The sequence below is a fragment of the Cellulosimicrobium sp. SL-1 genome (assembly GCF_011033075.1).
In the GTDB taxonomy this organism is placed as follows: Bacteria; Actinomycetota; Actinomycetes; order Actinomycetales; family Cellulomonadaceae; genus Cellulosimicrobium; species Cellulosimicrobium funkei.
The window spans coordinates 402,689-459,144 of record NZ_JAACJC010000002.1; the positions used below are offsets into that span (position 1 = coordinate 402,689).

General features: G+C 73.7%; 53 protein-coding genes, 1 tRNA gene and 1 riboswitch (2 of these 55 running past the window's edge). Of the genes, 25 read left to right on the forward strand and 29 right to left on the reverse strand.

Annotated elements, in window-relative coordinates:
- The 6 genes from GWJ10_RS04360 to GWJ10_RS04390 all read left to right on the forward strand — a co-directional run.
- Nucleotides 1-2,516, forward strand: the 3' portion of a protein-coding gene (locus tag GWJ10_RS04360) for a Z1 domain-containing protein (RefSeq protein WP_163185433.1). 250 nt of this gene lie to the left of the window's left edge; only the last 2,516 of its 2,766 coding nucleotides appear in the window; its start codon lies beyond the left edge, outside the window; the stop codon is at nt 2,514-2,516.
- Nucleotides 2,513-3,622, forward strand: coding sequence for a hypothetical protein (locus GWJ10_RS04365; RefSeq protein ID WP_163185436.1), 1,110 nt, complete (start codon nt 2,513-2,515; stop codon nt 3,620-3,622). The genes GWJ10_RS04360 and GWJ10_RS04365 overlap by 4 nt, the downstream gene beginning before the upstream one ends.
- Nucleotides 3,619-4,485, forward strand: a complete 867-nt coding sequence (locus tag GWJ10_RS04370) for a hypothetical protein (protein WP_043651529.1) — start codon at nt 3,619-3,621, stop codon at nt 4,483-4,485. Before GWJ10_RS04365 ends, GWJ10_RS04370 begins: the two co-directional genes overlap by 4 nt.
- Entirely contained in the window at nt 4,482-4,766 is a 285-nt protein-coding gene (locus tag GWJ10_RS04375) for a hypothetical protein (RefSeq protein WP_163185439.1), read from the forward strand. Before GWJ10_RS04370 ends, GWJ10_RS04375 begins: the two co-directional genes overlap by 4 nt.
- A 212-nt stretch (nt 4,767-4,978) precedes the next feature.
- Entirely contained in the window at nt 4,979-6,439 is a 1,461-nt protein-coding gene (locus GWJ10_RS04380; RefSeq protein WP_163185442.1) for a DNA cytosine methyltransferase, read from the forward strand.
- A 976-nt stretch (nt 6,440-7,415) separates the two neighbouring features.
- The gene (locus GWJ10_RS04390) at nt 7,416-7,883 is read left to right on the forward strand and encodes a very short patch repair endonuclease (protein ID WP_346773821.1); all 468 of its coding nucleotides are present in this window, start codon (nt 7,416-7,418) and stop codon (nt 7,881-7,883) included.
- Nucleotides 7,884-8,173: 290 nt separating this feature from the next.
- Here GWJ10_RS04390 and GWJ10_RS04395 read toward each other — a convergent pair whose 3' ends face one another.
- Nucleotides 8,174-9,346, reverse strand: coding sequence for a hypothetical protein (locus GWJ10_RS04395; protein ID WP_163185447.1), 1,173 nt, complete (start codon nt 9,344-9,346; stop codon nt 8,174-8,176).
- 140 nt (nt 9,347-9,486) lie between these two features.
- Between GWJ10_RS04395 and GWJ10_RS04400 the strand changes: the two genes are divergently transcribed.
- Both GWJ10_RS04400 and GWJ10_RS04405 read left to right on the forward strand, forming a co-directional pair.
- Nucleotides 9,487-10,026, forward strand: coding sequence for a peptidylprolyl isomerase (locus tag GWJ10_RS04400; protein ID WP_163185449.1), 540 nt, complete (start codon nt 9,487-9,489; stop codon nt 10,024-10,026).
- Between the two features lie 107 nt (nt 10,027-10,133).
- A complete protein-coding gene (locus GWJ10_RS04405) occupies nt 10,134-10,943 on the forward strand; it encodes a rhomboid family intramembrane serine protease (RefSeq protein ID WP_241005661.1) in 810 nt (269 codons plus the stop codon).
- Between the two features lie 107 nt (nt 10,944-11,050).
- Here GWJ10_RS04405 and GWJ10_RS04410 read toward each other — a convergent pair whose 3' ends face one another.
- Complete coding sequence (locus tag GWJ10_RS04410) at nt 11,051-11,302, reverse strand: cell division protein CrgA (RefSeq protein WP_021483485.1); 252 nt, start codon at nt 11,300-11,302, stop codon at nt 11,051-11,053.
- A gap of 321 nt (nt 11,303-11,623) precedes the next feature.
- On the opposite strand from GWJ10_RS04410, the gene GWJ10_RS04415 reads away from it, so the two are divergent.
- From GWJ10_RS04415 to GWJ10_RS04430, 4 genes are read left to right on the forward strand one after another with little or no spacing between them, the layout of a single operon-like run.
- Entirely contained in the window at nt 11,624-12,424 is an 801-nt protein-coding gene (locus tag GWJ10_RS04415; protein ID WP_241005662.1) for a DUF881 domain-containing protein, read from the forward strand.
- Nucleotides 12,421-13,200, forward strand: a complete 780-nt coding sequence (locus tag GWJ10_RS04420) for a class E sortase (RefSeq protein WP_061268265.1) — start codon at nt 12,421-12,423, stop codon at nt 13,198-13,200. Before GWJ10_RS04415 ends, GWJ10_RS04420 begins: the two co-directional genes overlap by 4 nt.
- Nucleotides 13,200-13,394, forward strand: a complete 195-nt coding sequence (locus GWJ10_RS04425) for a hypothetical protein (protein WP_034650515.1) — start codon at nt 13,200-13,202, stop codon at nt 13,392-13,394. The genes GWJ10_RS04420 and GWJ10_RS04425 overlap by 1 nt, the downstream gene beginning before the upstream one ends.
- Nucleotides 13,391-14,050, forward strand: coding sequence for an aminodeoxychorismate/anthranilate synthase component II (locus GWJ10_RS04430; RefSeq protein ID WP_076404157.1), 660 nt, complete (start codon nt 13,391-13,393; stop codon nt 14,048-14,050). The genes GWJ10_RS04425 and GWJ10_RS04430 overlap by 4 nt, the downstream gene beginning before the upstream one ends.
- A gap of 118 nt (nt 14,051-14,168) precedes the next feature.
- On the opposite strand, the gene pknB is transcribed toward GWJ10_RS04430, so the two are convergent.
- The 7 genes from pknB to GWJ10_RS04465 form a co-directional block, all read right to left on the reverse strand.
- On the reverse strand, nt 14,169-16,241 hold the full coding sequence (gene pknB, locus GWJ10_RS04435; RefSeq protein ID WP_076404156.1) for a Stk1 family PASTA domain-containing Ser/Thr kinase: 2,073 nt from the start codon (nt 16,239-16,241) through the stop codon (nt 14,169-14,171).
- A 110-nt stretch (nt 16,242-16,351) separates the two neighbouring features.
- A complete protein-coding gene (locus tag GWJ10_RS19760; RefSeq protein ID WP_163185452.1) occupies nt 16,352-18,034 on the reverse strand; it encodes a serine/threonine-protein kinase in 1,683 nt (560 codons plus the stop codon).
- Entirely contained in the window at nt 18,031-19,497 is a 1,467-nt protein-coding gene (locus GWJ10_RS04445) for a penicillin-binding protein 2 (protein WP_076404155.1), read from the reverse strand. Before GWJ10_RS04445 ends, GWJ10_RS19760 begins: the two co-directional genes overlap by 4 nt.
- On the reverse strand, nt 19,494-21,134 hold the full coding sequence (locus GWJ10_RS04450; protein WP_206158330.1) for an FtsW/RodA/SpoVE family cell cycle protein: 1,641 nt from the start codon (nt 21,132-21,134) through the stop codon (nt 19,494-19,496). The genes GWJ10_RS04445 and GWJ10_RS04450 overlap by 4 nt, the downstream gene beginning before the upstream one ends.
- Nucleotides 21,134-22,564 carry a Stp1/IreP family PP2C-type Ser/Thr phosphatase gene (locus GWJ10_RS04455; protein ID WP_061268261.1) on the reverse strand — a complete coding sequence of 477 codons (1,431 nt, stop codon included), beginning with the start codon at nt 22,562-22,564 and terminating at the stop codon, nt 21,134-21,136. Before GWJ10_RS04455 ends, GWJ10_RS04450 begins: the two co-directional genes overlap by 1 nt.
- Nucleotides 22,565-22,570: 6 nt before the next feature.
- On the reverse strand, nt 22,571-23,074 hold the full coding sequence (locus GWJ10_RS04460; RefSeq protein ID WP_076404153.1) for an FHA domain-containing protein: 504 nt from the start codon (nt 23,072-23,074) through the stop codon (nt 22,571-22,573).
- A 10-nt stretch (nt 23,075-23,084) separates the two neighbouring features.
- Complete coding sequence (locus GWJ10_RS04465) at nt 23,085-23,792, reverse strand: DUF3662 and FHA domain-containing protein (RefSeq protein WP_021480387.1); 708 nt, start codon at nt 23,790-23,792, stop codon at nt 23,085-23,087.
- A 401-nt stretch (nt 23,793-24,193) separates the two neighbouring features.
- On the opposite strand from GWJ10_RS04465, the gene GWJ10_RS04470 reads away from it, so the two are divergent.
- Nucleotides 24,194-24,277: transfer RNA gene (locus tag GWJ10_RS04470), tRNA-Leu, on the forward strand.
- A 124-nt stretch (nt 24,278-24,401) separates the two neighbouring features.
- On the opposite strand, the gene GWJ10_RS04475 is transcribed toward GWJ10_RS04470, so the two are convergent.
- The gene (locus tag GWJ10_RS04475) at nt 24,402-24,851 is read right to left on the reverse strand and encodes a DUF6389 family protein (RefSeq protein ID WP_163185455.1); all 450 of its coding nucleotides are present in this window, start codon (nt 24,849-24,851) and stop codon (nt 24,402-24,404) included.
- A gap of 90 nt (nt 24,852-24,941) precedes the next feature.
- Between GWJ10_RS04475 and GWJ10_RS04480 the strand changes: the two genes are divergently transcribed.
- The 3 genes from GWJ10_RS04480 to GWJ10_RS04490 are packed head-to-tail and all read left to right on the forward strand — an operon-like array spanning nt 24,942 to nt 27,814.
- Nucleotides 24,942-25,316 (forward strand): helix-turn-helix transcriptional regulator, encoded by a 375-nt coding sequence (locus GWJ10_RS04480; RefSeq protein WP_163185457.1) that lies wholly within the window; start codon nt 24,942-24,944, stop codon nt 25,314-25,316.
- On the forward strand, nt 25,316-26,692 hold the full coding sequence (locus GWJ10_RS04485) for a permease prefix domain 1-containing protein (RefSeq protein ID WP_163185459.1): 1,377 nt from the start codon (nt 25,316-25,318) through the stop codon (nt 26,690-26,692). Before GWJ10_RS04480 ends, GWJ10_RS04485 begins: the two co-directional genes overlap by 1 nt.
- A 39-nt stretch (nt 26,693-26,731) precedes the next feature.
- A complete protein-coding gene (locus tag GWJ10_RS04490; RefSeq protein ID WP_163185462.1) occupies nt 26,732-27,814 on the forward strand; it encodes a squalene cyclase in 1,083 nt (360 codons plus the stop codon).
- Here GWJ10_RS04490 and GWJ10_RS04495 read toward each other — a convergent pair.
- From GWJ10_RS04495 to GWJ10_RS04510, 4 genes are all read right to left on the reverse strand, one after another.
- Entirely contained in the window at nt 27,739-28,794 is a 1,056-nt protein-coding gene (locus GWJ10_RS04495; RefSeq protein WP_163185466.1) for an ABC transporter substrate-binding protein, read from the reverse strand. The two genes, GWJ10_RS04490 and GWJ10_RS04495, sit on opposite strands and share 76 nt — an antisense overlap.
- A gap of 91 nt (nt 28,795-28,885) precedes the next feature.
- Nucleotides 28,886-29,668 carry an ABC transporter ATP-binding protein gene (locus GWJ10_RS04500; RefSeq protein WP_031315990.1) on the reverse strand — a complete coding sequence of 261 codons (783 nt, stop codon included), beginning with the start codon at nt 29,666-29,668 and terminating at the stop codon, nt 28,886-28,888.
- A gap of 125 nt (nt 29,669-29,793) precedes the next feature.
- A complete protein-coding gene (fepG, locus tag GWJ10_RS04505; RefSeq protein WP_241005663.1) occupies nt 29,794-30,885 on the reverse strand; it encodes an iron-enterobactin ABC transporter permease in 1,092 nt (363 codons plus the stop codon).
- Nucleotides 30,882-31,970, reverse strand: coding sequence for an iron chelate uptake ABC transporter family permease subunit (locus GWJ10_RS04510; protein ID WP_163185475.1), 1,089 nt, complete (start codon nt 31,968-31,970; stop codon nt 30,882-30,884). Before GWJ10_RS04510 ends, fepG begins: the two co-directional genes overlap by 4 nt.
- A 183-nt stretch (nt 31,971-32,153) precedes the next feature.
- On the opposite strand from GWJ10_RS04510, the gene idi reads away from it, so the two are divergent.
- Nucleotides 32,154-32,750 (forward strand): isopentenyl-diphosphate Delta-isomerase, encoded by a 597-nt coding sequence (gene idi / locus GWJ10_RS04515; protein WP_051027835.1) that lies wholly within the window; start codon nt 32,154-32,156, stop codon nt 32,748-32,750.
- Nucleotides 32,751-32,785: 35 nt separating this feature from the next.
- Here the strand turns inward: idi and GWJ10_RS04520 are convergent, their stop codons facing one another.
- The 3 genes from GWJ10_RS04520 to GWJ10_RS04530 are packed head-to-tail and all read right to left on the reverse strand — an operon-like array spanning nt 32,786 to nt 35,339.
- Entirely contained in the window at nt 32,786-33,526 is a 741-nt protein-coding gene (locus GWJ10_RS04520; RefSeq protein WP_085386950.1) for a hypothetical protein, read from the reverse strand.
- Nucleotides 33,523-34,338 (reverse strand): hypothetical protein, encoded by an 816-nt coding sequence (locus GWJ10_RS04525; RefSeq protein WP_163185478.1) that lies wholly within the window; start codon nt 34,336-34,338, stop codon nt 33,523-33,525. Before GWJ10_RS04525 ends, GWJ10_RS04520 begins: the two co-directional genes overlap by 4 nt.
- A complete protein-coding gene (locus GWJ10_RS04530) occupies nt 34,335-35,339 on the reverse strand; it encodes a hypothetical protein (protein ID WP_163185480.1) in 1,005 nt (334 codons plus the stop codon). Before GWJ10_RS04530 ends, GWJ10_RS04525 begins: the two co-directional genes overlap by 4 nt.
- A gap of 194 nt (nt 35,340-35,533) precedes the next feature.
- On the opposite strand from GWJ10_RS04530, the gene GWJ10_RS04535 reads away from it, so the two are divergent.
- Nucleotides 35,534-36,382, forward strand: a complete 849-nt coding sequence (locus GWJ10_RS04535; RefSeq protein ID WP_163185483.1) for a class I SAM-dependent methyltransferase — start codon at nt 35,534-35,536, stop codon at nt 36,380-36,382.
- Nucleotides 36,383-36,412: 30 nt separating this feature from the next.
- Here GWJ10_RS04535 and GWJ10_RS04540 read toward each other — a convergent pair whose 3' ends face one another.
- Nucleotides 36,413-36,886: a helix-turn-helix domain-containing protein gene (locus GWJ10_RS04540; RefSeq protein ID WP_009862943.1), complete on the reverse strand. Its 474-nt coding sequence runs from the start codon at nt 36,884-36,886 to the stop codon at nt 36,413-36,415.
- Between the two features lie 128 nt (nt 36,887-37,014).
- Here GWJ10_RS04540 and GWJ10_RS04545 point away from each other — a divergent pair, with 128 nt between their 5' ends.
- Nucleotides 37,015-38,529: an MFS transporter gene (locus GWJ10_RS04545; RefSeq protein WP_163185489.1), complete on the forward strand. Its 1,515-nt coding sequence runs from the start codon at nt 37,015-37,017 to the stop codon at nt 38,527-38,529.
- A 460-nt stretch (nt 38,530-38,989) separates the two neighbouring features.
- On the opposite strand, the gene GWJ10_RS04550 is transcribed toward GWJ10_RS04545, so the two are convergent.
- Nucleotides 38,990-39,898, reverse strand: coding sequence for an NAD(P)H-binding protein (locus GWJ10_RS04550; RefSeq protein WP_206158331.1), 909 nt, complete (start codon nt 39,896-39,898; stop codon nt 38,990-38,992).
- A 51-nt stretch (nt 39,899-39,949) separates the two neighbouring features.
- Complete coding sequence (locus tag GWJ10_RS04555) at nt 39,950-40,915, reverse strand: alpha/beta hydrolase (protein WP_163185492.1); 966 nt, start codon at nt 40,913-40,915, stop codon at nt 39,950-39,952.
- A 249-nt stretch (nt 40,916-41,164) separates the two neighbouring features.
- Here GWJ10_RS04555 and GWJ10_RS04560 point away from each other — a divergent pair, with 249 nt between their 5' ends.
- Nucleotides 41,165-41,677: a low molecular weight phosphotyrosine protein phosphatase gene (locus tag GWJ10_RS04560; RefSeq protein WP_241005664.1), complete on the forward strand. Its 513-nt coding sequence runs from the start codon at nt 41,165-41,167 to the stop codon at nt 41,675-41,677.
- Here the strand turns inward: GWJ10_RS04560 and GWJ10_RS04565 are convergent.
- The 5 genes from GWJ10_RS04565 to GWJ10_RS04585 all read right to left on the reverse strand — a co-directional run bounded on the left by GWJ10_RS04565 (nt 41,660) and on the right by GWJ10_RS04585 (nt 45,525).
- Nucleotides 41,660-42,265, reverse strand: a complete 606-nt coding sequence (locus tag GWJ10_RS04565) for a VanZ family protein (protein WP_163185495.1) — start codon at nt 42,263-42,265, stop codon at nt 41,660-41,662. The two genes, GWJ10_RS04560 and GWJ10_RS04565, sit on opposite strands and share 18 nt — an antisense overlap.
- A 174-nt stretch (nt 42,266-42,439) precedes the next feature.
- Entirely contained in the window at nt 42,440-42,928 is a 489-nt protein-coding gene (locus GWJ10_RS04570) for a hypothetical protein (RefSeq protein ID WP_163185498.1), read from the reverse strand.
- Between the two features lie 52 nt (nt 42,929-42,980).
- On the reverse strand, nt 42,981-44,129 hold the full coding sequence (locus GWJ10_RS04575) for an alpha/beta hydrolase (protein ID WP_163185501.1): 1,149 nt from the start codon (nt 44,127-44,129) through the stop codon (nt 42,981-42,983).
- Nucleotides 44,130-44,223: 94 nt separating this feature from the next.
- Entirely contained in the window at nt 44,224-44,823 is a 600-nt protein-coding gene (locus GWJ10_RS19765; RefSeq protein ID WP_061268292.1) for a DUF1992 domain-containing protein, read from the reverse strand.
- A 63-nt stretch (nt 44,824-44,886) separates the two neighbouring features.
- The gene (locus tag GWJ10_RS04585) at nt 44,887-45,525 is read right to left on the reverse strand and encodes a hypothetical protein (RefSeq protein WP_128957678.1); all 639 of its coding nucleotides are present in this window, start codon (nt 45,523-45,525) and stop codon (nt 44,887-44,889) included.
- Between the two features lie 123 nt (nt 45,526-45,648).
- Here GWJ10_RS04585 and GWJ10_RS04590 point away from each other — a divergent pair, with 123 nt between their 5' ends.
- Both GWJ10_RS04590 and GWJ10_RS04595 read left to right on the forward strand, forming a co-directional pair.
- Nucleotides 45,649-46,839 (forward strand): pyridoxal phosphate-dependent aminotransferase, encoded by a 1,191-nt coding sequence (locus tag GWJ10_RS04590; protein WP_061268291.1) that lies wholly within the window; start codon nt 45,649-45,651, stop codon nt 46,837-46,839.
- Between the two features lie 95 nt (nt 46,840-46,934).
- On the forward strand, nt 46,935-47,834 hold the full coding sequence (locus tag GWJ10_RS04595; protein ID WP_241005665.1) for an endonuclease/exonuclease/phosphatase family protein: 900 nt from the start codon (nt 46,935-46,937) through the stop codon (nt 47,832-47,834).
- A gap of 16 nt (nt 47,835-47,850) precedes the next feature.
- On the opposite strand, the gene GWJ10_RS04600 is transcribed toward GWJ10_RS04595, so the two are convergent.
- On the reverse strand, nt 47,851-48,219 hold the full coding sequence (locus GWJ10_RS04600; protein ID WP_128957677.1) for a hypothetical protein: 369 nt from the start codon (nt 48,217-48,219) through the stop codon (nt 47,851-47,853).
- Nucleotides 48,220-48,435: 216 nt separating this feature from the next.
- Between GWJ10_RS04600 and GWJ10_RS04605 the strand changes: the two genes are divergently transcribed.
- Nucleotides 48,436-49,353, forward strand: coding sequence for a LysR family transcriptional regulator (locus GWJ10_RS04605; protein WP_163185503.1), 918 nt, complete (start codon nt 48,436-48,438; stop codon nt 49,351-49,353).
- 67 nt (nt 49,354-49,420) lie between these two features.
- Complete coding sequence (locus GWJ10_RS04610; protein WP_163185506.1) at nt 49,421-50,920, forward strand: lactate dehydrogenase; 1,500 nt, start codon at nt 49,421-49,423, stop codon at nt 50,918-50,920.
- A 47-nt stretch (nt 50,921-50,967) separates the two neighbouring features.
- Here GWJ10_RS04610 and GWJ10_RS04615 read toward each other — a convergent pair whose 3' ends face one another.
- From GWJ10_RS04615 to GWJ10_RS04625, 3 genes are read right to left on the reverse strand one after another with little or no spacing between them, the layout of a single operon-like run.
- Nucleotides 50,968-51,333: an SdpI family protein gene (locus tag GWJ10_RS04615; protein ID WP_163185509.1), complete on the reverse strand. Its 366-nt coding sequence runs from the start codon at nt 51,331-51,333 to the stop codon at nt 50,968-50,970.
- A gap of 39 nt (nt 51,334-51,372) precedes the next feature.
- The gene (locus GWJ10_RS04620) at nt 51,373-53,283 is read right to left on the reverse strand and encodes an ABC transporter ATP-binding protein (RefSeq protein WP_206158332.1); all 1,911 of its coding nucleotides are present in this window, start codon (nt 53,281-53,283) and stop codon (nt 51,373-51,375) included.
- Nucleotides 53,280-55,178, reverse strand: coding sequence for an ABC transporter ATP-binding protein (locus GWJ10_RS04625; RefSeq protein ID WP_163185512.1), 1,899 nt, complete (start codon nt 55,176-55,178; stop codon nt 53,280-53,282). The genes GWJ10_RS04620 and GWJ10_RS04625 overlap by 4 nt, the downstream gene beginning before the upstream one ends.
- Before the next feature lie 197 nt (nt 55,179-55,375).
- Nucleotides 55,376-55,483: riboswitch (glycine riboswitch) on the forward strand.
- 180 nt (nt 55,484-55,663) lie between these two features.
- On the opposite strand from GWJ10_RS04625, the gene gcvP reads away from it, so the two are divergent.
- On the forward strand, nt 55,664-56,456 hold the 5' portion of the coding sequence (gcvP, locus tag GWJ10_RS04630; RefSeq protein WP_163185514.1) for an aminomethyl-transferring glycine dehydrogenase. Its footprint extends 2,162 nt past the window's final position; only the first 793 of its 2,955 coding nucleotides appear in the window; its start codon is at nt 55,664-55,666; the stop codon falls past the right edge of the window.

A 56,456-nucleotide genomic window follows, 5' to 3' on the forward strand; every position in this document is an offset into this window, starting at 1 on the left:
TCTCCGCGTACCTCGGCTTGACAAAACGGGGCTCGGTCCGATGGACGGAGGACGACGTCATCTCTGCACTCAGCACCGCCGCGACATACGAGTGGCCGCTGTCCCGCAACGCATACCAGGAGTTGATCGACGAGGGCGAGATCCATGGTCCGAGCGCAGCCCGGATCGAGCAGCTCTACGGCTGGGCGGCCGCATGCGAGCTTGCCGGAATTGAAAGCTCGCGGCGCAGGCGGCGGGACTACCAGTCGTCGTGGACGAACGACGACCTCTGGCACTTCGCACGGACCTACGTCGAGCACAGCGGGCCCACGGCGTCGTTCCACGGGTACGACACCTGGCGTACCGAGCGCGCGCCAGGAGCACCATCGAGCGGCGTTCTCCGCGGACGGCTCGGAAGGTGGAACGAGATTCGCCGCACCATCTTGATCGAGAGGGAAGCCATGAGTTCCGAAGCGCTCACCGGCAAGGAAGCCTTGCTCATCGACGGGCAGCTCGTGGCGCGGATGGATGACGAGAGTCGTTCTCGCATCTGGAAGTCCGTGATCAGCATCCTCGAACGTGGGCCCCAGCGCACCGGCGTCGGCGGACAGACAGGGCTCGCGCTCGGTTACGTCCAGTCGGGCAAGACGACGTCAATCACCGCGCTCATCGCGGCGGCCGCCGACCAGGGGTACCAGATCATCGTCGCCGTGCTCGGAGGGACGAACCTCCTCCTGGATCAGAACAAGAACCGACTCGAGTCCGCGCTCGGCACACAGTCCCGCAAGGACTACCGATGGGTCACTGAGACGAACCCCTCTGGGATTGCAACCGCCAAGCGGATCGGTGACAGGGTCGATAGCGGTCGCGCGGTGCTGATACCTGTGCTGAAGCACGCTGGTCGGCTGAACGCGCTCGCCGCTGTTCTCGACAACGTGCCCGGGATCGAGCAGGTGCCGGTGCTCATCATCGACGACGAGGCGGATCAGGCGTCGCTAAACACAAGCTCGGCGACGGAGAGCAAGACCTACGAGGCGATCCGAATCCTCCGCTCGCGCGTGCCAAAACACCTCTACGTCCAATACACGGCCACTCCGTACGCACCCCTCATGCTTGACGCGGACGACTTGCTGAGTCCGGACTTCGTCGAGTTCCTCGAGCCGGGCAGCGGGTACACCGGCGGACGAGAGTTCTTCGTCGAGTTCGCTGACCAGGTGATCCGCGACGTCCCGCTCCTCGACGAGCAGGCGCCCAAGACGCTGCCTCTCGAGCTCCCCCTGAGTCTCACGTCTGCGCTCGGGTCGTTCATCGCTGGTGCCGCCATGCTCGTCGAACGCCAGCCCGACGCCGCGCCGGTGAGCATGCTCGTCCACTCGACTCAACGAAACGATGTTCAGGAGCGGTACAGGTTCCTCATCGAACGTGAGCTCCGGAAGTGGCGCTCCGTCGCCGACAAGGCGGCATCGCTCGCCGACCTGCCTGACGCCGTGCAGAGGGAACGCGTCACGTTGACGGAACGCGGAGCCCCGGACCTCGACAACGGGTCATTCCTCGAGAAGGTCCGCTGGGTTCTGCGCGAGACGTCGCTCTGGCTCGTCAACTCGACGTCGGCTCTCAACAAGGTCGAGTGGAACGTCACTCCGGTCCACATCCTCATTGGCGGCAACAAGCTCGACCGCGGGTTCACCGTCGAGGGACTGACGGTCACCTACATGAACCGACCGCCGAGCGCCCAGGTAGACACGCTCGAACAACGGGCTCGTGCGTTCGGATACCGCCGGGATCAGCTGTCCTACTGCCAGTTCTTCGCGACGAAGCGAACCATCCGCTCGCTCCGCGACATCGTCTTCACGGAGTATGACCTGCGAGCTCAGCTGCAGGACCACGTCGACGCAGGCGGCACCGTCCATTCTTGGGCGCGGGACGTCGGACTCATGCTCCCCGACGGCATGAAGCCGACCCGCGACGCGGTTGTGAGCCAGCTCGACTACCAGGGCATGGGATGGACCTCGGTGCGGCTACCGCGTCTCACCCCCGAAGCGATCGCCACGAACAGATCGCTCACGGAGGCTATCGGTCTGCTGGACGCGCCCGCCATTGACTACGGACGTCTGTCTCTGCGCACGGTGCAACTCACGGTGGCCGATGTCGTCGCACGGCTCGTCTTGCCTTGGTCCGCCGACGACTACGGGCCGTCGTGGCGCCTCCGCGACGTGACTGATGCGCTGGAGAGACACCACAACCAGTCGCAGACCGTTCCTGTCATCCTCATGGACGACGACGGGCAGGCGCGGAAGCGCAAGTGGGACGTCGAGACGGGGTTCGTCAACCTCTTCCAAGGCCGTGACAACGTGCGGAACAACGGCGGACCGTCTTATCCCGGCGACCGCGTGATCGGTGGCATCGCCGATGATCCCGGCGCCCTCGTCGTCCAGATCCATCGGGTCGTTCGTCGTGATGACCCGACCAATGAGCTGCTCACGCTCGCCGTGCATCTCGGTGACCGCAAGATCGTCCGAAAGGGAACCCTCGCATGACTGATGGCCAGTCCGGAGTCCGATCCGGCGAGCTCGTGCACGCGCCGATCTCGGCCCTCCTGCTCGACCCCCACAACCCCCGGCTCCCTGCATCCCGTCAAGGTGGCGCGCAGTCGGACCTCGCGATCGACCTGGAACTCGGGTTCGATGCATTCGCTGTCGCGCAATCCATCGCTGACAACGGCTTCTTCGCGGCCGAGCCACTGATCGCCATCTGCGACGATGAGCCCGGCAGGTACATCGTCGTCGAGGGAAACCGCCGGCTGACCGCTCTACTCGGGCTGACCCACCCCGAGATTCGCGAGCAGTTTATCGAGCCGATCCGGTGGGAGGCGGTCGCCTCCAAGGCCGCGATGTCGCCCGATGTCGCTGTCCCGATCGTTGTCCACCAGAGCCGCGAAGCCACTCATGTCGAGGTGTCGCGCGCGCACGTCGTGGGCAAGCTCCAGTGGCGGCCCTACATGCAGGCGCGTTTCATAGCCGCGCGTGTCGCCGAGGGCCGCACCATCAAGGAGGTTGCCGATCTGATCGGCATCACCAAGAGCAAGGCTGCCGATCTCTACCGTGACCAGGCGATCGTCAGCCAGGCGGCTTCCGTCGGTCTGAACACTGGCAACGTCGAAGGTGCCTTCTCGCTCTTGACCGTCGCGATGGGCAACACCAAGCTCCGCGATCACATCGGCGCGCCTCTGGGCTCCCGGCTCGAGCCCGGCGACGAGCCCGTGCCCGCCGGCAAGATCAACGAGCTCAAGGAGGTCATCTCCTGGGTCTTCGGCGACGAGGACGCAGAGCCGGTCATCACTGACTCGCGACAGATGAGCGCCCTCGGCAACGTCGTGTCTAGCGAGGTGGGCCTGTCCGCTCTCCGCTCCGGCAAGAGCCTCGAAGAGGCGAAGCAGCAGGTTCAGAGTGCGGGGATGGACCCGCGGGAGCGTCTCATCAGACGCATCACCGCGGCCACGAACGCACTCGGCGCGGCGAGCGACGACCTCGCGGAGTATGCCGCGGACAAGCAGGTCGTCGGACTCTTGTCGGACCTCGAGTCCCTCGTCGAGTCCATGCGGAACGTCGTCGACCAAGCGGCGATAGAGGCGCAGGAGTCGTGACGATTCGCGGCCGTGACCGGATCGCGGACTGGATCGAGACGATGCTGCTCGTCCGCGGTACGCGACCGCTCGGGCTCGATCCGCTGAACGCCTTCCTCGAGGCACGCCATGGGCTGGAGGCCCAGATGGTGAGCACTGGGGTCCGCGAGATGGCTCGACGGGAGGGGTTGCTTGGCGACAGGTATCCGTTCAGGGTCAACGAGTTCGCGGTCCGTGCGAACCCGGACGCTGCATCATCGTCGTACGTGACCGTTGCGCTGATGGCACCCGGCAACCCGGTGCGCGAGTACTTGGGTGCAGCGCCGGACGAGTCGATGGCGGTCATCTTCGAGAACGTCGTCGCGGAAGCAACCTCGCGGATCTGGGGCGACGCGGGTCACGCATTGCGGTTCGGGTGGCCCTCCGACATCGGCCGACCACCAGAGTTCGACCTAGCGATCCGTTGGCTCGCCCAGCAGATCGGTGTGGACGTCGGGCAGGGATACCGGCAGCCGCGCCGAAAGGACGGCGGCGTCGATGTCGTCGCATGGCGTCCGTTCCCTGACGGCCGCTCTGGGTTCCCGGTGGTGCTCGTGCAGTGCACCCTGCAAGAGAACCTCCTCGCAAAGGGCATGGATGTCGACACGCGGCTGTGGGGATCCTGGTTGGCGATGGACGTCGATCCCACGACCGCGCTGGCGACGCCGACCGCACTGGCAGCAGGAACGATCTGGAACGAGCTGGCTCTCAAGTACATGGTGCTCGACCGGATCAGGATCGTCGGTCTCGCGGCACCGTCCGTGACGGACGAGCTCGCACAGGGCTGGGTCACAGGGGCCATCAATGACCTGCAGGAACACATGGAAGAGGTAGGCGAGCTGTGAGGGTGCAGAAGAAGGACGTCGTCATCGAGATTGCCGAAGTGCTCGGACGGGAGGCACCGAAGATGTCCACTGGGTCGACCGAGCCCCGCACGATCTTCGACATGGTCAACAAGGAGCTCGCGCTAGGTCTGTCGACTGCGCTGACGAAGCCCCAGATCGCGCAGGCGATCGTCGAGTCGACCGGCGAGGTCTGGGCACCGGACTTCGAGTCTCGCGGAGGGACCGTGACTCTTAAGGGCCTTCAGGCCGTTCGTGATGCGGTGAGGTTCTACGTCGACTAGCTGGGGCCAAGCAGCGCAGTCGTCGAGATCTGGCGGCACCCAGAGCATGACGGGCGCGACGAGACGCAAACATCGGTTGCGCACGGTTGAGTTTAGCTGAAGGTTCAGCTAAGCTCGGTTGTGAACACGCGCTGGCAGCTCGACTTGCTGTCCGATAGCGTACAGATGTTCGAACATATGTTCGAATACGTGCTGCGGCTGGAGGAGATCAGGTGGCGACGACGAGCGGTGCCCCTTTCCGATACATCGACCTGTTCGCGGGCATCGGTGGTTTCGCGGCCGCGCTCGAAGCGTTCGGGGGCGAGTGTGTCTACTCCGTCGAGATCGACGAGGCGGCTGCCAAGGTCTACGAGCGCAACTGGGGTCACTCGCCTCTCGGAGACATCACCAAGGACGCCAACGACGGCGTGATGAACGTCCCGGCGCACGACCTTCTGGCCGCCGGCTTCCCGTGCCAGCCGTTCTCCAAGTCGGGCGCCCAGCGCGGCATGGAAGAGACCCGAGGCACGCTCTTCTGGAACATCCTCAAGATCATTGAGGCACACCACCCGACCGTCGTCCTCCTGGAGAACGTCAGGAACCTCGCCGGGCCGCGCCACAGGCACGAGTGGGAGCTGATCATCCAAACCCTGCGCGATGAAGGTTACCGCGTCTCTCGCACGCCCACGGTCTTCTCCCCCCACCTGCTACCGCTCGAACGCGGCGGGCGCCCCCAGGTACGCGAGCGCGTGTTCATCACCGCCACCTACGACCCGGACGGCATCCTTGACGGCGTCGAGGCTCTCCCTGCCCTCCCCAATGTGACGCAGCGCGGCAAGGAGGAATGGGACCTGCTCCACGACCTGCCTGTCGACCTGACTCGCGACGTTCCCGGGACGGAGCTCTCGGCGCCCGAAGTCTCGTGGATCGACGCGTGGGACGACTTCGTCACCACGATGTGGACCGAGGTGCGGAAGGCACAGTCAGGCGGCAAGCTGGCCACGCTCCCTGGGTTCCCGATCTGGGCCGACCACTGGGTCGAGTCCGAGGACCTCGCATTCTGGATGGTCGGTGGCCGGTCTCCGTACCGTGCCGTCGACGTGCCCGACACCTGGGACGAGGTGCCGAGTTGGAAGAAGACCTTCCTCCTGAAGAACGCTGAGTTCTACACGCGGTACAAGGCACAGCTCGACAAGTGGGCCTCCCGTCACGACCTAGCTTCGTTCCCGGCGTCGCGCCGCAAACTTGAGTGGCAGGCCCAGCAAACGGCCTCGCTGTGGGACTGCGTGCTGCAGTTCCGCCCATCGGGGATCCGGGCGAAGCGGCCGACTCACGTGCCGGCGCTCGTCGCAATCACACAGACGTCGATCATCGGACCTCTTCGCCGCCGTCTCTCAACGCGCGAGGCCGCGCGCCTCCAGGGCTTCCCGTACAACTTCGACTTCGGACCGCAGCCCGCGGCCGCGACGTACAAGCAGCTCGGGAACGGCGTGAACATCGGAGCTGTGTGGAACGTGCTGAGAGCGCACGCGGAGAACGACGCTCGGATTCTGCGGTCCACGGAACGTGGAGCGGCGCTGTTGAAGGCACTTGTCGATGACGCACCGAAGACGCCGGACGACCGCCTCGATGCGGTCGTTGCCCGCGGTCGCGCGAAGTTCGCGGAGTCGAGGCGGCTGGCAGCGTCCGCCTAGCTAGAGACCCACGCGCTTCCTATGCGCGATCAGCGCCTCCGTCGGGACACGATCGCTCGGATCGACGGGCTCTCGAACCTGGACCCCAACGAGTGGCTGGTACTCGCTGTCTGAAAGCCGCGGATGAAGGACGACCCGCCGGTCGTCGTCAAAGGCGAGGAGTCCGGTGTCGAAGAGCGTGTGCAAGTCAGCGCGGAGCAGGAGGCCGTTGCTGGTGGCGTACGTGCCACCCAGCCGATAAGGCACGACATGCGCGGCCTCCAGGACCTCGCCCACCCACATGCAGTGACGGCGCAGCGCCCTTCGTAGGTAACCAGAAGGTGCGCTCGGAACCGTGGCTGCCCCTTGCGGATGAGGAGGGCTCGGATCGCTCGGTCATCGTCGTGTCGGTCTGGCGTCGTTGCATCGAACGGACGACCCGATTTGACGTGCGCCGGGCCCTGACCGTGCGCGCTCTGTCCGCGGGACACGGAATGCTGGAGTTCGCGCGCTCTTGCAGCCATGGACGCTGGCACGTCTGCCTCAAGCCCTTCGAGCAGCGCGATGAACGCCCGTTCTGTGATGTTCCCTCCCCCGCCGCTCCTCGTCTCTTTCGACGACATCGTCGAGGAATCCCACCTGCCGCGGACTCGCTCGACGAGGGCTGCCATCGTGCGGACCTTCTCGCCCTGGTAGGGCACGTCGATGGCCTCACCAACCGCTTCGAGCCACTCCTTCATGACAGTGCCTTGTCTGGACATCCATGGACCGCCCGCCCCCTCGATCGGCAAGATGCCCAGGTAGTCGGCGATGATCCTGGGATACTCGTCCTTCTTGACCCGATCTGCTGTCATGCCGCCATCCAAGCAGGCTCATGAGGCCCTCCGTTCGGCCCCTCGCCGCTTGCTCGCCGCGGTGTGACTTCGGACGGGGGATGCGGGCACTCTTCATCGCCTCGGCACCTCGGCGGCTCGCGTCGAGACGGCACGATGGTGTCATGACCTCCGAGCGCCCCGTCCCGCAACACGTCCCCGCTCACCCGGGTTCCTCGTCCGTGGTCGTCTCGAGGCGAATGAGCGTTGCCAAGCGACGCGACACGGCCCCCGAAGTCGCGCTGCGCCGCGAGCTACACGCACGCGGGATGCGGTACCGCGTCGCATACCCGGTCCCAGGTCAGCGGAGGCGGACCATCGATGTCGCCTTCACACGAGCCAAGGTCGCCGTCTTCGTCGACGGCTGCTTCTGGCACGGCTGCCCCGAGCACGGCATGATGCCGCGGTCGAACGGCGACTGGTGGAAGACAAAGCTCGCCGCCAACCAGGCGCGCGACCGCGACACCGACCGCCTCCTCAGGGAGCTCGGTTGGACGGTGGTGCGCGTGTGGGAGCACGAGCCACCCCTTGTTGCGAGCGACCGCGTCGAGGCAGTCGCCAGTGAACGTTCGTCGAAGCGTGCTGACCAGTGAGCACCGCTCCCTTCGCCCGGTTCGCCACCGGGGCTCTTCCGGTACGTGCGATCACGAGGAGCGTCAAGCCCACACTGGCAGCGGGGTTGGGGCGTGCGACGGCGGTCGGAAGTCGGCTCCAGTCCGCCTGAGCGCGACCCCGTCCGTCGCCGGACGGGGTCTTCGTGCGTCCGGCCTCGGCGTCGGCGTGCTCGTGAGATCTCCGCCCTCTGGGGACGACGAGGGGCCCGTCCCTGCTGGGACGGGCCCCTCGGTCGTCGGTCACCGTGCGAGGACGGCGGGGTGGAGCGTCAGGCGTCGTCGGCCTTCTTCGCGGCGTCCTGCGCCGCGGACTCGGCGGCCTCGCGCGCCTTCTTGCCGGCGTCGCCCAGGTCGTCCTTGGCGTCCGCGGCGGCGTCCTTGACGTCCTCCGCCGTGTCCTTCACCGCGTCCTTCGCGCCGGCAGCGCCGCCACGGGTGGTGCTGCGGGCCCGGCTCGTCGCCTTCTTCGCCGCGTCCTTCGCGTCCGAGACGGCCTCGGTGACGCGGTCGGTGACGTCGTCGCGGACCTCGGCAGCACGCTCGGCCAGCTTGTCCGTGGCCTCGCGGCCCTTCGCGACGGCGGCGCCCGCGGCCTCGCCGATCGACTCGGCGGCGTCCCCGACGGCGTGCTTGGCGTCGCCGACGACGTCGTCGAAGTGGACCTGCTGCTGCTCCTGCTCCCACGGCTCGGCCCAGGGGTCGGTCGTGGGCTGCGCGCGGCGGTAGAGCACGTAGCCGACGCCCGCGGCGGTCACGCCACCGGCGATCCACCAGAGCGTGCGGCCCTTGCCCTTCGAGGAGTCCGCCTCGGCGGCCTTCGCCGCCGCCTTGTCCGCGGCCGCGGCCGCGGCGAGCCTGGCGGCCGCCTTCTCCGCGGTCTTGTCGGCGTGCTTGGCGGCCTTCTTGCCGGCCTTGCCCGCGGACTTCTGCGCCTGCTTCGCGGCCTCCGCCGTCGCCTTCTTGGCCTGCTTCGCGAGCTTGCGCGCCTTCTTGCCCGACGCGGCGGCTGCCGCGGCCGTGGCGGCGGCGGTCGCCTCGGCCGCGTTGTCCGCGGCGCGCTGGGCGGAGTCGGCCGCGCTGGCGGCGGCGGCGTTGAAGCTCGCGACGATCTTCGGCAGCACGTCCTCCACGAGGCGGTCGTGCGCGGTGTCGATCGCGGGCGCGGCCTTGGTCGCGGCCTTCTCGACGCGCGGCGCGGCGGCCTGGATGCTGTCCTGCCACGCCTTCTCGACGCGCGGCTGGAGCCACTCGAGGAACGCCTCCACCTTGGGCGTGCCCCACTCCTTGGCGTGCACCGCGGCGTCCTTGGCCTGGTCCGCGAGCTGGGTCGCGGCGCTCTGCGCGGTCGCGGCGGCCTGGGCGGCCTGTTCCTTCAGCTTCTCGGTGTCGATCGACTCGAGCGTGTCCTTGACGGAGTCGCTCGCTGAGCGAGTACGGGTCATGCGTGCTCCCCGGGGTCGTCGTCCGACGGGACGAATGTGCGGATGCGATGCGTTTCCGCCCACTCTGCCACCACCCCGGCCACGCCGCGAGACATCGCCCCGGACGGGTCGGGCGCGGGTCTCGTGGGAAGATGGTGCCCATGTTCGCAACCCTCCACACGACCGCAGGTGACATCCGGATCGAGCTCCTGCCGAACCACGCCCCGAAGACGGTGGCGAACTTCGTCGGGCTCGCCCAGGGCACCACGACGTGGTCCGACCCCCGCACCGGGGCCGAGCGCACCGAGCCCTTCTACGACGGGCTGATCTTCCACCGCGTGATCCAGGACTTCATGATCCAGGGCGGCTGCCCGCTCGGGACCGGCACCGGCGGCCCCGGCTACACGTTCAACGACGAGATCCACCCCGAGCTCCAGTTCGACCGCCCGTACCTGCTGGCGATGGCGAACGCGGGCGTGCGCCGCAACCCGGTGACGGGCGAGGCCGAGGGCACCAACGGGTCGCAGTTCTTCATCTCGACGGTCCCCACGCCGTGGCTCGACGGCAAGCACACGATCTTCGGCGAGGTCGCGGACGACGAGTCCCGCGCCGTCGTCGACGCGATCAACGCGACGCCCACGCGTCCGGGCGACCGCCCGCAGGAGGACATCGTCATCACGTCCGTCACCATCGAGGACTGACCATCTCGGCGACACCTCCCGGGCCACCCGGCCCGCCGGCGTACGGGACGGCCGGACCGCACGACGGTCCCGCCGTCCCGCCGGTGTGCCCGCGGCACCCGGACCGCGTGTCGTACGTGCGCTGCCAGCGGTGCGGGCGCCCGGCGTGCCCCGAGTGCCAGCGACCGGCCGCGGTCGGCATCCAGTGCGTCGACTGCGTGCGCGACGCCGCCCGCCAGGCGCCGACGCAGCGCACCGCGCTGGGTGGGAAGGTGCGAGGCGGGCCGCCCGTCGTGACGTTCACGATCATCGGCCTGTGCGTCGTGAGCTGGCTCCTCCAGCTCGTCACGGGCGGTACGTGGACGAACATGCTCGCGTTCGCGCCCTGGGTCGGCGAGCTGCAGCCCTACCGCTTCCTCACGGCGGCGTTCCTGCACTCGACGAGCCCTGTCCACATCCTCTTCAACATGTACGCCCTGTGGATCACGGGCCCGTTCCTCGAGCAGCAGCTCGGCCGGCTGCGCTTCACGGCGCTCTACCTGCTCTCCGCGCTCGGCGGCTCCGTCGGCTACCTGCTCCTCGCAGGGGGGCCGACGTCGGAGGCCTGGTACCAGCCCGTCGTCGGCGCCTCGGGCGCGGTCTTCGGCCTCTTCGGGGCGATCCTGCTCGTCCTGCGCCGGACGGGCCGCAACGCGATGCAGATCGTCGTGCTCATCGGCATCAACTTCGCGATTGGGCTGTTCTTCCCCGGCATCGCGTGGCAGGCGCACCTGGGCGGCCTCGTGGTGGGGCTCGCGCTCGGCGCCGCCTATGCGTACGCGCCGCGCGAGCGTCGCACCCTCGTGTCCGTGGGGGCGACGGTCGTCGTCGTGGTGGCGCTGGTCGCCGCCTCCTGGCTCACCTACGCCGCCGCGGACCAGTTCGGCCACCTCGCCTGACGAGGCGGCCACAAGAGTTATCCCCAGGGTTACTCACAGGTGTGGAACTACACCGGTGTGAGGCCCGACGCGCCAGGGCGGGGCCCAGGCCCCGCCCTGGCGCGCGGCTACTTCCAGCGCGTCGTGAGCGCGAAGCCCGCGATGATGAAGGCGAAGCCGACCCCGAGGTTCCACGCGCCGAGCGGCGGGACGGGGAGCTGCTTCGGACCGCTGAGGTAGAACAGCACGATCCAGGCGAGCCCGACGAGCATGAGCCCGAGCATCGTGGGCACGAGCCAGCGCGGGTTGCCCGTCTCGGGCTTCGGCACGCTCGGCGGACGCTGCGGCTTGGGCTTCTTGCGCGACTTCGACTCGGGCACGAGGGTGGGCTCCTGTCCTGGTGGGGCTCGCTGCGCCGGCGCCGAGACGCACCGCGGGAGCGGACGCCTGCCGTCGTCGTGCAGGAACCGTGCATGGGTCGGGCGAAGGTCGTCGACGGGCCGCGAGGCTCTGCCGGAGCACAGGTCCGTCACGATCGTGGACGACGTTCGTCGACTAGCGTAGTGGGCGCACACAATAGGCACGGACACCGCGCGCGGAGGACGTGCCGCGAGGTGTGCGCCGCACGACCTCAGCACGACGCCGACGCACGACGCAGACCCGGTCGACGACCTCGTCCGCCCCAGGAAGGAGACGGTCGCGTGAGCACCACGGACCCTGCCGCCACGGGCCCGGACGACCCCGCCGAGGGGCCGTCGTCCGCCCCGGACGGCACGCCGCGCGCGCGTCGCGTCCGGTCCGCCGTGACGGTCGCGCTCGTCCTCGCGCTCGCCGGGGTCATGTTCACGGCGAACGCGCGCCTCGCGCGCGGCGACGAGTCCCGGCACCCGGAGAACCTCGCGCAGCTCGTGGACCGCGAGTCCGACCGCGTGGCCGACCTCGCGACGCAGGTCGACGCCCTGACGGCCGAGGTCGCTGGCCTGTCGCAGACCGGGGACGCGCCCGCCGGCGTCGACCCCGACCTCGCGGCGCGCACCGCCGTCGCCGCGGGGACGACGCCCGTCCAGGGTGCCGGCGTCTCCGTGACGCTCGACGACGCGCCCCCCGAGGGCAGCTACCCGGCGGGGATCCGCCCCGACGACCTCGTCGTGCACCAGCAGGACATCCAGTCCGTCGTCAACGCGCTGTGGGCGGGCGGTGCCGAGGCGATGACGCTCCAGGGGCAGCGCGTCACGGCGACGTCGGCGTTCCGCTGCGCGGGCAACATCCTGCTGCTGCACGGCCGCGTGTACTCCCCGCCCTACGTCGTCGAGGCCGTGGGCGACCCCGAGGCCCTGCGCGACGCGCTCGACCGCTCGCCGGGCGTCCAGGTGTACAAGGAGTACGTCGACGCGGTGAACCTCGGCTGGTCCGTCGAGGACGAGAGCGACATCGAGATGCCGGGCTACCAGGGGGCGCTCGAGCTCCGCTACGCGCGCCCGTCCGACGCGGTGGCGTCGTGACCGCGACGACCCCCGCACCGGCCCGCCACGCGGGGCACCGCGGCTCGGGTCGCGGTCCGGTGTCCGCCGTCGTGGGGGTGCTCGGCGAGCTGCTCATCACGCTGGGGATCCTGCTCGGCCTGTACGTCGTCTGGCAGCTCTGGTGGACGGACGTCCAGGCGGACCGCGTCCAGGCGCAGGTGCTCGAGGAGATCCAGGCGCCGACGCCGGACGCGGCGGACGTCGGTACGACGATCCTGCGTGACGACCCGCCCGTCCCCGCCGCGCCCGCGCTCGGCGAGGTGTGGGGCACGCTCTACGTGCCGCGCTGGGACGGCAAGATGATGCCGATCGCGGAAGGCACCGACAAGCGGTCGATCCTCGACCAGGCGATGGCCGGGCACTACCCCGAGACCGTCATGCCGGGCGCCGTCGGGAACTTCTCCCTCGCCGGGCACCGGCAGACGTACGGCAAGATCTTCCACGACGTCGAGGAGCTCGAGATCGGCGACCCGATCGTCGTCGAGGCCGACGGCACGTGGTACGTCTACCGCGTCGACCACATGCAGGCCGTGAAGCCCGACCAGGTCGAGGCGATCGCGCCCGTCCCGTGGCAGCCCGGCGTCGAGCCCACCGAGCGGTACCTCACGCTGACGACGTGCCACCCGATCGGCCTCAACTCGCTCGTCGCGCGGTACATCGTCAACGCGAAGTTCGACTACTGGATGCCCGTCGAGGACGGCACGCCGCCGGAGCTCGTCGGCCAGACCGCTCCCGCCGCCGAAGGAGGCTCGTGATGTACGGGGCGCTGTGGCGCGTGCTGCCCGGCCCGGCGTGGCTGCGGGTGCTGATCCTGCTCGTCCTCGCGGCCGCCGTCGTGCTCGCGTGCTTCGAGTGGCTGTTCCCGCTCGTGTCCGAGTACATGCCGTTCAACGACCCCAACATCCAGACCGACGCCGCCGGCGCAGCGTCCGTGGAGGCCCCGCGATGACCCACCCGACCCGCATCCTCGTCGTGGACAACTACGACTCGTTCGTCTACACGATCGTCGGCTACCTCGACCAGCTGGGCGCGCAGACCGTCGTCGTGCGCAACGACGCGGTGCCGGAGCCCGACGCCGAAGGGCGCTTCCGCGACGCGGACGGCACCGTGTTCGACGGCGTCCTCGTCTCCCCCGGGCCCGGCACGCCGAAGGAGGCCGGGCAGAGCGAGCACGTGATCCGCACGTGCGCCGCGTCGCGCACGCCGATGCTCGGCGTGTGCCTGGGCCACCAGGCCCTCGCCGAGGTGTACGGCGCGACGGTCACGCACGCCCCCGAGCTCATGCACGGCAAGACGAGCCTCGTGGAGCACGAGGGCGAGGGCGTGCTCGCCGGCCTCCCCCACCCGTTCACCGCGACGCGGTACCACTCGCTCGCCGTCGTGAGCGACACCGTGCCCGCCGAGCTCGAGGTGACGGCGACGACCGCCGGGGGCGTCATCATGGGCCTCCAGCACAAGGACCTGCCGCTGCACGGCGTCCAGTTCCACCCGGAGTCCGTGCTCACCGAGGGTGGCCACCGCCTGCTCGCGAACTGGCTCGAGGCGTGCGGCCTGGAGGGCGCCGTCGAGCGCTCCGCGGGCATGGCCCCGCTCGTGCGCCAGTAGCGAGCACCGCGCGGCACCGGCCCCGGTCTGCCGCCTATTCGGACGCGCCGCACGACGACGGGCCCTCACCTCCGTGGAGGTGAGGGCCCGTCGTCGTGGAGGGCCCGGGGGCGGTGGGTCAGCCCTCGCCGTCTCCGCCGTTGCCCCCGCCGTTCCCGTTGCCGCCGCCGTTGTTCCCGCCGCCGTTGTTCCCACCGTTCGACGGTCCGGGTCCGGTCGAGACGATGAGCGACACCTGGGTGCCGACCGGGACCTCTGCCCCGCCGCGCGGGTCGGACCCGATCACGACGCCGGCCGGCCACTGGTCGGACTCCTGCGTCTGGCGGGTGCCCACGTTGAGCTCGGCACCACCGAGCGCGTCCTTCGCCTGGTCCTCGGTCATCCCGACGAGGTTCGACGGCACCGTCGTCGTCTCCGCCGCGCGCGGGATCGCGACCTTGAGGGTCACGGTCGACCCCTGCGGGACGCTGCCCGCGTTGGGCTGCTGCGAGAGGACCTGGTTCTCCGGCTCGTCGGACTCCTCGTCGCTGCGGTCGACCTTCAGGCCGAGCGCCTCGACGGTCGACTTCGCAGCGTCGAACTGCTGGCCCGTGACGTCCGGCAGGGCGACGAGGCCGCTCGACACGAACAGGTTGACCGTCGAGCCCGCCGGCACGGACTGGCCGGCGCCGGGGTCGGTCTTCGTCACCGCGCCCTTCGGGACGTCCGGCGAGTCCTCCGTGTTGACGTCGCCGACGTTGAGCCCGGCGTCGGAGAGGTACTGCCGGGCCTCCTCCTGCGTCTTGCCCTTGAGGTCCTGGATGGTGACGGCGTCGGGACCGGCCGAGAAGAAGGCGGTGACGGTCACCCCCAGCTCCTGGGTGGTGCCGCCGGCGGGGTCGGTCCGGGTGAACGTGCCCTCGGGCTCCGTGGAGTCCTGGTCGATCGCCTGCGCGTACTCGAAGCCCGCCTCGGTGATCCTCTGCTCGGCCTCCGCGGGCGTGACGCCCGCCGACAGGGTCGGGACGGTGCCGGTCGTCGGCTCGTCCTCGCCCTGGCTGTTGATGACGATCATCGTGATGATCGCGGCGAGCGCGAGCACGCCGACGGCGATGAGCGTCCACATGAGGCCCTTGCGGCTCTTCGGCTGCTCCTCGTCCTCACCCGGTGGCTGCTCCCCCGGCGGGACGGCGGGAGCCGCGCTGGTCGCCCAAGGGTTCGCCGCCGCTGCGGCCGGGGTCATGACCTGCGTCGCGGACTCGACCATCGTCGGCTGGAGGTCGGCGGCCGCGGCGGCAGCGCCGAGGCCCGCGGCGGCGGCCGCGACGCCGAGCGCCGGAGCCGTGATCGACCCGCCGCGCACGGCGTTCTCCAGGTCGGCCCGGAACTCGGCGGCGCTCGAGTAGCGCGCCGTGCGGTCCTTCGCGAGCGCCTTGAGCGTGATGCGGTCGAGCACCTCGGGCACGTCGGGAGCGATCGCGCTCGGCGTCGCGGGCGCCTCGCGCACGTGCTGGTAGGCCACTGCGACGGGCGAGTCGCCGATGAACGGCGGGCGGCCGGTGAGCAGCTCGTAGAGCAGGCAGCCGGTCGAGTACAGGTCGGAGCGCGCGTCGACCGTCTCGCCGCGCGCCTGCTCCGGGGAGAGGTACTGCGCGGTGCCGATGACGGCCTGGGTCTGCGTCATCGTCGCGGCCGAGTCCGCCATGGCACGGGCGATGCCGAAGTCCATGACCTTCACCGCGCCCGTGGGCGTGATCATCACGTTCGCGGGCTTGATGTCGCGGTGCACGATCCCGGCGTGGTGCGAGTACTCGAGCGCGGCGAGCACGCCCGCCGTGATCTCGACCGCCTCGTCGATCGGGACGGCCTGGCCGTCGCGCAGGATGTCCCGCACGGTGTGGCCCTCGACGTACTCCATGACGATGAACGGGACGTGCACCGAGTTGCCGGTGGCGTCCGCGTGGACGTCCTCGCCGGTGTCGTAGACCGCGACGATGGCCGGGTGGTTGAGGGACGCCGCCGCCTGGGCCTCGCGGCGGAAGCGCGCGAGGAAGGTCGGGTCGCGCGCGAGGTCGGAGCGCAGGATCTTGATCGCGACGGTACGACCGAGGCGGTTGTCGTGCCCGATGTGCACCTCGGCCATGCCACCACGGCCGATGAGCTCACCGACCTGGTAGCGCCCGGCAAGCACTCGGGGAGCGTTGTCCACCACTCATTCGTCCTTCGGTGTCGTCGGAGCCGTGGGCGCGTCCGCCCACGGCACAGCTGGCGCAATCATCCCACCCGCGACCCTGCGGCCACGCGGGGAACACCACGATGTCGTCACGATGTCACCCGTCCGGGGAGCGTCTCGGCGTCCGGCACGGCGACCTCCACGGAGGTCTCGGCGCCGCGCACGGGGGCGGCGTCGCCGCCGTCGCCGTCCCGGTCCCCGAGCGTGGCGATCGTCGCGATCACCAGCACGAGCAGGAGGCCCAGGAGGGCGACGAGGGGCCAGGTCAGGCCGTTGGGCAGGCCTCCCAGGCGGCGGCCCGTCGTGGTCGACGTGCGGCGCCCCGCGGAGCGCGACGGCGCGGGTGCCGACTGCGACTGTCGTCGGGCCTCGGCGCGGGTCGCCGGGGCGACGTGCTCGGCGCGCGTCGAGCCCGCCGGACCCCCGGGCGCGCCGGCCGGGCGCGTGCCCGCGCGGGTGGGCTGCGGCCGTCGTGAGGAGCGCGTCGGACCGTGCATCTCGCGACGCGGCGGGTACGACCGCGGGGCGGCCGGGTCGTCCGCCGGGGCCGCGGGGACGGGGCGCTCCCACGGGAGGGCCGGGCCGGGCGCGGCGTCGTCCGGTGCGGGCGGCGCCGGGACGGGCTCGGCGGTCGCCGGGACCGTCCCGCCGTGCCGGCCGAGCGGGCGGACGCGGGTGGCGTCGTCGTCGGGCGGGCCGGGGGGCGTCGCGGCCGACGGCGGCGGCACGTCCGCCTGCGCGGCGTGCGCGGCGCGACGGGGCTCGGGGGCGACCCACGGGTTCGCCGGGTCCGTCGCGTGCGGGTCGCGCACCGCGGCCGGGATGACGAGCGGCGTGATGACGGGTGCCGGGTCCGGCTCGGGCGCGGGGACGTCGTCGGCGGTGGGGCGGGCCCGGCGCGCGCGGCGCGTGGGGGCGGGCGCCCCTGTGCGGGCGGACCAGGGGTCGCTCGCGAGGCGCGCGGCGATGCCCTCGAAGACGCGCGCGAGCGCGTCGGCCGGGTGGGGCCGCGCCAGCGGGTCCTTGGCGAGCATGACCATGACGAGCTCGCCGAGCTCCGGGTCGACCGACGTGGGCAGCGGCGGCACCGGCTCGTTGACGTGCGCGACCGCGATGTCCACCGGCGTGGACCCCGTGAACGGGCGGTTCCCCGCGATGGACTCGTACGCGACGATGCCCAGCGCGTAGATGTCCGAGGCGCCGGTGGCGGCCTGGCCGACGGCCTGCTCGGGCGAGAGGTACTGGGCCGTGCCCATGACCATGCCCGTCGCGGTCATCGGGACTTGGTTGGCCGCGAGCGAGACACCGAAGTCGGTGATCTTCACCGTGCCGGAGCGGTCGATGAGGATGTTCCCGGGCTTGACGTCCCGGTGCACGACGCCGGACAGGTGGGCGGCGTGCAGCGCGCGGGCGGTCTGCGCGAGGATCGGCAGGAGCCGCGCGGGCGGGAGCACTGGCTCGCGCTCCAGCAGGTCCGCCATGGGCTCGCCCACGACGAGCTCCATGACGAGGTACCCGGAGCCGTTCGTCTCGCCGTAGTCGTACATCTGCGCGATGTTGGGGTGCGAGAGCGCCGCGCTGTTGCGGGCCTCGGTGCGCAGGCGGTTGAGGAAGTCCTCGTTGCCCGCGTACTCGCTCCGCAGGACCTTGACCGCGACCTCGCGGCCGAGCGCGTCGTCGGCCGCGACCCACACCTCGCCCATGCCGCCGACGGCGATGCGCCGCACGAGGCGGTAGCGGTTGCCGAGCGTCAGCCCCCGGACCGGCTTCATCCGTTCAACACCGCCTCCATGACGGCGCGGGCGATCGGCGCGGCGATCGCGCCGCCCGTCGCCTCGTTGCCCATCGAGCCGCCGTTCTCGACGATGACCGCGACCGCGACCTGCGGGTCGTCGGCCGGGGCGAAGCTCGTGAACCACGCGTGCGGCGCGGCCTCGCCGCCCGTCTCGGCGGTGCCCGTCTTGCCCGCGACCTGCACGCCCGGGATCTGCGCCGCCTTGCCCGAGCCGTTCTGCACGACGCCCACCATCATCTGGGTGAGCTGCTCGGCCGTCGACGGCGAGACCGAGGTGCGCAGACGGCGCGGCTCGGACTGCCGGACGACGTCGAGGTCGGGGTTGCGGATCGTCTCGACGGTGTACGGGGCCATCTGCACGCCGTCGTTCGCGATCGCGGCGGCGACCATCGCCATCTGGAGCGGCGTGACCTTGACCTCGCCCTGGCCGATGCCGGCGCGCGCGATCCCGGCGGCGTCCGCGCCCGGCGTGCCCTCGGCGGGGAAGCGGCTCGGCGTGACGTCCATGGGGATCTCGAGCGAGGCGTCGAAGCCGAAGTCCTCGGCCTGGTCGCGCATCGCGTCCTCGCCGAGGGTCATGGCCAGGTCGCCGAACGCGGTGTTGCACGAGATGCGCAGCGCGTCCGCGAGGGTCATCTCGCCCGTGGGCGAGCAGCGTGTGCCGCCGAAGTTCTTCATCGTCTGGGTCGACTGGGGGTACGGCAGCTCGTCCGGGGCCGGGATCACGGTCTCGGGCGTGTACTGCCCGCTCTCGAGGGCCGCGGCGGAGGTGACGATCTTGAACGTCGAGCCCGGCGGGTACGTGTTGCCGCGGATGGCCCGGTTCGACATCGGGTTGCCCTCGGCGTTGAGCAGCTCCTGGTAGCGCTGGCGCGCGAGGGCGGTGTCGTGCGTCGCGAGCTCGTTCGGGTCGTAGCTCGGCTTCGACACGAGCGCGAGGACGCGGCCCGTCTTCGGCTCGATCGCGACGACGGCGCCGCGCTGGTCACCCAGCGCGTCCCACGCGGCCTGCTGGGCCGCCGGGTCGATCGTCAGCTCGACGGACGCGCCCTGCGGCTGCTGCCCCGTGAACAGCGCGCTCAGGCGGTCGAGCCACAGCGAGCTCGCCTCGCCGTTGAGGTAGTCGTTCTCCTTGTCCTCGATCTCCGTGCGCCCGTTGGTGAGCGACAGGAAGCCGGAGACGGGCGCGTAGAGCGGGCCGTTGGAGTACTGCCGCTGGAAGCCGAACGCGTCGTCCACCGGCGTCGAGGACGCGATGGCGTCGCCCGCGACGACGATCGGGCCGCGGAACTTGTTGTACTCGCGGTAGATCGTGCGGGCGTTGCGCGAGTCGTTGTTGAGCGAGTCGGCCTGGACGAACTGGATGTACGTCGTCGACACCATGAGCGCGAGGAACATCACGAGGACGACGGTCGCGACGCGACGCAGGGGGACGTTCACCGGGCTCCTCCCCAGGGGTCACGGTCGGTCTCGGCGCCTGCGTCCGGGCGCTGCACGACCTCGGTCCGCAGGTCGTCCGGGTGGTCGGGTACCTCCCCGGCTCGCCCGACGGCGGGCTGGACGCCCGTCGTCGCGCGCGCGGGGCCCGTGGACGTACCGGGGACGGCGGGCGCGCCGACCGTGGTGGGGGCGTCGTCGGGCAGGGCGCCCACGGCCGCGCCGCCACCCACGACCGCGACCGGGTCGGAGTCGGTGCGGCTGCGCGCGCCGCCGGGCGCGACCTGCCCGCGCACGGGCAGGGAGGAGGGACGCCGGGCGTCGTCCGAGATGCGCAGGAGCAGCCCGACGACGAGCCAGTTCGCGAGGAGCGACGACCCGCCCTGGGCGACGAACGGCATGGTCAGGCCGGTGAGCGGGATGATCCGCGTGATCCCGCCGACCACGACGAAGAGCTGCCACGCCATGACGAACGCGAGGCCGCCCGCGAGCAGCTTGCCGAACCCGTCGCGCACGCCGATCGCGGTGCGCAGGCCGCGCTCCACGAGGACGAGGTACGCGAGCAGGATGCCGATGAGACCCGTGAGCCCGAGCTCCTCGCCGAGCGACGCGTAGATGAAGTCGGAGAACGCGTACGGGACCGTTCGGGGGTAGCCGGCGCCCCAGCCCGTGCCGAAGAGGCCGCCGTTGCCGAGCGAGAACAGGCCGCCCACGAGCTGGCCCGAGCCACCCGGGCTGCGGCCGAAGATCTCCGGGTCGAACGGGTGCAGCCACACGTCGATGCGCGCCTGCACGTGCCCGAACGTCGACGCCGCGAGCACCGCGCCGACCGCGATGAGGAGCAGACCGATGACGACCCAGCTCACGCGCTCGGTCGCGATGTAGAGCATCGCGACGAACAGGCCGAAGAACAGGAGCGAGGTCCCGAGGTCGCGCTCGAACACGAGGATCGCGAGCGAGACGAGCCAGACGATGATGATCGGCCCGAGGTCGCGCAGGCGGGGGAGCTGGAGGCCGAGCACACGGGGGCCGGCGAGCGCGAGCGTGTCGCGGTTCGTCACGAGGTACCCCGCGAAGAAGATCGCGAACGCGACCTTCGCGAACTCGGCCGGCTGGAGCGAGAAGCCGAACAGGTTGATCCAGATCTGGGCGCCGTTGATGCGGGTGCCCAGGCCCGGGACGAGCGGTAGCGCGACGAGCACGATGCCCGCGATCATCGCGGTGTACGTGTAGCGGCGCAGGGTGCGGTGGTCGCGCAGGAACCAGACGACGGCGAACGCGCAGAGGATGCCCAGCGCGGTCCACTGGAGCTGGCGGGGCGCGAGGTCCTGCTCGCCGCCCGTGACCTGCGAGCCCAGGTCGAGGCGGAAGATCATGGCGAGGCCGATGCCGTTGAGCGCGACGGCGATCGGCAGGATCACCGGGTCCGCGTACGGCGCCTTGAACCGCAGCAGCACGTGCGCGGCGCCCGCGAGCACCACCGTGCCGATGCTGTACACGTAGAAGCGGCCCGGGAGCTCGCCCGTGAGCTGCAGACCCACGAGCGCGTACGCCCCGATGCCCAGCGCGAGCGCGAGGACGAGCAGACCGAGCTCCGCGCCCCGGCCGGGGCGCACCTCGGTGGTCTCCACCGTGGCCATCAGGCCCCCGAGCCGGCGCCGTCGGTGGGCGCGGGGGTCACGGCCGGCGCGTCGGCCTCTGGGGTCCCCGTCGTCGCGTCGTCGGGGGTCCCGCCCGTGGTCCCGTCCGTCGAGCCGTCGGTCGCGGGGGTCTCGGTGGTGTCCTCCGCGGCCTCGGCCACCAGCCGCTCGGCGCGGGCGCGGGCGTCCTCGAGCGACTCCGCGGGGATCGTGGTCTCCAGGCGGTCGACGACGTAGCCCGGCAGGTCGTCGACGCGCGTCCCGGTGAGCTCGATCGGGGTCGACAGCGTGACCGGGCCCGCGTTCTCGGGGATGCCGCGGAACACCGCGACCTGGCCGTCGGCGACGCCCACGTAGTACTGCGACTGCGTCCAGCGGTAGCCCGCCCAGCCCGCGACGCCCAGGCCCGCGACCACGAGAAGGATGGCGACCACGGTGACCCAGCGCCGGGGCGCGCGACCGGGACGCACGTCGTCCTCGTCGTCGCCGGAGCCCTCGGGGGTGGTGCGACCCTCCGCGCCGTCCTCGTCCGCCGCGTCGGCGTCCGGGTCCTCGGCCGGGGCGGTCGCCTTCGTGCTCGCCATGAGCGCGGCCGCGCGGGCCGCCGGGCCGTCCGCGGCCGACGTCGGGGCGTCGCGGTCGATCGCCGCGGACCCGACGACCTGCGCGCCCGTGCCGGGGGCCCCGCCGTCGGGCAGGGCGTCGACGTCCACGACGTCCGCGACGACGACCGTCACGTTGTCCGTGCTGCCCGCGCGCAGCGCGAGCTGGAGCAGGTGGTCGGCGCACGCGTCGACGTCGTCCGTGTCGGCGAGCGTCTGCGCGATGGTCTCCTGGCTGACGAACCCGGACAGGCCGTCCGAGCACAGGAGCCAGCGGTCGCCCGGCTTCGCCTCGCGCACGGACATGTCCGGCGTGAGGTCGATGTCGAAGTCGCCCAGCACGCGCATGACGACGTTGCGCTGGGGGTGGGTCTCCGCCTCGTCCGCCGAGATGCGCCCCGTGTCGACGAGGTGCTGGACGAACGTGTGGTCGGTCGTGACCTGGTTCAGCTCGCCGTCGCGCAGCAGGTAGGCGCGCGAGTCGCCGAGGTGCGCCATGGCGAGCTTGTTGCCGGCGCGCAGGATCGCGGTGACGGTGGTGCCCATGCCGACCAGCTCCGGGTCGGTCACGCTGCGGTCCACGAGGTCCTGGCGGGCGTGGTCGATCGAGCGCTCGAGCTCGGCCAGCGCGTCGTCCGGGCCGTGCGACTCGCCGTCGAGCGGGGCGAGCGCGGCGATCGCGATGGAGGACGCGACGTCGCCCCCCGCGTGTCCGCCCATGCCGTCCGCGACGACGAGCAGGTGCGGGCCCGCGTAGCCGGAGTCCTGGTTGTTGGAGCGCACGAGCCCGACGTCGGAGCGCGCGGCGTAGCGCAGGGCGATGTTCACTGCGGGCTACCTCTGCAGCTCGACGACGGACTGACCGATCCGCACCCGCGTCCCCAGGCCCAGGGGGGTGACCTGGGCGATCCGCTGGTCCTCGACGTAGGTGCCGTTCGTGGAGCCCAGGTCCTCGACGAACCAGGACCCGTGCTGCGGGAAGATGCGGGCGTGGCGCGACGACGAGTAGTCGTCGTCGAGGACGAGCGTGCAGCTCGGCGCGCGGCCGATGAGGATCGACGACGTCGTGAGCGGGATCGTCGTCCCGGTCAGCGGGCCGGCGGTGACGACGAGCCGCGACGGGCCCGCGGGCGCGGCGGGTCGCGACGGCTCCGGGGCGGCGGGGGTGGGGCCCGACGTCGGGCGGGCGGCCGGGGCGGGGGCGCCCTTCTTGCCGCGGCGCGGCGTGATCTTCGTGCCGTACAGGTCCCGACGCAGCACCCCGATCGCGGAGAGCACGAACACCCAGAGCAGCACCAGGTAGCCCAGCCGGAGCAGGGTGAACGTGAGATCGGTCATGCGGGCCGGATCACCACTCCTCGTTGTCGGACGCGCCGGTCCAGAACATGATGCGGGTCCGGCCGATCGTCAGGGAGTTCCCGTCGAGCAGCGTCGCGGCGGGCACCTGGTGGCCCTCGACGAACAGCCCGTTCGTGGAGCCGAGGTCGGTCGCGATCACACCCTCCGGGGTCACGCGGATCTCCAGGTGGCGCCGCGAGACGCCCGGGTCGTCGACGACGATGTCGGCTTCCGAGCCGCGGCCGATCACCGTGACCGGGCCGGTGAGCAGGTAGCGCTGCCCGTCGATGTCGACGAGCGGGTGGCGCGTGCTCGGGGACGCCGTCGTGGCGGGGGCGACGTTGCCGCGCACGCTCGCCGAGCGGAGCTGGAAGCGGCCGACGTCGAGCGTGTCGTTCTGCTCGAAGCTCACGCTCACGGGGCCGACGAACGCGTAGTGCTGCGACGCGGCGTACTGGGTGACGTTCGACGCCAGCTCGTCGGCGAGCGTCTCCGCGCCCCACCCCTCGACCTGGCCGAAGTCGTCCACCGACAGCTCGATGGTGAACTCGTTGGGCACGACCGTGCGCTCGCGGTCGACGACGGCGGCGCGGTCGTCGACCTCGCGCCGCAGCGCGCTCGCGAGCTCGACGGGCTTGACCTCGCTGCGCCCGACCTTGGCGAAGGCGTTGTTCACGACGCGCTCGACGCCCTTCTCGAAGCGGTCCAGGACTCCCATGCCACCTCCTCCCTCGTGCTCGCTCGTGCCGCGGCTCACGCCGCGCGGATCTCGTCTGCTCTGCCGGCACCCTTCCCCGGTGGCCCCCCGCGCACCCGCGTCCGGGCAGACTACCTAGATCGTATCGATCGCGTCGGACCAGCAGGCCCGTTTCGTCGGACGATTACCGGACGGATGTGGCGCTTTCGTGGCGGAGCGTGTGAACGTCGGGCGTCCGCTCCCCCGCCGAGCACGAGGTTGCTGTCGTCTCGCCGCTCTTCCCGGGAGCGACGACGTGCTCGAGGGCGACGAAGGTCGTGGTCGGCGACGGGGCCACGCCGCGGTGCGTCCGGGTGGCGGGCGTCACGCAGGACGGCGCGGTGCCGGTCGGTCGCCCGCGCCGTGCTAGTCTTCTGCGGCACGCGCGAGTGGCGGAATAGGCAGACGCGCACGGTTCAGGTCCGTGTGCCCGAAAGGGCGTGGGGGTTCAACTCCCCCCTCGCGCACGTGACGAGGTCCCGGTCAGGTCGTCCCTGACCGGGACTTTCGCATTCCCCGGCTCGTGCTCTTCCTCCGGGCTGCGCCTCCGGGTGTCGCCCCCGGCGACCACGCGTGGCCTGGCTCCCGCGCTTATGGCGCGAGCGCGCGCGGCACGGAGGTGCCGTGGCCGTCGTGCCCCTCCACCACGCCCGGCACGCGCGACCTGCCGCGCGCTGCGGCGTCCCACACCTCCACGACCCAGTCGGCGGCGGTGTCGACGACGACGTCGCGCGCGTCGTACGGGGCCCGGCCGGGTGCGACGAGCGGCACGCCCGGGACGGGGCCGTCCTCGCCGTGCACGACCTCGAACAGCGCGCGGTGCGGCGCGATCGCGCGGTCGAGCACGGCGGCGTCGGGGCCGTCGAGCGACACGACGACGTCGAACGTGCCCTCGCCGTCCTGGTCGGGGAAGACCGTGACGACGATCTCCTCCGCGCGGTCCGGGAGCGCGTCGACGACGGCGCGCAGGCGGCGCACGGCCTCCGGCGTCGCGGCGTCGAGGTGGGCTCGCACGAGGCGGGCGTGGGTCGCGGCGTCCATCGCGCCACGGTAGCGCCGGGCACGCCCGCCGATGCCAACCCTAGATCTGCTAGGGTCATAACCCCTAGAACAACTAGGCATAGGAGCGCTATGCGTATCGACAAGGACCTCGTGGCCGCCTCGGCCACCCCGCTCGTGCTCGGGATCCTCGCCGACGGCGAGTCCTACGGCTACGCGATCCTCAAGCGTGTGGACGAGCTCTCGGGCGGCCGGATGCAGTGGACCGACGGCATGCTCTACCCGCTGCTGCACCGGCTGGAGCGCCTCGGGCTCGTCGAGGCCTCGTGGGGCACGTCCGACGTCGGCCGGCGCCGCAAGCACTACGCGATCACGGCCGCGGGGCGCGAGGCGCTCGTCGAGCGCCAGGCCCAGTGGGACGTCGTCGCGCACGCGCTCCAGCAGGTGTGGCGCTCCGCCCAGGACGGGCTGCAGAGCCCGCCGCGCGGCGCGGAGGGGTGGGCCTGATGGGCGCCGCGACCGCGCCGGCCGGCGCCGCCAGCCCCGGCCCGCACGCCGCGCTCGAGGCGCAGATCGACCAGTGGCGCGGGTACGTCCGGCGCCGGGAGGCGATCTCCGCCGCGGACGTCGACGAGATGGAGGACCACCTGCGCGAGCGGGTCGAGGATCTGCGCGCGACGGGCCTCGACGACGACGAGGCCTTCCTCGTCGCCGTCAAGCGCATGGGCACGCTCGACGACCTGTCGCGCGAGTTCGCGCAGGAGCACTCCGAGCGCCTGTGGAAGCAGCTCGTCCTCGTGGGCCAGCAGCCCGGCCGCACCCGCTCGTGGCGCGAGCTCACGGTCGTGCTCGGGCTCGCCGTCGCGGTGGGCGTCACGGTCAAGGTGGCGACCGTGCTCCTGCCCTGGGAGACGGTCGGCCTCAACGTCGGGCTCCTCGTGCTGCCGTTCCTCACGGCCTACCTCGCGTGGAAGCGCCAGGTGACGCTGCGCGTCGTCGGCGCGCTCGTCGTGCCGTTCGCCGTGCTGGGCGTCGTCCTCAACGTGTACCCGTTCGCGCCCACGGACGCGACGTTCGTCCTCGCGGCGCTCGCCGCCCCGGTGACGCTGTGGTCCGTCGTCGGGCTCGCCTACGTGGGCGGGCGGTGGCGCTCGGACGCGCGTCGCATGGACTTCGTGCGGTTCACGGGCGAGCTCGCCGTGTACTACACGCTCATCGCGCTCGGGGGCGGGGTGCTGCTCGGCCTGACGACCGGGGTCTTCTCGCTCGCCGGCGTCGACCTCGAGCCCTACCTCGACAGCTGGATCCTCACCCTGTGCGTCCCGGCGGCGCTCATCGTGGCCGCGTGGCTCGTCGAGGCCAAGCAGAACGTCGTCGAGAACATCGCGCCCGTGCTCACGCGCGTGTTCACGCCGCTGACGCTCGTCATGCTCCTCGCCGCGTTCGTCGTCCTCGCGACGGCGGGGAACCTCGCGGCGGTCGACCGCGAGCTGCTCATCCTCATGGACGCGATCCTCGTGCTCGTCCTGTGCCTGCTCCTCTACTCCGTCTCGGCACGCGACCCGCTCGCGCCCGGGTCGTTCTTCGACGGGCTCCTGGTGGTCCTCGTCGGCGCGGCGCTCGCCGTCGACGCCGTCGCGCTCACCGCGATGCTCACGCGCATCGCCGAGTTCGGCGTGAGCCCCAACAAGGCGGCGGCGCTCGGGCTCAACCTCCTGCTGCTCGTCCACCTCGCGTGGTCGGCCGTGCTCGCGACGGCGTTCCTCCGCGGGCGCCGGCCGTTCGCCGACCTCGTCGCGTGGCAGACGCGCTTCCTGCCCGTCTACGCGGCGTGGGCGGCGGTCGTCGCCCTCGTGTTCCCGCCCGTGTTCGGCTTCGTCTGACCGACGGCGGTCGGCTGTCCCCGGGCGTAGCGTGACGGGATGGCCGACCGACCGTCCGGCGGGCCGGTCGACGACGACGTCGTCGGCTGGCTCCTCGACGCCGACCCGGCGCTGCGCTGGCAGGTGGAGCGCGACGTCGTGCACGCCCCGCCCTCCGTGTGGCGGGCGACGCGGGCGCGCGTCGCGACGGAGGGCTTCGGCGCCCGGCTCCTCGCGCTCCAGGACCCCGACGGGCAGTGGGCGGGCGGCGCGTACTTCCCCGCGGACGTCGGCGGGGACGGCGCGGCCGCGCCGGACGCCGAGGGCAGGCCTGAGGAGGGCCAGCCCTGGACCGCGACCACCTGGTCGCTCGTCGCGCTGCGCGAGTGGGGTCTCGACCCCGAGGTGCTCCGCGCGCGCCGCACGCCCGAGCTGCTGGCCGAGCACTGCCGCTGGGAATACGACGACCTGCCCTTCTGGGGCGGCGAGGTCGACTGGTGCATCAACGGGTACACGCTCGCCGCGGGCGCGTGGCTCGGCGTCGACGTGACGGGGCTGCTCCGCACCGTCCTCGACGGGCGGCTGCCCGACGGCGGGTGGAACTGCGCGTGGGTCGAGGGCGCGACCGTGTCGTCGTACCACTCGACGCTCAACGCGCTCAAGGGCCTCCTCGCCTACCAGGAGCACGCCGGGGCCACGGACGAGCTGCGCGCCGCGCGCCGCGCCGGCGAGGAGTACCTGCTCCGCCGCGGCCTGTTCCGCCGGCTCGGCACCGGCGAGCCCGTCGGGGACTGGGCGTTCCGCCTCGCCTACCCGTTCCGCTGGTACTACAGCGTGCTCAACGCGCTGGTCTACCTGCGCGCCGCGTCGCTGCTCGACGGCACGCCGCCGGAGCCGCGCGCGGCGGACGCGGTCGAGCACGTCCGCCGCGCGCGGCGCCCGGACGGCACCTGGCTCCAGGGCCGGCGCCACCCGGGCCGCGTGTGGTTCGAGGTCGACGCCCCCGCGGGCGAGCCGTCACGCTGGCTCACGTACCACGCGACCGTCGTCCTCGACTGGTGGGACGGTCAGGACGCAGGCGGCCCCGAGACGACCTCGGCGCCGTCGAGCACCGCGATGAGCTCGTCGAACCACTCGACGTAGCTCGCCCACGTGAACGGGCGCTTGTCGTCCCAGCCGACGACCTGCCCCGCCTGGACCGCCGGCAGGCCCGCGTAGACGGGGTTCGCCGCCATGGCCTCGTCGGAGCCGGTGTAGCTGAGCACGACGTCCGCCGGGTAGTCCGGCACGCGCTCCCAGCTGAGCTCCGCCCAGGCCTGCTGGTCCTGCGGGCCACCGATCGTGAAGCCCAGCTCCTCCAGCAGCGCGAGCTGGCCCAGGGTCCGCTGCCCGACCCACAGCTCCTCGGCCCCGTTGAGCGGCAGGATCGTCAGCGGCTTCTCCGCCGCGATCGCCCGCAGGGTGTCGAGGCGCTCGTCGAACGCGGCGCGCGCCTCCGCGACCTCCGGGGTGTCCGCGTCACCGCCGAGCGCCTCCGCGAGCGACGCGTAGTCCTCGATCACCTCGACGACGGGGCGGCCGGAGAACTTCATCCCGACGAACGGCGCGACGGCGGTGGCCTCCTCGGTGATCTTCTCGTCCCACCACCGCCACGCCGTGCCGTCCTCCGTGCCGAACCCGATCACGAGGTCGGGGTCGAGCGCGAGCAGCTTCTCCAGGTTGAGCTCGGCGTCGGTGCCGACGACCTCCATCTCGTCGACCCGGGCGTTGCCGATCGACAGCGCCCCGGTGTCCGAGAAGCCGTACCCGAACACGCCGTCGGGCCGCACGCCGTAGTCCCACAGCGCGGCGGCCGAGTAGCCGTCGACGACGAGGCGGTCCGGCGCCTCGTCGAGCTCGTACGTCGTGCCGTGGCCCGAGGACGTCCACGACCAGCCGTCGGCGCTCGCGGACGGCTGGCCGCCCCCGGCGCCGTCGGAGCCCGCGTCGGTGCCCGGGGAGCACGCCGCGACGACGGCCGTGAGACCGAGCGCGAGCGTGGCCGCCGCGACCGCGCGCGCGGGCCGGCGCCGTGGACGGGACGCGCCGGGCAGGGTGGACGAGGGACGGGTCGTGCGGGTCATGCGGTGCTCCTCCGACGAGGCGGTGCGGGCGAGCGCAGGACGGTGGGGGGCCGGTCGGGCGGGGTGGTCCGACCGGGAGAACGGGGCCGCGTCAGGCGCGGCGGGGCCGGCCCTCGGGCACGACGAGCGGGGTGCCCGTCACGGGGTCGGCGATGATGCGGCACGGGAGGCCGAACACGTCCTCCACGAGCTCGGCCGTGACGACCTCGCCCGGCGCGCCCTCGGCGACGATCGCGCCGTCCTTCATGGCGATGAGGTGGGTCGCGTAGCGGCACGCGTGGTTGAGGTCGTGCAGGACGGCGACGAGCGTGTGCCCGCGGTCCCGGTTGAGGTCGGCGCACAGCTCGAGCAGCTCGATCTGGTGGGCGATGTCGAGGAACGTCGTCGGCTCGTCGAGCAGGAGGAGGGGCGTCTCCTGCGCGAGGACCATCGCGACCCACACGCGCTGGCGCTGACCGCCGGACAGCTCGTCGACGAGGCGGCCCGACAGGTCGGTCGTGCCGGTCGCGGCGAGCGCGGCGACCACGGCCGCCTCGTCCTCGCGCGACCACTGGCGCAGGAGCTTCTGGTGGGGGTAGCGCCCGCGCGCGACGAGGTCCGCGACGGTGATCCCCTCGGGCGCGATCGACGACTGCGGCAGGAGGCCGAGGCGGCGCGCGACCTCCTTCGCGGGGATGGACGAGATGGAGCGGCCGTCGAGCACGACCTCGCCCTGCGACGGCTTGAGGAGGCGCGACAGGGCTCGCAGCAGCGTCGACTTGCCGCACGCGTTCGGCCCGACGATCACCGTGAACGAGCCGTCGGGGATCGTCACGTCGAGCCCCGAGGAGATGACGCGGTCGTCGTAGCCGACGGTGATGCCGTCGGCGTGCAGGCGGTCGGTCGAGGGGGCCGCGGGGCGGTCGGCGGAGCCGGGCGCGGCGGGCGCGGCCGCGTCGTGCGGGGCGTCCGCGAGCTGGGTGGGTGCCACCGGGGTCCTTCCGGTCTGCGGGGTCGGGGTCACTTGCGGGCCTCGCGGACGAGGAGCCAGACGAGGTAGGCGCCGCCGACGCTCACGGTGACGACGCCGACGGGGAGCTGGGTCGGGGCGAACGCGCGTTGCGCGACGAGGTCGCTCGCGGCGAGGAGCACCGCGCCCATGCACGCGGCGGGCAGGATGCGTACGCCCGCGCTGCCCGTGAGGCGGCGCGCGAGCTGCGGCGCGGCGAGCGCGACGAACGCGATCGGGCCGGCCGCGGCGGTGACGAGCGCGGTGAGCGCGACGCCGAGGACGACGAGCGCGAGCCGCACCCGCTCGCTGCGCAGGCCCAGGGCGGCCGCGGCGTCGTCCCCGAGCTCGAGCAGGCCCATGCGCGGGGCGAGCCACACGAGCGGCAGGGCCAGGAGCGCGGCGAGCACGCACGCGGGGACCGCCTGCGCCCACGTCATGCCGTTGAGCGACCCCGCGCCCCACACGGCGGCGGCCATCGCCGTCTCGAGGTCGGCCTTGACGATGAGCCACTGGTTGGCGGAGGCGAGCATCGCGGACACCGCGATGCCGACGATGATGAGGCGGAACCCCTGCACGCCGCGCCGGTAGGCGAGGACGTACACGACCCCGGCGGTGACGATCCCGCCGACGAGCGCGCCCGCCGCGACGCCGACGTACCCGCCGCCGAGCAGCATGATGACGACGAGCGCCCCGGTGTACGCGCCCGTGTTGAAGCCGATGACGTCGGGGCTGCCGAGCGGGTTGCGCGTGAGCGACTGGAAGATGGCGCCGCTCGCGCCGAGCGCCGCGCCGAGCACGAGCGCCATGAGCGCGCGCGGGAGGCGCCACTCGACGACGACCAGGTGCACCGGGCCGTCGGCCGCGCCGACGAGCGCCTGGAGCACCTGCGGCACGGTGAGCGGGTAGTCGCCGGTGGTGAGCGCGACCACGCCGACGGCCAGCGCGACGAGCAGGAGCGCCCCGCACACCGCGAGCGTGCGCAGGTCGAGCCGCAGGCTCACGCCCCGGCCGCGCACGACGCGCGTCGGGCGGCCGAAGTCGACGCGCCGGTCCGGACCGGGCGCCCCGGCCGGGAGACGGTCCTGCACCGGGGCGCTCACAGCCCGCTCGCCTTCGAGCGGCGCACGAGCGCGATGAGGACCGGGGCACCGACGAACGCCGTGACGATCCCGACCTGGAGCTCGCCCGGCATGACGACGACCCGGCCGACGACGTCGGACACGAGCAGCAGGACGGGCGCGAGCACCGCCGAGTACGGGAGGATCCAGCGCTGGTCCGGGCCGACCGTCCACCGCGCGACGTGCGGCACCATGAGGCCGACGAACGCGATGGGCCCGGCCGCGGCCGTCGCCGCGCCGCACAGGAGCATGACCGCGACGCCGACGAGCACGCGCGTGCGCCCGACGTGCGCGCCGAGCGAGCTCGCGAGGTCGTCGCCGAGCGCGACGGTGTTGAGCGGGCGCGCGACGACGAGCGCGATGACGAGCCCGATCACGACGAACGGGGCGATCGTCCCCGCCATCTCCATCGTGCGGCCCGCGAGCGAGCCGGCGCCCCAGAAGCGCATGCGGTCGAACGCCGCCGGGTCGAGCAGGGTGATGCCCTGCGAGACGCCGCCGAGCACCGCGCCCAGCGCGACGCCCGCGAGGGTGAGCCGCACGGGCGTCGCTCCCCCGCGGCCCTGCGACCCGATGGCGTACACCGCGACGGTCGCGACGACGGCGCCCGCGAACGCGAACCAGATGAACGACCCGATGTCGGTGAGCCCGAGGAACGCGACGGCGAGCACGACGGCGAACGCGGCGCCCGCGTTGACCCCGAGGATGCCCGGGTCGGCCAGGGGGTTGCGCGTCATGGCCTGGATGAGGGCGCCCGAGACGCCGAGCGCGGTGCCGACGAGCAGCCCGACGACCGTTCGCGGGAGGCGCAGGTCGCGGATGATCACGTGGTCGCCCGAGCCGTCGTAGCCGGTGAGGGCGTCCCAGACCGTGCCGAGCGGGACCGGCTTCGAGCCCACGACGAGGCTCAGCACGACCGCGAGCACGAGGACCGCGAGGGCGACGACGAGCCCGAGGCTGCGCCCCGCGTTCGTGCGGGCGACCCCGGCCGGGCGGTCGGCGGGGTCGGCCGGTGCCGTGCCGCCGGGGACGTCGGCCGTCGTGGCGGCGGTCGCGGGCGAGGTCATGGTGCTCGGATCTGCTCGGGGGCGCTCGGCCCGGCGGGTCAACACGAGTGAGGTTACCCTCACCTTAATTCACGCCCCGAAGGGTCCGGCAAGATCGTCCACGAACCCGGTGGAGTGACCCCGCTCACCGTCAGTGCCGGAGGGGGTTGCCGGTCCGCGAGCGGCGTGTGCGAGAGTGGCCGCATGACCTCGCACGTCCCCGTCGCCGCCGACCACGTCGTCACCGTCGACGACCAGGGTCGCCGGACCGGCACCTTCGAGCGCGCCGCGGTCCACACGACCGAGACGCCCCTGCACCTCGCCTTCTCCTGCTACGTGCTCGACGACGCGGGCCGCCTGCTCCTCACGCGGCGCGCCCTCGCGAAGCGCACGTGGCCCGGCGTGTGGACCAACTCGTTCTGCGGGCACCCGCGCTGGACGGAGTCGACCGAGGAGTCGATCCTCCGCCACGCGCGGCACGAGCTCGGGCTCGAGATCGCGGACCTGGAGGTCGCCGTCCCCGGGTTCCGCTACCGGGCCGTCGACGCGTCGGGCGTCGTGGAGAACGAGATCTGCCCCGTCTACGCCGCCCGTGCGGCGGGCCCGGTCGAGGCGAACCCCGACGAGGTGATGGAGCTCGCCTGGGCGGACCCGCGGGACGTCGCGCGCGGGGTCGCCGCCACGCCGTGGGCGTTCAGCCCGTGGATGGTGCTCCAGGTCGGGGCGCTGGGCGGCGCGAGCACGGCCGGCGACGGCCCGACGGCGCCCCTCGCCGCGGCCTTCGGGCCCGCCTCCGCCTGACCGCGCCCGGCCCGCGACCGGGCAGGAGCGAGGATTCAGACGCGCCGGAGCTGCGCGCGGCGGAACCGCTCGGGGATGCCCAGGTGGTCGGCGTCCTCGGCGGTCGAGCGCAGCCGCCGCGGCGGGAGCGCGTGCGGGAGGACCGCGTCGGCGCCGGGGACCCGCGCGTCGTGCATCGCGGCGGCGAGCGCGTGCACCAGGGGCGCCTGCCGGGACGGCCGCCGCGTCGAGAAGACCCACAGGTCGAAGCCGGGGGCGGTCGCGAGGTCGACGGGCTGGCCCTGCGCCCACGCGTGCCGCGCGACGACCGGCGACACCGCCAGGAACGTGACCGGCCGGCGCGACCAGAGCACCGTGCGGGACGCGCCGCTCACGCCGCGGTCGGCCATGAGGAGCCCGATCGTGCGCTGGTTGCCCACGACGGCGGACACCGTGCGGGGGTCGATCCCCGACCACGGGATGACCGTCGGGCGCAGGAACGGCGCGAACGAGCCCACGACGATGCCGCCGTCGAGCACGAGCAGCTTCTCCGAGCCCAGGAACCACAGCAGGACGCCGAGCACGGCGGCGACGGCCACGAGCAGGACGGCCGCGGCGACGACCTCGCCGTCGGCCAGGCTGGCGACCGGCGCGAGCAGCACGAGCACGAGGACCACGGCCCACGCGGGGCCGTTCGGCGTCGCGGCCTCGACGTGCCGCAGGCGGCCGAGGCGCGACGCGTCGGCCCAGTGGCGCACCTTGCGCGTCGCGCGGTCGCCGGTCGGCGCGGCCGTCATCGGCCGAGCAGCTCGGCGGGGAGGCGGCGCAGCGTCGCCGGCCCGACCTCCGACAGCTCGAGCGTGACGGGCGCGCCGTCGGCGTCGTGCTCGCCGCCGCGCACGAGGTACACGCCGTCCGGCGTCGCGTAGACGCTCACCCGGACGAGGGTGTCCGAGCCTGCGCGCACCGCGCCGAGCACCGTGACGGCGACCGCTCCGGAGAGCTCGGGCGACGTGCGGGCCTCCGCGGCGAACTGCTCGGTCGTGAAGGTGCGGGCGCGGCCGTCGAGCACGGCCTTCGCCGCGGGGTCGAGGAACACCGCGAGGCGCCCCGCGAGCTCGGCGAGCGGGTAGACGCTGAAGGAGTGGTGGCCGCTCGGCCCGACCTCCTCCTCGAGCACCCGGTCGTCGTCGTGCAGGTAGACGTACACCCAGTGCTTGCCGAGCGCAGTCGTGCGGTCCGCGGAGAGGATGGCCGACGCCGTACGCCGCAGCACGAGCGGGCCCGTCACCTCGGGGACCGCGTCGATCCCGACCTGCGGCTCGCCGCCCGGCCCGGGCGGGCGCTCCTCGTCGGACGGCACCACGAGACCCCGCGCGAGCAGCGACCGCAGGGCTACGCGCCCCACGAGCGTGCGGTCCGCGCCCTCCTGCGCGTCGAGCCAGGGCAGCGGGACGAGCTGCGGGTTCTGGAGCCCGTCGAGGATCGCGACCTCCTCGTCCGTGAGCGTGACGACGTGCGTCACCTCGCCGGGCGCCGTGCGCGCGAGCGTCTGCTCGGCGGCCGCGATGTCGGCCGCGGACCACTGCATGGTCGGCTGCTGGGTCACGAGAAGAGGCCTCCGATGAAGTCGCCGGCGGCGGAGAGCCCGTCGCCGATCGCGTCACCGACGTCGGACGCGACGTCGCCGATGGTATCGGCCGCGTCCCCGACGAGGCTCGTGACGTCGTTCCAGCCGTCCGCGAGGTACGGGCCCGGGTCCGAGAAGAACCCCGTGATCGAGTCCCAGTTGTCGTAGACGAGGTTGCCGAGCGCCCAGACGCCCGCGACGGCCGCCGCGCCCGCGACGACCGCGATGCCGACCGGGTTGGTGAGGAGCCCCGCCGCGATCGCCATGGTGCCCGCGCCGCCGATCACGGACAGGACGCCCATGCCCCGGTCGACGCCGCCGCGCACGCCGTCGTACTGGGTGTTGACGATCTGGTTGATGCCGCCGACCACGCCGGCCGCGCCGCCCGCGAAGCCCATGAACCGGGAGAACGTCGTGGCCCGCCCGAGCACGCTCAGCGCGTCCCCGACCGCCATCCCGCGCGTGAGCTGCAGGGCGCTCGCGGCCGCGGGCGACAGCGCCGCGAGCCGGCTCGCGGCGAGGAAGCCGCGCGCGGCGAGGAACGTGCGGTACGCGATCCACGCGCCGCTCCCGGCGCCCCACGCGGACAGCGCGGTGTCGCCGACGTCCCAGATCGAGCCGTCGAGCGGGTCGCCCGCGCCGGGAGGGCCGCCGCCGGGGCCGGTCGGCACGCCGGGCCCGGGGACGCCCGGGGACGGGATGGACCCGCCCTCGGTGCTCGTCGCGAACTGCTGGTCCGCGTGGCGCAGGACGGCCTGCGACGCCTCGGAGAGCGTCTGGCTCACGCCGCGCAGCAGCGCGACGGACGTGCCGGTCCACTCGCTGCGGAACTGGTCGGCGTCGCCGCCCTGCCAGCGGCCCGCCGCCTCCACGAGGCCGCTGACCTCGGACGTCGTGCTCACGAGCTGGTCGGAGGCGGACCGCAGCGACTGCGCGAGCCTCCGCAGCTCGTTGACGTCCGCGCCCCACATACCGCTCACGTCGTCCCCGTCCCCTCGTCGGTCGTCCGGCCCGCCGGCACCCGGTGTCCGGGACGCGCGAGGCGGGCACCGGGAGGCTACCGTGCGCGCCGTCGTCCGGGCGATGGGGAGTCCTCCCCGTCGGGTCGTGGCGCGCCCGCGCCCGCGCACCGCTCGCGTTCGGCTCCGGCGCCCGGGCGGGTGACAATCGACCCATGCCTGACGCGGTACCCGACACCCCCGCCACCCCCGACCGCGCGAGCGAGGCGCCGGTGCCCGCCCGGGACGCCTCGTTCGAGGAGCACGTCGCGTGGGCCCGCGCGGTCCCGGTCGTCGGTGTCGACCTCTCCCCCGTGGCGGGCCGCGTCGTCGAGGACCCGCTGCCGTGGGACTACGTCGCGCTCGCGCGCGAGCTCGTCGCGAGCGGGCGCGGGCCGGTGCTCGACCTCGGCACGGGCGGCGGCGAGCTCCTCTCCACGCTCGGCCCGTTCCCCGCGGGCTCCGCGGCGACCGAGGGCTGGGCCCCGAACCTGCCGGTGGCCCGACGGCGGCTCGAGCCCCTCGGCGTCGAGGTGCGGCCCGTGGAGGGCGACGACGAGCAGCTCCTGCCGTTCTTCGACGGCCAGTTCGCGGTCGTCCTCGACCGGCACGAGGAGTTCGACCCGGACGAGGTGCTCCGCGTGCTGGAGCCGGGCGGCGTGTTCCTCACGCAGCAGGCCGACTCGCGCGACGGCGTGCGCCTGAGCACCGCGCTCGGCGCCGAGCCGGCGTGGGACCCGGACTCGGTCACGCTCGACGCCGCGGTCGAGGTGCTCCGCGAGGCCGGGTTCGTGGTCGACGCCGCGCGCGAGCACGAGGGTCTGCGCCGGTTCCGCGACCTGTCCGCCCTGCTCTGGTACCTGCGGCTCATGGCCTGGCAGGTGCCCGAGCTCGCGTCGCTCTCGTCCGAGGCGGTCGCGCGCTACGAGGCACCGCTGCGCGCCCTGCACCTGCACCTCGCCGCGGGCCACGAGTTCGTCGACGAGGCGCCGCGCTTCCTCGTCGTCGCGCGCAAGCCCTTCTGACGCCCGCGCCGCCCCGCCGCGCGGACCGGGTCACAGGTCCCGGAGCTCCGCCTCGCGCTCGTCGTAGGCGCTGCGGGCCGCCGCGATGCGCTCCTGGTGCGCCTCGGTCCAGACGACGAGCGCCTTGGTCGTCGCGTGGAGCGAGCGCCCCATCTCGGTGAGCGCGTAGTCGACGCGCGGCGGGACGGTCGGGTAGACCGTGCGCTCGACGATGCCGTCGCGCTCGAGCTGACGCAGCGTGCGCGACAGCATGCGCTGGCTGATCCCGTCGATCTCGCGCTTCAGCTCGGTGAAGCGCATGACGCGCCGGTCGAGCAGCGCGATGGCGAGCAGCGACCACTTGTCGGCGATGCGGTCGAGGATCTGCCGCACCTCGCAGTCCTCGCGGGCGTCCCACTGCCAGACGTCGGCGTCGCTCTCCCAGCGTGACGGCGGTCGCGGGTCGCACACCTCCTCCGTCGCGGCGTGGTCGGCCGCGCCTGCCGGTCGAGGGCGCGCCGCCACGGTATCCGCGGTGATACCAGGTGGGCGTGATGTGCCGTCTTCCATGCCTCCTGATCCTGACCCACGATGGGTTCGGTATCAAGAGGTAACCGGGTGCCGAAGGGTGCTCACGACGACAGGGGACGTCCATGGGCGACGGGACGACGAGCCGCAGCGGTGCGAGCATCCGGGAGGCCGGCCGCGAGGCCGCGCGGGAGGCCGCGCGGTTCAGCCTCCGGGACTGGGGTCTTCTCCTCGTGCTGTGCGGGGCGATCTTCCTCGAGGGCAGCGACATCGCGATGCTCTCCGTCGCGCTCCCGGGCATCCGCGCCGACCTCGGCCTCGCGACCGGCGAGCTCGGCGGGGTCGTGACCGCCTACGTCGTCGGGTACGGCGGGTTCATGCTCCTCGGCGGACGCGCGGCCGACCTCTACGGCCGACGCCGCATGTTCGTCGTCTGGCTGCTCGTCTTCCTCGTGTTCTCCGGGCTCGGCGGGTTCGCGACCGACGGCTGGATGCTCCTCCTGTCGCGCTTCGTCACGGGCGTGGCGGCCGGCTTCCTCACGCCCGCCGGGATGTCGCTCATCACGACGTCGTTCGCGGAGGGGCCGCGCCGCAACCGCGCGCTCGTCGTCTACGGGGCCGCGGGGGCCGCGGGCTTCTCGCTCGGGCTCGTCGTCGGCGGTCTCCTGGCGGCGGTCCACTGGCGGTGGGTCTTCTTCGCCCCGGTGCTCGTCGCCGTCGTGCTGCTCGCGCTCGCCCTGGTCACGGTCCCGCGCGACACGACGACGCGCGTCCGCGGCGCGCTCGACGTCCTCGGTGCCGTGCTGGCGACGACCGCCATGGTCCTGCTCGCCGTCGGCATCGTGCGGCTCGAGCACCCGGGCGACGGGCTCGCGTGGACGGTCGCCGCGCTCGGGGGCGGTGCGGCGCTGCTGGCGGGGTTCGTCGTGCGGCAGCGACGTGCCCCGCACCCGTTGCTGCCGCTGCGGCTCTTCCGGTCGGTCGAGCTCGTGCGGGCGAACGTCACGGCCGTGCTCTTCGCGGGCGGGTTCTACGGCTTCCAGGTGCTCCTCACGCTGTACCTCCAGGAGCTGCGCGGCTGGACGCCGTTCCAGACCGGGCTCGCGATGCTCCTCATGGCGATCGACGTCGTGCTGGCGCCCGTCCTCACGCCGCGCCTCGTGGAGCGGTTCGGGGTGCCGCGCGTCATCGTCGGGGGCCTGGTCGCCGGCACGCTCGCCGCGGCGTGGTTCCTCGGGTCGGGGCTCGACTGGGCGTACGCCGTCATGGTCCCGTCGCTGGCGCTCGTCGGGGTCGCGTTCGCGCTGGTCTACGGGCCGATCGCCATCGCGGCGACGACGGGTGTGACCGACGCCGAGCAGGGCGTCGCGGGCGGGGTGCTCAACACGTCGTTCCAGCTCGGTGCGGCGATCGGCATCTCGGCCGCGACGGCGGTCAGCGTCCTCGCCCTCGGGGACGCGACGGGACCGGACGCGGGCCTCGCCGCCTTCCACACCGCGCTGTGGGTCCCCGTCGCGGCGTTCGCCCTCGCGGCCGTGGCGATGGGGGCACCGCGCCGCCGGGCCGCCGTCGGGCCGGCCGGTCCCGCCGTCGAGTCCTCGACCACGGAGACCGCACGACCGGCCCCCGCCACCCGCTGAGTGCATGAAACAGTCGCGTCCTGGCGTCCCGGACGCGACTGTTTCACGCACTCAGCGTCGGGGTGCGGGCAGCAAGAAGCCCGCGGGCTGGAGGGTTCCTCCTGTCGTGCTGGACGAGGGCACGACACCCGCGGGCTCCGGTGGTTGCGTGGTACTCGCTCGCCGCCGGGGGCTCCCCTCGGGAGACCCCGCCCGGTTCACGGGCTCACCGCATCCGGTCCGTTGCTGGATCGGTTGCGCGACGACTAGCGCGCAACCACCTCACGAGTCCGAAGAATCTTCACTTCCAGGACCACCTCCTTTCGCGTGTACGACGACGGTACGTCCGCCTCCCGCGGCCACGCCAGGGGTTTTCGCCCACGGCGTGGAACCGCCGGGGAACGGGCCGCCGGCTCGCCGGGTCGGTCCTGCGAGGGTCGACCAGGCGACGCGCGGGCCGACGCCGCGCGCTCGACGCGGGTCAGGCGGGGCGCAGGTGCGCCCACTCCTCGGGGTAGTCGTCGAGCCACGCGGCGAACGACTGCGCGGGCCGCTCGACGAGCCGCGCGACCGTGTCGCTCACGTGCGCGAGCTCGCCCGCGGCGATCGCCGTGTACGACGACACCCAGCCGTCCACCTCGAACCGCGGCGCCCCGTACCGGTCGCGCGACGCGTACGCCTCGTCGACGGTCTCCGGGTGGTACGTGATGTCGCGGCCCGTGGCCGACGACAGCTCGGCAGCGACCTCCGCGAGCGTGAGCGCCGCGGGGCCCGTGACGTCGTAGGTGACGCCGTCGTGACGGTGCGCGTCGGCGTCGAGCAGCACGGCGGTCGCGACGTCGGCGATGTCGTCGTGCGACACCGACGCCACGCGTCCGTCGCCCGCGGGGCCGCGGATCACGCCGTCGTCTCCCACCATGAGCGCGAGCCCGCGGTGGTAGAGGTTGTCGCGCAGGAACGTGTGCCGCACGCCCGTCGCGCGGATGTACTCCTCGGTGCGCCAGTGGTCGCGCGCGAACGTGAACACGGCGTCGGGGGCGGCGCCGACGAACGACACGTAGACGATGCGGTGGACGCCCGCCGCGACGGCCGCGTCCACGGCCGCGCGGTGCTGCGCGACGCGGTCGACGTCCTCGCGCGCGGACACGAGCAGGACCGTGTCCACGCCGGTGAACGCCTCGACCATGCCGCGCGTGTCCGTGTACCCGGCGACGACGGCGACGTCCGACTCCGGCAGCGGGTCGTCGCCCAGGCTGGGCGCGCGGGCGGCGTCGCGCACCACGAGGCGCTGCGGCGCGCCTTCGGCGGCGAGCCGGAACGCGAGCTTCGACCCCAGGAGACCGCTCGCGCCCGTCACGGCGACCCGTCCCGACCCCGCCCCGATCATCATCTCCTCACGGTAGGCGCCCTGGTCACGGGCCGCCCGACGACGTCCGGCCCGTCACCTGCTGCTCGCACCGGAGCCGGACCCGGACACCACGCACTCGTCGACGAGCGCCCGGGTCCGCTCACCGACGTCGCGCGCGTGCGAATGGTGCACGTAGTGACCTGACGGCAGGACGACGGAAGTGGTGCACGCCGACGCCGGACCGACGAAGTCGTCGACCGCGGCCCGCTGCCACGCGGGCAGCGTCGCGTCCTCTCCGGCGACGAGCGCGAGCACGGGCAGGCCGGGGGGAAACCGCAGGTCCGCCGTCCGGCCGACCGCCTCGCCGAGAGAGGTCGCCTGAGCGAGCACGTTCGGGCTGAGACCGGACCAGTTCGCGATCATCTCCTGGGCCCGCAGGTTCTCCTCGTCGTAGCCGTCGCCGGACGACGCCCCCGAGAGCAGGTTGGGGTCGTGCCCGGCCACGGCCTGGGCGAGCCGGACACCACCCAGTCGTGCCGCGACGCCCATGCCCCCGGGGACCGGGGACGCGTAGGGGTCGTCGTCCCCGCGTCGCTCCGGAGGGACGAAGTCCTCCGTGCGCGGGATCGTGGGGTCCAGACCGACGTACGCGGCGACGTCTTCGGGGAAATCCGCGACGAACGCCTGCGCCGCGAGGCTCCCCACCGAGTGGGCCACGAGGACGTAGGGGCCCTCGACGCCGGCCCCACGCAGGGCTGCGCGAGCGTCGCGGGCGACCTGGTGCGGCAGCATCGAGGAGTCGGTCGCGTCGCTCCAGCCGTAGCCGAACGGCTCGACGACGGCGACCGTGGCCCATCCCGCGAGCTCCTCCACCAGCGGGGCGAAGTCGTGCACCGGCGAGGCGGTGCCGAGACCGGGCAGCAGCACGACCGCGGGCGCTGAAGAGCCCCGCCGTTCGACGAGCACATGCATCTGGTCGCCGCCGACGTCGACGAGCGCACCGGGAGCGGGGGTGGCGGCACGTTCCCTCGCGGTGAGGACGGCGTTCGTGGTCGGCACCGCGGCCACCGCGGCGACCAGGAGCAGGCCGGCGACGGTGAGCGCTCGGCGCCACCGCCGACCCCGGCGTCGGTGAGGGAGGGGCGGTCGTGGTCCCTGGCGGCGTCTCATGCGCCCAGGGTGGCGGAGGCCCTCGGGGCGGCGGATCGCTCCGTGGTCGGGGGCGCGCGCCGTGGACCTCCGTCCCCGGTCGGACACGCGACGACCGCGATCGTGCGGTCCTCGCTCGTGCGCTCCCACAATGGACTCATGTCACGCGTCGATCCCTACCGCGTCATGACCGTCTGCACCGGCAACATCTGCCGCTCCCCCATGGCCGAGGTGGTGCTGCGCGACCGCTTCGAGGCGGCCGGGCTCGGCGACCGCGTCGTGGTGGACTCGACCGGGATCAGCGACGAGGAGCGGGGGAACCCGATCGACCGCCGCGCCCGCGCCGTCCTCGCGGAGCACGGGTACGTCGTCGACGGGACGCACCGGGCGCGTCAGGTGCGCGCGGGCGACCTCGCCGCGCGCGACCTCGTGCTCGCGATGATCGCCCAGCACGCGCGGGCGCTGCGGCGCCTCGACGCGTCGGCGCCGGTGCGCCTTTACCGCTCGTTCGACCCGGCGGCGCCGCGCGTCGAGCCGGGCGGGTCCGAGCACGTGCTCGACATCGCCGACCCCTGGTACGGCGGGCAGCAGGACTTCGAGGACTGCCTCGCCGAGGTCGAGGCCGCGGCCGACGGGATCGTGGACCTCGTGCGCTCAGAGCTCGACGGCTGAGCGCGCGCGACGGGCGTCCGTCCCGTCGGCGCGCGACCCGCGCAGCGGGGCCGTGGACCAGCGGAAGCGGTCGAAGAACGCGTCGAGCGCGGGGACGCGGGACAGCACGGTGAACAGCCCGAGGCCGAGCACGCCGCCCACGACGTTGAAGAGCAGGTCGCTGGCGTCCGCGACGTGGCCGCCACCCAGCAGGTGCGAGGTGACGTACTGGGTGACCTCGATCGCGAGACTGAAGGCCGCTGCCGTGAGCACGACGCGCCACCACGACGGCCGCGCCAGGAGGAGCGGCAGGAGCATGCCCAGCGGCACGAACACGAGGACGTTCATCACCGCGTCGGCGGCCTCGTAGTCCACGAGGGGCACGAGGACCAGATGGGCGTCCCACGCGGCGCTGCTCGCCGGCTTGTCGACGAAGATCGGGAACACCGTGTTCGCCACGACCCCGGCCGCGTAGACGGCGAGCGCGAGCGCGACGGCGGCCCGCGGCAGCGTGAGACGACCGGACCGGTGCAGGCGCCACAGCAGCAGCCCGAGGACCACCGCCCCCAGCGGGACGACGACGGGGAGGACGGGGACCTCGCGAAACACTCGAACCGCTCCTTCAGCTGACGACGCCACGCACGACGTCGCCGACGGTAGCGGTGCCCCGCCACCCGGGAGATCCCCCGACGGTGCGACCCCGGCCGCGGCGCCCTCCCCCTGCGGAAGGACCGGACCGTGCACGACGCGCGGTGCGTCGGCCCTTCCGACCGCGAGGAGCGGTCAGTCCCCGTAGATCGGCGCCGACCAGTCGTGGTACAGGAAGACGTACGTCTCGCCGTCGCCCTCCAGCCGCTGCGCCATGTAGGCGTCCCAGCGCACCTCTTCGGAGTCCGCGCCCCCGGGCTCCTGCAGCGCCGCGAGGTGCTCCGGCGGGATCGCGAGCGCGTCGGTGAGGCACTGGACGTCGGTCCAGCTCGGGCCGTACGGGGACCCCACGCGGCGGAGGTCGACGAAGCCGTTCTCGCGGTCGAGGGTCGCCCCCGTGCCGCCGAGGGCGCACTCGTCGAACGCCGTCGACACCGCGGCGATGTTCGCCCGGCGCTCGAGGCCGGGTCGCAGCACGAGGGTGGCAACGAGCGCGACCGCGGCGACGAAGGCCAGCGCGAGCACGACGACGAGCGGGACCAGCCACGGTGGCCGCCGACGGGCGGGACGGGCGGCGGGGGCAGCGCCGCCCGGGGTCGTGGGCGGGGCGGGGGGCAGCGTCATGCGTCACTCCGGTGTGTCGTGCGGTCGGCGAGAGGGAGGTCGTCGTCGAGCGTCACCGGCGGCGGGTCCGCCCGCGCAGCGTCCCGACGGCGGTGCCCACGGACCGCGCGACGGACCGTCCCGCGTGACGCACCGTGGCACCGAGCCGGCCGAGCGCGCGGCCCACGCCGCCCGTCGCGCGCGGCGCGCCGCGGGGAGAGGGGGCGACGGCGTCGGGCACGGGCGGGGTGACGGGCACGGGCCGCGGCAGGTACGCGCCGACCCACTGCGCGATGCGTCCGTACGCGAGCGCGCGCACGGGCCGGGAGGAGAGGACGACGTCGTGCAGGGCGCCGTCGAGGCGCGCGACCGTGACGAGGTCGCCGAGCTGGACCGAGCGCTGCGCGACGCCGTTCACGTCGATCGCGGTGTCCGTGCGCATCATCTCGGGCGACCAGCGGGGCAGCAGCGTGCTCCGGGCCGAGAGCAGCACGAGCACCGGGGCGCCGATCCCGAGCCCGCGTGCGACCGTCTGCTGGCCGTGGAAGACGGCGGACAGCCACGCGGGCGTCGTCCGGAAGCCGTGCTGCGGGCGCCAGGCGAGGTCGTAGGACCACTCGCCGTCGAACTCCTTGCTCACGGAGCGCGTGTAGAAGCCAAGGTCGACGTTCGGCAGCGGGCGCGTGGGCGTGAGCCGGGCGCGCGCGCCGATCACGGGCTCGAGCAGAAGACGGCCGACCTCGCGCGTCTGGAACTCGAGCCACGGGCTGTTGAGGACGAGCGCCGCCGCACGCCCGGGGTGGCGCGCGAGCCACAGGCTCAGCGTCAGGCCGCCGGTCGAGTGGCCCATGAGCACGACCTCGCGCGGGGACCGCCCGTCGCCCCGGTGGCCCATCGCGACGAGCGCGGCCTCGATGTCCTCGTCATACGTCGCGAGGTCGGCGACGAACCCGGGAGTCTGGCCGGGCCTTAGGCTGCGGCCGTACTTGCGCAGGTCGAGCGCGTGGAACCGCGCGCCGTGCGCCTCCCAGAAGTCGGCGAGCTCGGTCTGGAAGAAGTAGTCGGACCAGCCGTGCACGTACAGCACGTCGAGGTACGGGTCGGGCCCCGGGCGCCGGCGCCGCACGAGCGTCGCGACGACGTCGCCCTCCTCGTCGGGCGCGAGCGGCAGCGTGAGCTGCTCGTAGTCGTCGCCCAGGACGTCGGGCTGCCAGTCCGCCATGCGGCCGACCCTAGGCGGGCCCGACGACGACCGCCCGCCCGGCGGGTCGCGGACCGGTCGGGCGGGGTCGGGTCCGGTCGAGCCGGTCCGGTGGTCAACGGTCGGCGCGGCGGGCGCGCCAGCGCGCGACCTCGTGCTCGACGTCGCGCGTCGGGGTCACGACGGGCGGCCCGCCGAGCAGCTGGCGGCGGGCGTCGACGACGCGCGCGTTGAAGTCCGCGAGGATCTCGCGCACGGCCTGCTCGTCGAGCTCGCGGTCGAGGCGGTCGTCGAGCTCACGGTCCTCGGTCTTGAGGAGCATCGCCGGCGGCCCGAGACCGGTGAGCTGCTCGCGCTCGATGACCGCCTTGAGCCACCAGTCCGGGTCGTGCGTGCCCGTGAGCCCGGGGATCGGCTTGCCCGCGAGGGGGAGATCGTCGAACTCCCCGCGGCGGACGGCCTGGTCGATCACCGTGTCGACGTACATCGCGCGATCCTCGGGTCGTACACGGCGCGGACCCCCGACTGGGGCGTCGTCGTCGCGCGCCTCGACGGCGCCGTGCGTGCCCGCCCCGCCCGGCGGCTCGCGGCGGGCGGGGTCGTCGTCGGGCACCTCCCGCTCCGCGGCCTCGCGCGCGGCCTCCCGCTCGACCCGGTACTGCGCGGCCCGCCGGACGGGGTCGTCGTCCGGGGTGCGGGAACGTCGTCGGAACACGAGCACCTCCCTCGTCGTCTCCGCCCAGCGTAGGCAGCCCCGGTCCGGCCGGACGAGCGGACATCAGCCGTCGAGGAGCGGGTGGTACCGGCGGCGCAGGGCCCGGTCGAGGGCGGCCAGCACGCCGCCGACCGTGAGGACCGTGTTCACCGGGCCCGGGAGGTCCGGCACGAACGGCGGCGTCCAGCCGGTGAACTGCGACGCCAGCTCGAGCAGCTGCGGCACCTGCGTCACGAGCGCGACCGCGAGCACGACCCACGCCGTCACGCCCACGGCGCGGCTCGCCGTCGGGCGCTCGCGGTCCATGCGGTCGCGCCACGCCTCGGCGGTCCCGGGCAGCGGCGGGACGTCGTGCACGGTGCCGACCGCGTCGACGACGCGCACGTACCGCATCCCGTAGGTGCTCATCCTCGCCTCCAGCGTCGCGCCCCCGAGGTCGAAGCGGGCGCGCGAGCGCTGCTCGTCGACGAGCCGGCCGTCCCGGTACAGGCGGATGCGCTCGTCCCAGTCGAGGAAGTCCACGGCCACGACGTACTCGTGGCCGCCGTGCCGGAGCCCGAACGCGCTCCGCCACAGCACGGCCCACCCGCGCACGGGGCGGAAGGTCGCGGCGCCGTCGCGTCGGTCGCCATGGTCGCCGTGGCCGCCGCGGTCGTCCTTCCGGTCCTCGGGGCCGTCGCGCCAGGCGTCGTCGGTCGTCATGGCCTCATCCGACCCCGGGCGCGCGGTACGGCGCGTCGCCCGGACGACCGACACCTCCGCGCGGGGCCGGCCGGCGTCCGCCGAACGGATGACCCCGGGCATGATGGGCTCATGCCCGGGTCGATGAAGGTCTCACGCCGCTCCCACGTGCCGCCGTTCGCCGTGATGGAGGTCCTCGCCGAGGCGAACCGCCTGCGCGACGCCGGCGCGTCCGTCCTCAACCTCTGCGCGGGCGAGCCGTCGACCGGGGCGTCGGACGTCGTGCGGCGCCGGGCGATCGAGCTGCTCGAGCACGGCGACCTCGGCTACACCGAGTCGCTCGGGGTCCCCGCGCTGCGGCGCGCGATCGCCGAGCACTACGACCGCTGGTACGGCGTCGAGATCGACCCGGCGCGGGTCGCGGTGACCACCGGGTCGTCCGGCGGGTTCCTCCTCGCGTTCCTCGCGGCGTTCGACGTCGGCGACCGCGTCGCGCTCGCCCGCCCCGGCTACCCCGCCTACAAGAACATCCTGCGCGCGCTGGGCTGCGAGGTCGTCGAGCTCGACTGCGGCCCGGAGACGCGCTACCAGCCCACGGTCTCGCAGCTCATGGAGGCGTACTACGACGGCGGCCTCGACGGGCTCGTCGTCGCGAGCCCCGCGAACCCGACGGGGACGATGATCCTGCCCGCCGAGCTCGACGCCGTCGCGGCGTGGTGCGCCGACCACGACGTGCGGCTCGTGAGCGACGAGATCTACCACGGCATCGTCTACGGCGACGGCGACGGCGCGGAGCGTCCGGCCGCGGCGCTGCCGACGGCGGCGCGGTACGTGCCCGACGGCGCGGTCGTCGTCAACTCGTTCTCGAAGTACTGGGCGATGACCGGGTGGCGCCTCGGGTGGCTCGTGCTGCCGGACGAGCTCGTCGGGCCGGTCGACGCGCTCGCCGGGAACGTCGCGCTGTCGCCGCCCGCGCTCGCGCAGCACGCGGGCGTCGCCGCGTTCTCCCCCGAGGGGTATGCCGCCGCGGCCGAGAACGTCGCGCGGTACGCGGCGTCGCGCGAGCTCGTGCTGTCCCGGCTCGACGACCTCGGGTGGTCGCGGGTCGCGCCCGCCGACGGCGCGTTCTACGTCTACGCCGACGTGTCCGGGGACGGCTTGGACTCCGTGACGTGGTGCGCGCGCCTGCTCGCCGAGGCGGGCGTCGCGCTCACCCCCGGCACGGACTTCGACGGCGTCCGCGGCGGGGACTGGGTCCGGCTGTCGTTCGCCGCGGCGCCGAGCACGGTCGCCGAGGCGGTCGAGCGCATCGCCGCCTGGCGCCGCACCCTCTGACGGGCCCGGGGCGCGCCGCCCCTGCGGCGTCCCCGGTACCGGGCGGGGAACCCGCCCTGGTCGCGACGGCCCGTGGCCCGCGCGAGGATCGTCCGGTGCCCCACGACTCCCGTGACCTGACCGACGGACCGCTGCCCCCGCGACCGGAGAGCGCCCTGCGCCTCGCGACCTTCAACACGCTGCACGGTGCCGCGCTCGACGGGACGGTCGACGTCGAGCGGTTCGCGCGCGCCGTCGCGTACCTCGACGCCGACGTGCTCGCGCTCCAGGAGGTCGAGCGCGACTCGCCCCGCTCGCACCGCGCCGACCTCGTGGCCGTCGCGGCGGAGGCGCTGCGCGCCGAGCACCGGCACCTGTCCCCCACGCTGCGCGGCGTCTCCGGCGCGTGGGTGCGCGCGGGCCGGCCGGGGTCGGGCGTGCGGCGCGTCCCCGGCGTCGCGTCGTACGGGATCGGGCTCGTCAGCAGGTTCCCCGTCGAGCGGTGGGCGCGCCTCGAGCTCGACCGGATGCCGTGGCGGTCGCGCGTGCGACGGCGACGGCCGGGTGCCGCGACGGGGGCCGCCCGCCTGCTCCCGTTCCGGGTGGTGCCCGACGAGCCGCGCGCCGCGCTCGCCGCCGCGGTCCGCACGCCGTGGGGGCCGCTCACCGTCGTGACGGCGCACACGACGTCGCGCCCCGAGTTCACCGCGGACCAGCTCCGGTCCTTCACGGGGGCCTGCGCGCCGCTCCCCCGCCCGCTCGTGCTGCTGGGCGACCTCAACCTGCGCGCGCCCGAGCCGGCGGAGATCACCGGGTTCACGTCGCTCGCCGACGTGCTCACGCACCCCGTCGACCGGCCCGTGCGGCAGATCGACCACGTGCTCGCCGACGGCCTGCCCGGCGGCCCGACCGTCCGGGCCCTCGGGCCCGCCACGGCCGTCGACACGGGGCTGTCCGACCACCGCGCGGTCGTCGTGGACGTCGTCCTGGAGCCCGCGCCGGGCGCCTCGCGCTGAGCGGGGCCGGGGGCGGTCAGGCCGCGAGCCCGACCTCCTGGGGTGCGGGGTCGCCGTCGGCGCGCACGGCGGCCGGTGCGGAGGCGGCCGCCGTGATCCCGGCGGCCTCGGCGAGCGTGCGACGGCGCGCACGACGCGCCCGCACGATGACGACGATCGCCTGGGCGCCGATGAGGACCCACACGAGGTTCGCGGCGACGGACGGCCACACGCCGTTCGCGGCGGCGACCATGCCCATGAGACCTGCGGCGGTGAGGTTGGTCAGCTGGAACGGGGCGGACGACGGCGCCCAGCGGCCACGGCTGACCATCGCGTAGGCGACGACGCCGGCGGCGGCACCGATCCAGCCGAGGAACATGACGATCGCGTCGAGGGTGACGGGCACAGCGGTACTCCGGTGACGAAGAAGGGGTGGAGGGGGGTACCGCGACGCTGCGGTGGCTGTGCGCTCCGGGCCGATGGCTGGTGGCGCGGGTGGTGCGAAGCTCGGGCGCCGACCCGTAAGGAGGAGGAGGTAACCGACCGGCGCCACGACAAGTGTGAGGCCTTCCGAGGTTCAGCACAATCGAAGGATTCTGCACCGGCCGTTTAGCATCTCTACATGGCGACGGACCCACGCAGACTTGGTTTCCTCCTTGCCGTGCACCGGGGCGGAGGCATCCTCGCGGCAGCGGATCTCCTGCACGTCACCCCGTCCGCGGTCTCCCAGCAGATCCAGCGGCTCGAGGCCGAGGAGGGGGTCGTCGTGCTCGACCGCGGACCGCGCGGCGTGACCCTCACGCCGGCCGGTCGCGTGCTCGCCGAGACCGCCGAGCGCATCGAGACCGAGCTCGTCGAGGCCCGCAAGGCGCTGGCCGCGCTCGGTGACGAGGTGAGCGGGCGCGTCGCCGTCGGCTCCTTCCAGACGGCGATCCGCGCCGTCGTCGCACCCGTCGCCGGGAGGCTCGCCGAGACCGCGCCGGGGATCGAGCTCGACGTGCAGGAGCGCGAGCCCACCGAGGCCCTGCGGCTGCTGCGCGCGGGCGAGCTCGACGTCGTGCTGCTCGAGCGCGACTACGAGGCCGACTCCCCCGCCCCGCGCGGCACGCGCGAGATCGTCCTGCTCGACGAGCCGTGGCGGCTCGTCGTCCCCGCGGGCATGCCGACGCCCACGCGCCTCGACGACGTGCGCGACGCCGTCTGGCTTGGACCGGAGCCCGGCACCGCCGCCGCCCGAGCGCTCCGGCGGCTGGCCCGCGGGCTCGGCGGGACCCTGCGCACGCGGCACAACTACTACGACTTCGACGTCGCGCTCTCGCTCGTCGCCGCCGGGCTCGGTGTCGCGATGCTCCCGGCGCTCGCCGTGGAGGGCGGCGCGTCGGACGAGGTGCCCGACGGCGTCACGGTCGTCGGGCTGCCCGGCCTCGGCTCGCGCCGCCTCGTCGCGCGCCACCGCGCGACCCGGCACGAGCCGCGCCCCGTGGTCTCCGCCGTGCTCGACGAGATGGTCGCCGCCGCGGGCGGCATCGCGTTCGCCTGACGCCGGGATCCCCATCCCGGGGGCCGCTGGGGGGTCCGTGTCGTCGCGGGGGTCGTAGCCTGCCGGGGTGGACGTAGCGGTGGTGGGGGCGACGGGCGACGTCGGCCGACAGGTGTGCACGCAGATCGTCGAGCGGCGGGTGCTCGCGCCGACGGCGCGGCTCCAGCTCGTCGGTCGGGCCGGCGGCGCGTCGGGGCGCGCCGTGCACGGGCTGCGCGCCGACCTCGTCGACGCGTACGACGAGCACGCGCCGCTCCTCGACGTCGCGCACTCGCCCGACGACGTCACCGCCGACGTCATCGTCGTCGCCGCCGGCCTCACTCCCCCGGCCCGTACGGGCGCCGACCCCGACCGGCGCGTGCTCGCCGCGACCAACGGCGCGGTGCTCGCCGAGTACGCGGACGCGATCGCGCGGCACGGCTCGGGGCACGAGGTCGTGATCGTCGTGACGAACCCCGTCGAGCTCGGTGTCGCGGTCATGGCGGAACGGCTCGGGCGGCACCGCGTGCTCGGCATGGGGGCCTGGCTCGACACGCTGCGGTTCCGACGCGAGCTCGCGGTCGAGCTGGGCGTGCGGCGGCACCGCGTCGGCGGGTTCGTGGGGGGTCAGCACGGCGAGGACGCCGTCCCGCTCTGGTCGACCGCCCGGGTGAGCGGGCTCGACGCCGACGAGCGGGCGCGCGCCGTCGCCGCGCTGCGCCGCGGCCGCACGCTCGACGCGCTGCCGGGCGAGATCGCCGCGGCGAAGGACGAGCTCGCGCGCGTCGCGAGCCAGGACATGGGTGCCGCGTTCGAGCTCATCGACACCTGGCCCGCCGACCTGCGGCTCGTCACGCGGCCCTGGATGACGCACCAGTCCGGCGCCAAGACCCCCGCGGGCACCGCGAGCGCGACCGTCGACCTCCTGGAGGTGATCCTCGACGGCCGCGAGATCGTCGTCGCGGGGCAGGTCGCGCTCGACGGCGAGCTCGACGGACGCCTCGCCCCGGCCGACGGCGTGCCGTCGCGCGGCGTCCTCGGCGTCCCGGTCGTGCTCGGCCCCGGCGGCTGGACGCGCGTGCTGCTCGACGAGCTGCCCGACGACGAGGCGCGCCGGCTCGTGCAGGCGGCCGAGGGGATCGATCGCCTGGTCTCGGCGAGCGCGGTGCCGGACGCGGGCCGTGCGGCGGGAGCGGCGGGTCCGCAGGGCGGGGCGGGCTCGCCGGGCGGGGCGGGCTCGCCGGGCGGGGCGGCGGGCGTCCCCGGCAGGACCGGTGCGGCGGGCGCGGTGCGTGCGCCGGCCCCGGTCGGCGCGGAGCGCGACTGGGTCGCGACCGTGCACGGCCTCGACCAGCCGGGCACGCTCACCGCGCTCACCGGGGTCTTCTCGACGCGCGGCGTGAGCTTCGACTCGCTCGCGACCGGGCCGGTCGACGGCGACGGCCGGGCGGGGCGGATCATCGTGTCGTTTAGGGCGACCCCCCGCCGCACGCGCGCCCTGGAGCGCGCGGTCCGGCGGCTCGCGACGGTGCGCTCCGTCGTCGTGGAGCCCGCGGGCGACTCCTCCCGGCACGGCACGCCGGGCTGAGCGACGGCCGGGCTCGCGGCGTCGACCGTGCGCGAGCCGCCGCCGGGTCAGCTGCGAGGACCCACCTCGCGGCGCACGGCCCGCGTCCCGACGACGAGCCCTCCCACCGTGAGCGCGAGCGCCAGACCGGTCGCGACCAGCACGACGACGAGGCCCGCGGCGTCGTCGACCAGGAGGAGCACCAGGGCGGCCGCGACGAGCACCCAGCCCGCCGCCTCGCTCAGCGGCCGGGCCGCGCGGTGTGCCGTGCGCCAGGCGTCGTCGCTCGCCAGAGTCGTCGCGGTGCGGATGCCCGCGACCTGGTTGCGACCGATCCGTCCGGAGGCCGTGGCGCGGGCGCACCAGACGAGCAGGAGACCCGCTCCGGCGAGGACGAGCAGGAGCACGAGATCGGCGACGGTGTCGGGGTGCACGTGCCCCACCCTGTCACGGCGGCGCGCGCCCGTGCCGGGCTACCGGTAGGCGTGCGCCTGGAGCGCGTACATCTCCGCGTACGGTCCACCGGTGGCGACGAGGTCGTCGTGGGCCCCGAGCTCGGCGACCCGGCCGCCGTCGAGCACGACGATGAGGTCCGCGTCGCGCACCGTGGAGAAGCGGTGGGAGACGAACAGCGTGACGCCGCCCGACGCGGTCCCCGCACGGCGCGCCGTCTCGGTGAACCGCTCGAACAGCGCGTGCTCCGCCGTCGCGTCGAGCGCGGACGCGGGCTCGTCGAGGGCGAGCAGGAGCGGGTCCTCGCGCAGGAGCGTGCGGGCCAGCGCGAGCGTCTGCCACTGGCCGCCGGAGAGCTGGGTGCCGTCCGCGTAGGCCGTGCCGAGGATCTGGTCGAGGCCGTCGGGCGAGCGCTCGACGATCGGGCGGGCGCGGGCCTCGTCGATCGCGGTCCACAGCGCGCGGTCGTCGTGCAACGCGGCCACGCGGCCGACGCCGACGTCCTCGCGCAGCGTGAGCTCGAGGCGTGCGAAGTCCTGGAACAGCGTCGCGACCCGGGACTGCCACGCGTCGGGCGCGACGGCGGCGAGGTCGACGCCGTCGGCCAGGACGCGGCCCGACGTCGGGCGGTACAGCCCGCACAGGAGCTTCACCAGCGTCGTCTTGCCCGCACCGTTCTCGCCGACGAGCGCGACCGTGGCGCCCGCGGGCAGGTCGAGCGTGACGCCGTCGAGCACGGGCCGGTCCGCACCCGGGTAGGCGAACGTGACGCCTTCCAGGCGCAGACCGTGGGCGAGCCGGGCGGGGACCGCGCGCTCCGCGGCTTCCTCTCTCGCCGGCGCGGCCTCGTTCGCCCGCGCGGCCTCGCTCGTTCGCGCCGCCTCGCCCCGCCGCGCGGTGGCCCCCGCCCGGTCGGCCGTGCCGACCTCGGCGCTCTCCGCCGTCCCGGGCTGCGTCCCCGCCGTCCCGGCCGTGGCGCGCAGCTCGGTGAGCTGCTCGACCGTCCGTCCGGCGCCCTGGAGCGAGCCGAAGAGCGCGAGCGCGCCCGCGACCTGCGTGCTGACCTGGATCGCGAGCGTCACCACGAGCACGACCTGGCCGATCGCGGCCGTCCCCGACGCGGCCCCTCGCAGCACGACGAGGACCGCCGCGCCGTACGCGAGCGCGAACCACACCTGACCCCCGGCGCGCAGCAGCGCCGACCGGCGGTGGGCGCTCCACAGGCTCGCGGTCGTGCGGTCCCACGCGGTCCGCTGGCGGTCCGCGACGAGGCTGCGCGCGCCGAACAGCCGGATCTCCTTGGCCGACGAGCCGGTCGTGCCCGCGGTGACGAGGTGCCGGGAGAGGCGGACGTCGTCGGCGGCGTCGTCGCGCGCGCGGTCGAGGAGCCGCTGCGCCCGGTCCGCGAGCCACACGGGCGGCAGCGCCGCGAGCGGGAGCAGGAGCAGCCACGGCTCGACCACGCCGAGGATGACCGTGGTGACCAGGACCTGGAGCGTCATACCGCCCAGCTGGAGCGTGCCCTCCAGCGCCATCCGGACGCGCTGGAGGCCCTCCGTCACCGAGGTGAGCAGGCGCACGCGCTCCGGGTCCTCCAGCTCGGCGAGGCTCGCCGAGCCGTGGGTGAGCCCGGCGACCTCGTCCACGAGCGCGAGCTGCTGGAGGTCGGCGAGCTCGAAGTACGACAGGTGGGCGAAGTGGCTCATCATCAGCTCGGCCACGAGCAGCACCGCGAGCGCGCCTGCCAGCCCCACCGCGCGCGCCGTGTCCGCGTCGACCGCGGCGTCGGTGAACATCCCGAGGCCCACGCCCACGAGCGGCGCCGAGAGGTACCCGACCGTCATGAGGACGATCGCGACGAGCAAACGGCGCCGGTCCGTCGCCCAGCCGTGGGCGAGCATGAACCGGGCGGCGAGGGCGACGCGCCTCACAGGGCACCTCCGGTGGTGGGGGTCGGCAGCGGGTCGGTGCGGAAGCGGCGCGCCTGGAGGAGGAACAGCTCCGCGTACCGGCCGTCGAGGGCGAGGAGCTCGTCGTGCGTGCCCTGCTCGACGACGCGCTCCTCCGCGACGACGACGATGCGGTCCGCGGGCCGCACGGTCGAGAAGCGGTGCGAGATCACGACCGACGTGACCGGGCGCCCGGCCGCGACGGCGTCGACCGCACCCTGCGCGAGGAACCGCTCGAAGAACTCCGCCTCCGCGCGGACGTCGAGCTGCGCCGTCGGCTCGTCGAGGACGAGCACGTCCGCACCGCCGGAGACGGCGAGCAGGGCCCGGGCCAGGGCGATCCGCTGCCACTGCCCGCCGGACAGGTCCCGCCCGCCGGCGTACCCGCCGGAGAGCACGGTGCCGAGGCCGTCGCCGAGCCCCGCCACGACGGTGTCCGCCCCGGCCGCGGCGACCGCCTCGCGCAGCCGGGCGTCGTCGTCGCGCAGCGCGGGCGCGCCGAGCGCCACGTTGTCCGCCGCCGGGAGCTCGAGCCGCACGTAGTCCTGGAAGATCAGCGCGAGGCGCGCGCGCCACGCGTCGAGCGGCAGGTCGCGCACGTCGACGCCGTCCACCGTGATGCGGCCGCGGGTCGGCTCGTACAGGCGCGCGAGGAGCTTGATCGTCGTGGTCTTGCCCGCCCCGTTGAGCCCGACGATCGCCGTCGACGTGCCGGGCACGAGCTCGAGGTCGAGACCGCGCAGGACCCACGCGGCGTCGTCGCGGTAGCGGAACCACACGTCCTCGAAGCGGATGACGCCCCGCGGGACGGCCCGGTCGCCGTCCGCCGCCTCGGGTGCGTCGCCCGACGCGAGCCGCTCCTCGAACCGGGCCAGCGCGTCGAACGACTGCAGGCCGAACTGGGTCTGCACGTCGCACTCCGGGAAGTACACCCCGAAGCGCATGGGGATGAGCACCGCCTGGAGGGCGACGCCGAGCGCGAAGAGGTCGAGCGTCGCGGCGTCGAGCGCGACCAGCACGAGCACCGCCGCGCCCCCGACGAGGCCGATCGCCGAGAACCCGACGAACGGCCAGAGCTGGAGCCGTCGGCTGCTCGCCCACTGCGGCTCGAGGAACGCCATCGTGTCGTCGTGCAGGCGCCCGCGCAGCCACGGCAGCAGGCCCAGGAGGCGGACCTCCTTGGTGATCGACGGCGTGGTCGCGAGGTCGCGCAGGTAGGACTGGCGGCGCCGCAGGGGCGCGAGCGAGTCCCACACCGGGCCGAACCGGCCGAGCGTGCCGCGCACGCCGGTCCGGATCGCGAGGGCCGTGGCGAGGATCAGCGCACCGGCCAGCGGTGACACGACGACCGCGACGAGCACCGACGCGCCGACGAGCTGGACGTACCGACCCACGAGCGGGACGAGCGCCGACGCCGCGTCGCCCGGGCTGCGGGACTGGCGTGCGAACGCGGCGCGCGCGTCGGCCACGACGTCGAGCACCTCCGGGTCGTCGAGGAGGGCCAGCGGGGCGTCGGACAGCGCCGCCGTGAGCAGGCGGTCGATGCAGCGCTGGTCGACGCGGCGACCGATCGTCTCGACCACGCCCGCCTGGAACGGCGCGAGCCCTTGCTGCACGACGAGCGCGGCGACCGCCAGCCCGAGCACGCCCAGCAGCTCCCCCCAGCCGCCGGGGCGGGACGTGACGTCCGGGAGCAGGAACAGCACCCGGCCCAGGAGCACGATCGTCGCGAGCGGCAGCACCGCGAGCAGCAGGCTGAGCGCCAGGCCGGCCGCGACGATCGGCAGTCCCGCGTGCCGCAGCAGGCCCCACATCGTCGTCCAGCGCCGTACCCGGTGCCGCAGCGGCGGTCGCCCCTCGTACCGGTCCTCGCTCATGACCCTCCCCGCTCGCGTCGTCGCACGTCGGGCGACCGTAGCGGAGATTGTGAGGGGTCCGTAGTTTTTATCCCCAGGTCGAGCGCGTCCGCCCCGAGCGCGGCCGCGGACGCGGGGACCGACGTCGGCCTCGACCCCCGCCCGCCCGGGCGGCACGACCCCGGTAGGATCGTGCGCACAACTGCAGTACTGCCGCCCGAACCTCGACGGGAGAGCTCGGCAGCACGGTCCCCGGACCGGGCGCCGGCGCCGAAGGAGCAAGTCCTCCCCGGGAATCTCTCAGGCCCACGTACCGTCGAGGCGAGGCAACTCTGGAAAGCGGTCGTGCGCTCGTCGGACCCCGGCGACCTCGGCCCACCGACGGTGCAAGTCGGCGCGCCCCGGCCCTCGCGGCACGGCGGACCGGCAAAACTCTCAGGTCGACGCGTGCGTCCGATGACAGAGCGGGGAGGGACCCGTCGTCGTCCCCTCCCCCGGAGGTCCCCGTGACCCAGCCGTCCCTCGACCGCACCTCGCCGCCCGACGCCGCCTCCGGCGCGTTCGCGCCGCGCCACCTCGGCCCGCGGGGCCGCGAGGTGCAGGTCATGCTCGACCAGCTCGGCTACGCCTCGCTCGACGCGCTGGTCGACGCCGCGGTGCCCGCGACGATCCGCACCGAGCGCGCGCTCGACCTGCCGCCGGCGCGCACCGAGACGGAGGTGCTCGACCACCTGCGCGCGCTCGCCGCGAAGAACGTCGTCAAGACGCAGATGATCGGGCTCGGCTACTACGGCACCGTCACTCCCCCGGTGATCCGTCGCAACGTCCTCGAGTCCCCCGCCTGGTACACGGCGTACACGCCGTACCAGCCCGAGATCTCGCAGGGCCGCCTGGAGGCGCTGCTGAACTTCCAGCAGGTCGTCGAGGACCTCACCGGCCTCGACGTCGCGAACGCGTCGCTGCTCGACGAGGCGACCGCGGTCGCAGAGGCCGTCGCCCTCATGTGGCGGGCGTCGCGCGCGAAGAGCGGCTACGTGGTGCTCGACGCCGACCTCTTCCCGCAGACGCTCGCGGTGACGCTCGGTCGTGCGCAGGCCGTCGGCCTGCCCGTCGTCGTCGCGGACCTGTCGGGTGGCCTGGAGGCCGGGCTCGCCGCCGCCCGCGCGGCGGGCGCGTTCCCCGCCGAGGTGGACGACGACGCGCACCTCGTGGGCGTCGTCGTCCAGCAGTCGGGCGCGTCGGGTCGCGTCGTGGACTGGCGGCCCGTGGTCGCGGAGGCCAAGGACGCGGGTGCGCTCG

Coding starts and splice junctions, on each gene's coding strand:
- GWJ10_RS04365 (WP_163185436.1), top strand. CDS start 2,513: ATGACTGATGGCCAGTCCGGAGTCCGATCCGGCGAGCTCGTGCACGCG.
- GWJ10_RS04390 (WP_346773821.1), top strand. CDS start 7,416: ATGACCTCCGAGCGCCCCGTCCCGCAACACGTCCCCGCTCACCCGGGT.
- GWJ10_RS04395 (WP_163185447.1), bottom strand. CDS start 9,346: ATGACCCGTACTCGCTCAGCGAGCGACTCCGTCAAGGACACGCTCGAG.
- GWJ10_RS04400 (WP_163185449.1), top strand. CDS start 9,487: ATGTTCGCAACCCTCCACACGACCGCAGGTGACATCCGGATCGAGCTC.
- GWJ10_RS04425 (WP_034650515.1), top strand. CDS start 13,200: ATGTACGGGGCGCTGTGGCGCGTGCTGCCCGGCCCGGCGTGGCTGCGG.
- GWJ10_RS04430 (WP_076404157.1), top strand. CDS start 13,391: ATGACCCACCCGACCCGCATCCTCGTCGTGGACAACTACGACTCGTTC.
- GWJ10_RS19760 (WP_163185452.1), bottom strand. CDS start 18,034: ATGAAGCCGGTCCGGGGGCTGACGCTCGGCAACCGCTACCGCCTCGTG.
- GWJ10_RS04450 (WP_206158330.1), bottom strand. CDS start 21,134: ATGGCCACGGTGGAGACCACCGAGGTGCGCCCCGGCCGGGGCGCGGAG.
- GWJ10_RS04460 (WP_076404153.1), bottom strand. CDS start 23,074: ATGACCGATCTCACGTTCACCCTGCTCCGGCTGGGCTACCTGGTGCTG.
- GWJ10_RS04465 (WP_021480387.1), bottom strand. CDS start 23,792: ATGGGAGTCCTGGACCGCTTCGAGAAGGGCGTCGAGCGCGTCGTGAAC.
- GWJ10_RS04475 (WP_163185455.1), bottom strand. CDS start 24,851: ATGGACGCCGCGACCCACGCCCGCCTCGTGCGAGCCCACCTCGACGCC.
- GWJ10_RS04480 (WP_163185457.1), top strand. CDS start 24,942: ATGCGTATCGACAAGGACCTCGTGGCCGCCTCGGCCACCCCGCTCGTG.
- GWJ10_RS04485 (WP_163185459.1), top strand. CDS start 25,316: ATGGGCGCCGCGACCGCGCCGGCCGGCGCCGCCAGCCCCGGCCCGCAC.
- GWJ10_RS04490 (WP_163185462.1), top strand. CDS start 26,732: ATGGCCGACCGACCGTCCGGCGGGCCGGTCGACGACGACGTCGTCGGC.
- GWJ10_RS04495 (WP_163185466.1), bottom strand. CDS start 28,794: ATGACCCGCACGACCCGTCCCTCGTCCACCCTGCCCGGCGCGTCCCGT.
- GWJ10_RS04510 (WP_163185475.1), bottom strand. CDS start 31,970: ATGACCTCGCCCGCGACCGCCGCCACGACGGCCGACGTCCCCGGCGGC.
- idi (WP_051027835.1), top strand. CDS start 32,154: ATGACCTCGCACGTCCCCGTCGCCGCCGACCACGTCGTCACCGTCGAC.
- GWJ10_RS04520 (WP_085386950.1), bottom strand. CDS start 33,526: ATGACGGCCGCGCCGACCGGCGACCGCGCGACGCGCAAGGTGCGCCAC.
- GWJ10_RS04535 (WP_163185483.1), top strand. CDS start 35,534: ATGCCTGACGCGGTACCCGACACCCCCGCCACCCCCGACCGCGCGAGC.
- GWJ10_RS04545 (WP_163185489.1), top strand. CDS start 37,015: ATGGGCGACGGGACGACGAGCCGCAGCGGTGCGAGCATCCGGGAGGCC.
- GWJ10_RS04550 (WP_206158331.1), bottom strand. CDS start 39,898: ATGATGATCGGGGCGGGGTCGGGACGGGTCGCCGTGACGGGCGCGAGC.
- GWJ10_RS04560 (WP_241005664.1), top strand. CDS start 41,165: ATGTCACGCGTCGATCCCTACCGCGTCATGACCGTCTGCACCGGCAAC.
- GWJ10_RS04570 (WP_163185498.1), bottom strand. CDS start 42,928: ATGACGCTGCCCCCCGCCCCGCCCACGACCCCGGGCGGCGCTGCCCCC.
- GWJ10_RS04575 (WP_163185501.1), bottom strand. CDS start 44,129: ATGGCGGACTGGCAGCCCGACGTCCTGGGCGACGACTACGAGCAGCTC.
- GWJ10_RS04585 (WP_128957678.1), bottom strand. CDS start 45,525: ATGACGACCGACGACGCCTGGCGCGACGGCCCCGAGGACCGGAAGGAC.
- GWJ10_RS04590 (WP_061268291.1), top strand. CDS start 45,649: ATGAAGGTCTCACGCCGCTCCCACGTGCCGCCGTTCGCCGTGATGGAG.
- GWJ10_RS04605 (WP_163185503.1), top strand. CDS start 48,436: ATGGCGACGGACCCACGCAGACTTGGTTTCCTCCTTGCCGTGCACCGG.
- GWJ10_RS04625 (WP_163185512.1), bottom strand. CDS start 55,178: ATGAGCGAGGACCGGTACGAGGGGCGACCGCCGCTGCGGCACCGGGTA.